52 protein-coding genes, 1 other RNA gene and 3 pseudogenes are annotated in these 52,801 nt (G+C 63.2%); 25 read left to right on the top strand and 31 right to left on the bottom strand.

The genetic code is table 11. The annotated features are described in order from the left end of the window. Positions 1-69 precede the first annotated feature (69 nt). The 6 genes from ACK1VC_RS04360 to ACK1VC_RS04335 all read right to left on the bottom strand — a co-directional run bounded on the left by ACK1VC_RS04360 (position 70) and on the right by ACK1VC_RS04335 (position 6,004). The gene (locus tag ACK1VC_RS04360) at positions 70-1,071 is read right to left on the bottom strand and encodes an extracellular solute-binding protein (RefSeq protein ID WP_016489739.1); all 1,002 of its coding nucleotides are present in this window, start codon (positions 1,069-1,071) and stop codon (positions 70-72) included. 120 nt (positions 1,072-1,191) lie between these two features. Next, positions 1,192-2,415, bottom strand: a complete 1,224-nt coding sequence (locus ACK1VC_RS04355) for a 2-octaprenyl-3-methyl-6-methoxy-1,4-benzoquinol hydroxylase (protein ID WP_016489740.1) — start codon at positions 2,413-2,415, stop codon at positions 1,192-1,194. Between the two features lie 3 nt (positions 2,416-2,418). Further along, positions 2,419-2,901 (bottom strand): DUF4442 domain-containing protein, encoded by a 483-nt coding sequence (locus ACK1VC_RS04350; protein ID WP_016489741.1) that lies wholly within the window; start codon positions 2,899-2,901, stop codon positions 2,419-2,421. Further along, a complete protein-coding gene (gene ubiH / locus ACK1VC_RS04345) occupies positions 2,898-4,097 on the bottom strand; it encodes a 2-octaprenyl-6-methoxyphenyl hydroxylase (RefSeq protein ID WP_096426897.1) in 1,200 nt (399 codons plus the stop codon). The genes ACK1VC_RS04350 and ubiH overlap by 4 nt, the downstream gene beginning before the upstream one ends. Next, positions 4,094-5,428: a Xaa-Pro aminopeptidase gene (gene pepP / locus ACK1VC_RS04340; protein ID WP_016489743.1), complete on the bottom strand. Its 1,335-nt coding sequence runs from the start codon at positions 5,426-5,428 to the stop codon at positions 4,094-4,096. The genes ubiH and pepP overlap by 4 nt, the downstream gene beginning before the upstream one ends. 21 nt (positions 5,429-5,449) lie before the next feature. Further along, the gene (locus ACK1VC_RS04335) at positions 5,450-6,004 is read right to left on the bottom strand and encodes a YecA/YgfB family protein (RefSeq protein ID WP_016489744.1); all 555 of its coding nucleotides are present in this window, start codon (positions 6,002-6,004) and stop codon (positions 5,450-5,452) included. A gap of 181 nt (positions 6,005-6,185) precedes the next feature. Between ACK1VC_RS04335 and ACK1VC_RS04330 the strand changes: the two genes are divergently transcribed. The 4 genes from ACK1VC_RS04330 (at position 6,186) to ACK1VC_RS04315 (ending at position 7,577) form a co-directional block, all read left to right on the top strand. Beyond that, positions 6,186-6,368 (top strand): TIGR02449 family protein, encoded by a 183-nt coding sequence (locus ACK1VC_RS04330; protein WP_029886233.1) that lies wholly within the window; start codon positions 6,186-6,188, stop codon positions 6,366-6,368. Next, positions 6,365-6,685 carry a cell division protein ZapA gene (locus ACK1VC_RS04325; RefSeq protein ID WP_016489745.1) on the top strand — a complete coding sequence of 107 codons (321 nt, stop codon included), beginning with the start codon at positions 6,365-6,367 and terminating at the stop codon, positions 6,683-6,685. Before ACK1VC_RS04330 ends, ACK1VC_RS04325 begins: the two co-directional genes overlap by 4 nt. A 17-nt stretch (positions 6,686-6,702) precedes the next feature. Further along, positions 6,703-6,882: non-coding RNA, 6S RNA (ssrS, locus tag ACK1VC_RS04320), on the top strand. Positions 6,883-6,968: 86 nt separating this feature from the next. After that, the gene (locus ACK1VC_RS04315; RefSeq protein ID WP_024718086.1) at positions 6,969-7,577 is read left to right on the top strand and encodes a 5-formyltetrahydrofolate cyclo-ligase; all 609 of its coding nucleotides are present in this window, start codon (positions 6,969-6,971) and stop codon (positions 7,575-7,577) included. A 19-nt stretch (positions 7,578-7,596) separates the two neighbouring features. Here the strand turns inward: ACK1VC_RS04315 and ACK1VC_RS04310 are convergent, their stop codons facing one another. Further along, on the bottom strand, positions 7,597-7,749 hold the full coding sequence (locus ACK1VC_RS04310; RefSeq protein ID WP_016489747.1) for a hypothetical protein: 153 nt from the start codon (positions 7,747-7,749) through the stop codon (positions 7,597-7,599). Positions 7,750-7,928: 179 nt separating this feature from the next. Here ACK1VC_RS04310 and ACK1VC_RS04305 point away from each other — a divergent pair, with 179 nt between their 5' ends. From ACK1VC_RS04305 to ACK1VC_RS04290, 4 genes are all read left to right on the top strand, one after another. Then, positions 7,929-8,378, top strand: coding sequence for an EVE domain-containing protein (locus ACK1VC_RS04305; protein ID WP_016489748.1), 450 nt, complete (start codon positions 7,929-7,931; stop codon positions 8,376-8,378). A gap of 95 nt (positions 8,379-8,473) precedes the next feature. Beyond that, complete coding sequence (locus ACK1VC_RS04300; RefSeq protein ID WP_191087095.1) at positions 8,474-9,433, top strand: HlyD family secretion protein; 960 nt, start codon at positions 8,474-8,476, stop codon at positions 9,431-9,433. Beyond that, positions 9,430-12,150, top strand: a complete 2,721-nt coding sequence (gene rbbA / locus ACK1VC_RS04295) for a ribosome-associated ATPase/putative transporter RbbA (protein ID WP_191087096.1) — start codon at positions 9,430-9,432, stop codon at positions 12,148-12,150. The genes ACK1VC_RS04300 and rbbA overlap by 4 nt, the downstream gene beginning before the upstream one ends. A 1-nt stretch (position 12,151) precedes the next feature. Beyond that, positions 12,152-13,264 (top strand): ABC transporter permease, encoded by a 1,113-nt coding sequence (locus tag ACK1VC_RS04290; RefSeq protein WP_023048875.1) that lies wholly within the window; start codon positions 12,152-12,154, stop codon positions 13,262-13,264. Between the two features lie 114 nt (positions 13,265-13,378). On the opposite strand, the gene ACK1VC_RS04285 is transcribed toward ACK1VC_RS04290, so the two are convergent. Then, positions 13,379-13,783 (bottom strand): flagellar basal body-associated protein FliL, encoded by a 405-nt coding sequence (locus tag ACK1VC_RS04285; protein ID WP_016489751.1) that lies wholly within the window; start codon positions 13,781-13,783, stop codon positions 13,379-13,381. A 157-nt stretch (positions 13,784-13,940) separates the two neighbouring features. On the opposite strand from ACK1VC_RS04285, the gene ACK1VC_RS04280 reads away from it, so the two are divergent. Beyond that, entirely contained in the window at positions 13,941-14,918 is a 978-nt protein-coding gene (locus tag ACK1VC_RS04280) for an NADPH:quinone oxidoreductase family protein (protein WP_023048874.1), read from the top strand. A gap of 33 nt (positions 14,919-14,951) precedes the next feature. On the opposite strand, the gene ACK1VC_RS04275 is transcribed toward ACK1VC_RS04280, so the two are convergent. The 7 genes and pseudogenes from ACK1VC_RS04275 to trxA form a co-directional block, all read right to left on the bottom strand. Beyond that, entirely contained in the window at positions 14,952-15,602 is a 651-nt protein-coding gene (locus ACK1VC_RS04275; protein WP_016489753.1) for a gamma-glutamylcyclotransferase, read from the bottom strand. A gap of 246 nt (positions 15,603-15,848) precedes the next feature. Continuing rightward, a complete protein-coding gene (locus tag ACK1VC_RS04270; RefSeq protein WP_016489754.1) occupies positions 15,849-16,817 on the bottom strand; it encodes a CDP-6-deoxy-delta-3,4-glucoseen reductase in 969 nt (322 codons plus the stop codon). After that, positions 16,817-18,283, bottom strand: a complete 1,467-nt coding sequence (gene ubiD, locus ACK1VC_RS04265) for a 4-hydroxy-3-polyprenylbenzoate decarboxylase (RefSeq protein ID WP_016489755.1) — start codon at positions 18,281-18,283, stop codon at positions 16,817-16,819. Before ubiD ends, ACK1VC_RS04270 begins: the two co-directional genes overlap by 1 nt. 123 nt (positions 18,284-18,406) lie before the next feature. Continuing rightward, positions 18,407-18,721: an addiction module antidote protein gene (locus ACK1VC_RS04260; RefSeq protein WP_016489756.1), complete on the bottom strand. Its 315-nt coding sequence runs from the start codon at positions 18,719-18,721 to the stop codon at positions 18,407-18,409. Then, positions 18,718-19,038: pseudogene (locus tag ACK1VC_RS04255) on the bottom strand (type II toxin-antitoxin system RelE/ParE family toxin). The gene ACK1VC_RS04260 and the pseudogene ACK1VC_RS04255 overlap by 4 nt, the downstream one beginning before the upstream one ends. A gap of 212 nt (positions 19,039-19,250) precedes the next feature. After that, a complete protein-coding gene (gene rho / locus ACK1VC_RS04250; protein ID WP_003253661.1) occupies positions 19,251-20,510 on the bottom strand; it encodes a transcription termination factor Rho in 1,260 nt (419 codons plus the stop codon). A 227-nt stretch (positions 20,511-20,737) separates the two neighbouring features. Further along, positions 20,738-21,067 (bottom strand): thioredoxin TrxA, encoded by a 330-nt coding sequence (gene trxA / locus ACK1VC_RS04245; protein ID WP_016489757.1) that lies wholly within the window; start codon positions 21,065-21,067, stop codon positions 20,738-20,740. Between the two features lie 254 nt (positions 21,068-21,321). Between trxA and ppx the strand changes: the two genes are divergently transcribed. After that, positions 21,322-22,824: an exopolyphosphatase gene (gene ppx, locus ACK1VC_RS04240; protein ID WP_016489758.1), complete on the top strand. Its 1,503-nt coding sequence runs from the start codon at positions 21,322-21,324 to the stop codon at positions 22,822-22,824. Here ppx and ppk1 read toward each other — a convergent pair. Continuing rightward, on the bottom strand, positions 22,811-25,072 hold the full coding sequence (gene ppk1 / locus ACK1VC_RS04235) for a polyphosphate kinase 1 (protein ID WP_191087097.1): 2,262 nt from the start codon (positions 25,070-25,072) through the stop codon (positions 22,811-22,813). The genes ppx and ppk1 overlap by 14 nt on opposite strands. 213 nt (positions 25,073-25,285) lie before the next feature. Between ppk1 and ACK1VC_RS04230 the strand changes: the two genes are divergently transcribed. Beyond that, positions 25,286-25,930 (top strand): DedA family protein, encoded by a 645-nt coding sequence (locus ACK1VC_RS04230; RefSeq protein WP_023049545.1) that lies wholly within the window; start codon positions 25,286-25,288, stop codon positions 25,928-25,930. A 549-nt stretch (positions 25,931-26,479) separates the two neighbouring features. Here ACK1VC_RS04230 and ACK1VC_RS04225 read toward each other — a convergent pair. After that, positions 26,480-27,058: pseudogene (locus ACK1VC_RS04225) on the bottom strand (sterol desaturase family protein); the annotation flags it as partial. Positions 27,059-27,170: 112 nt separating this feature from the next. Between ACK1VC_RS04225 and elbB the strand changes: the two are divergent. Beyond that, complete coding sequence (gene elbB / locus ACK1VC_RS04220; RefSeq protein ID WP_016489762.1) at positions 27,171-27,839, top strand: isoprenoid biosynthesis glyoxalase ElbB; 669 nt, start codon at positions 27,171-27,173, stop codon at positions 27,837-27,839. A gap of 28 nt (positions 27,840-27,867) precedes the next feature. Here elbB and ACK1VC_RS04215 read toward each other — a convergent pair whose 3' ends face one another. Then, positions 27,868-28,320, bottom strand: a complete 453-nt coding sequence (locus tag ACK1VC_RS04215) for a YaiI/YqxD family protein (RefSeq protein WP_096426900.1) — start codon at positions 28,318-28,320, stop codon at positions 27,868-27,870. Between the two features lie 166 nt (positions 28,321-28,486). On the opposite strand from ACK1VC_RS04215, the gene ACK1VC_RS04210 reads away from it, so the two are divergent. Continuing rightward, positions 28,487-31,336: a class I adenylate cyclase gene (locus ACK1VC_RS04210; RefSeq protein ID WP_197884277.1), complete on the top strand. Its 2,850-nt coding sequence runs from the start codon at positions 28,487-28,489 to the stop codon at positions 31,334-31,336. Between the two features lie 30 nt (positions 31,337-31,366). Here the strand turns inward: ACK1VC_RS04210 and rnk are convergent, their stop codons facing one another. From rnk to cyaY, 3 genes are all read right to left on the bottom strand, one after another. Continuing rightward, positions 31,367-31,777 carry a nucleoside diphosphate kinase regulator gene (gene rnk / locus ACK1VC_RS04205; protein WP_016489765.1) on the bottom strand — a complete coding sequence of 137 codons (411 nt, stop codon included), beginning with the start codon at positions 31,775-31,777 and terminating at the stop codon, positions 31,367-31,369. A gap of 147 nt (positions 31,778-31,924) precedes the next feature. Next, the gene (locus tag ACK1VC_RS04200) at positions 31,925-32,149 is read right to left on the bottom strand and encodes a DUF1289 domain-containing protein (protein ID WP_016489766.1); all 225 of its coding nucleotides are present in this window, start codon (positions 32,147-32,149) and stop codon (positions 31,925-31,927) included. Between the two features lies 1 nt (position 32,150). Then, entirely contained in the window at positions 32,151-32,483 is a 333-nt protein-coding gene (gene cyaY / locus ACK1VC_RS04195; protein ID WP_016489767.1) for an iron donor protein CyaY, read from the bottom strand. 190 nt (positions 32,484-32,673) lie between these two features. On the opposite strand from cyaY, the gene lptM reads away from it, so the two are divergent. From lptM to ACK1VC_RS04165, 6 genes are read left to right on the top strand one after another with little or no spacing between them, the layout of a single operon-like run. After that, positions 32,674-32,883: an LPS translocon maturation chaperone LptM gene (lptM, locus tag ACK1VC_RS04190; protein WP_016489768.1), complete on the top strand. Its 210-nt coding sequence runs from the start codon at positions 32,674-32,676 to the stop codon at positions 32,881-32,883. 9 nt (positions 32,884-32,892) lie between these two features. Then, positions 32,893-34,140 (top strand): diaminopimelate decarboxylase, encoded by a 1,248-nt coding sequence (gene lysA / locus ACK1VC_RS04185; RefSeq protein ID WP_023047197.1) that lies wholly within the window; start codon positions 32,893-32,895, stop codon positions 34,138-34,140. A gap of 4 nt (positions 34,141-34,144) precedes the next feature. Then, complete coding sequence (gene dapF / locus ACK1VC_RS04180; RefSeq protein ID WP_016489770.1) at positions 34,145-34,975, top strand: diaminopimelate epimerase; 831 nt, start codon at positions 34,145-34,147, stop codon at positions 34,973-34,975. Between the two features lie 13 nt (positions 34,976-34,988). Further along, positions 34,989-35,699, top strand: a complete 711-nt coding sequence (locus ACK1VC_RS04175; RefSeq protein ID WP_060519688.1) for a DUF484 family protein — start codon at positions 34,989-34,991, stop codon at positions 35,697-35,699. Beyond that, the gene (xerC, locus tag ACK1VC_RS04170; protein WP_016489772.1) at positions 35,699-36,598 is read left to right on the top strand and encodes a tyrosine recombinase XerC; all 900 of its coding nucleotides are present in this window, start codon (positions 35,699-35,701) and stop codon (positions 36,596-36,598) included. The genes ACK1VC_RS04175 and xerC overlap by 1 nt, the downstream gene beginning before the upstream one ends. Continuing rightward, entirely contained in the window at positions 36,595-37,290 is a 696-nt protein-coding gene (locus ACK1VC_RS04165; protein WP_016489773.1) for an HAD family hydrolase, read from the top strand. Before xerC ends, ACK1VC_RS04165 begins: the two co-directional genes overlap by 4 nt. A 157-nt stretch (positions 37,291-37,447) precedes the next feature. Here ACK1VC_RS04165 and sutA read toward each other — a convergent pair whose 3' ends face one another. The 3 genes from sutA to glnK form a co-directional block, all read right to left on the bottom strand. Beyond that, positions 37,448-37,777, bottom strand: a complete 330-nt coding sequence (gene sutA, locus ACK1VC_RS04160; RefSeq protein WP_016489774.1) for a transcriptional regulator SutA — start codon at positions 37,775-37,777, stop codon at positions 37,448-37,450. Positions 37,778-38,206: 429 nt separating this feature from the next. After that, positions 38,207-39,538, bottom strand: a complete 1,332-nt coding sequence (locus ACK1VC_RS04155; protein WP_016489775.1) for an ammonium transporter — start codon at positions 39,536-39,538, stop codon at positions 38,207-38,209. A 46-nt stretch (positions 39,539-39,584) separates the two neighbouring features. Continuing rightward, on the bottom strand, positions 39,585-39,923 hold the full coding sequence (glnK, locus tag ACK1VC_RS04150; RefSeq protein WP_002555808.1) for a P-II family nitrogen regulator: 339 nt from the start codon (positions 39,921-39,923) through the stop codon (positions 39,585-39,587). Positions 39,924-40,284: 361 nt separating this feature from the next. Here glnK and ACK1VC_RS04145 point away from each other — a divergent pair, with 361 nt between their 5' ends. The 3 genes from ACK1VC_RS04145 to ACK1VC_RS04135 are packed head-to-tail and all read left to right on the top strand — an operon-like array spanning position 40,285 to position 41,371. Continuing rightward, complete coding sequence (locus ACK1VC_RS04145) at positions 40,285-40,551, top strand: accessory factor UbiK family protein (RefSeq protein ID WP_024717668.1); 267 nt, start codon at positions 40,285-40,287, stop codon at positions 40,549-40,551. Beyond that, on the top strand, positions 40,552-40,905 hold the full coding sequence (locus tag ACK1VC_RS04140) for a gamma-glutamylcyclotransferase family protein (protein WP_449117857.1): 354 nt from the start codon (positions 40,552-40,554) through the stop codon (positions 40,903-40,905). Between the two features lie 37 nt (positions 40,906-40,942). Next, the gene (locus ACK1VC_RS04135; RefSeq protein ID WP_016489777.1) at positions 40,943-41,371 is read left to right on the top strand and encodes a TOBE domain-containing protein; all 429 of its coding nucleotides are present in this window, start codon (positions 40,943-40,945) and stop codon (positions 41,369-41,371) included. Positions 41,372-41,376: 5 nt separating this feature from the next. Here the strand turns inward: ACK1VC_RS04135 and ACK1VC_RS04130 are convergent, their stop codons facing one another. After that, on the bottom strand, positions 41,377-43,395 hold the full coding sequence (locus ACK1VC_RS04130) for a DUF4034 domain-containing protein (protein WP_191087100.1): 2,019 nt from the start codon (positions 43,393-43,395) through the stop codon (positions 41,377-41,379). 257 nt (positions 43,396-43,652) lie between these two features. Here ACK1VC_RS04130 and ACK1VC_RS04125 point away from each other — a divergent pair, with 257 nt between their 5' ends. Then, on the top strand, positions 43,653-45,143 hold the full coding sequence (locus ACK1VC_RS04125) for a YifB family Mg chelatase-like AAA ATPase (RefSeq protein ID WP_191087101.1): 1,491 nt from the start codon (positions 43,653-43,655) through the stop codon (positions 45,141-45,143). A 199-nt stretch (positions 45,144-45,342) separates the two neighbouring features. Continuing rightward, entirely contained in the window at positions 45,343-47,130 is a 1,788-nt protein-coding gene (locus tag ACK1VC_RS04120) for a monovalent cation:proton antiporter-2 (CPA2) family protein (protein WP_095116218.1), read from the top strand. A 4-nt stretch (positions 47,131-47,134) separates the two neighbouring features. Here the strand turns inward: ACK1VC_RS04120 and ACK1VC_RS04115 are convergent, their stop codons facing one another. From ACK1VC_RS04115 to ACK1VC_RS04105, 3 genes and pseudogenes are all read right to left on the bottom strand, one after another. Then, entirely contained in the window at positions 47,135-47,419 is a 285-nt protein-coding gene (locus ACK1VC_RS04115; RefSeq protein WP_024717670.1) for a HigA family addiction module antitoxin, read from the bottom strand. Between the two features lie 11 nt (positions 47,420-47,430). Continuing rightward, positions 47,431-47,709 (bottom strand): type II toxin-antitoxin system RelE/ParE family toxin, encoded by a 279-nt coding sequence (locus ACK1VC_RS04110; protein ID WP_080642829.1) that lies wholly within the window; start codon positions 47,707-47,709, stop codon positions 47,431-47,433. A gap of 494 nt (positions 47,710-48,203) precedes the next feature. Continuing rightward, positions 48,204-48,362: pseudogene (locus ACK1VC_RS04105) on the bottom strand (hydrolase); the annotation flags it as partial. 122 nt (positions 48,363-48,484) lie between these two features. On the opposite strand from ACK1VC_RS04105, the gene ACK1VC_RS04100 reads away from it, so the two are divergent. Next, on the top strand, positions 48,485-49,396 hold the full coding sequence (locus tag ACK1VC_RS04100) for a LysR substrate-binding domain-containing protein (protein WP_016489788.1): 912 nt from the start codon (positions 48,485-48,487) through the stop codon (positions 49,394-49,396). 139 nt (positions 49,397-49,535) lie between these two features. Here the strand turns inward: ACK1VC_RS04100 and ACK1VC_RS04095 are convergent, their stop codons facing one another. From ACK1VC_RS04095 to ycaC, 3 genes are all read right to left on the bottom strand, one after another. Beyond that, the gene (locus tag ACK1VC_RS04095; protein WP_161775552.1) at positions 49,536-51,377 is read right to left on the bottom strand and encodes an amidohydrolase; all 1,842 of its coding nucleotides are present in this window, start codon (positions 51,375-51,377) and stop codon (positions 49,536-49,538) included. 245 nt (positions 51,378-51,622) lie between these two features. After that, on the bottom strand, positions 51,623-51,943 hold the full coding sequence (locus ACK1VC_RS04090; RefSeq protein WP_016489790.1) for a hypothetical protein: 321 nt from the start codon (positions 51,941-51,943) through the stop codon (positions 51,623-51,625). 116 nt (positions 51,944-52,059) lie between these two features. Then, on the bottom strand, positions 52,060-52,689 hold the full coding sequence (ycaC, locus tag ACK1VC_RS04085) for an isochorismate family cysteine hydrolase YcaC (RefSeq protein WP_016489791.1): 630 nt from the start codon (positions 52,687-52,689) through the stop codon (positions 52,060-52,062). Positions 52,690-52,801 lie beyond the last annotated feature (112 nt).

Raw genomic sequence — 52,801 nt, 5'->3', positions numbered from 1 at the left:
CGTTAGTGTGGGCGCGGGCTTGTCCCGCGAAGGGGCCTCTGAAGGCCCCGGAAGGATACGGCCTGGCGCTTAGTTGTAGCCAGCGCGATCCATCAAACGAATGGCTTCGGCCTGACGCTTGCCGGCAATTTCCACCGGAATGCTGTCAGCCTTGAAGCTGCCCCATGCCGCCACTTCCTCGGAAGGCTTGACCTTCGGGTTGGCCGGGAACTCCTGGTTGATGTCGGCGAACAGCTTTTGCGCGTCTTCACCTGTCATCCACTCCACCAGCTTTTTCGCCGCTTCCGGGTGTGGCGCATGCTTGGTCAGGCCAATACCCGACAGGTTGACGTGCACGCCACGGTCACCCTGGTTGGGCCAGAAGATCTTCACCGGCAGGTTCGGGTTTTGCTTGTGCAGGCGGCCGTAGTAATAGGTGTTGACCACGCCCACGTCACACTGGCCGGCCTCGATGGCCTGGATTACCGCGTTGTCGTCGGAGAACACGTCGGTGGACAGGTTGTTGACCCAGCCTTTGACGATTTGCTCCGTTTTCGCCTCGCCATGTGTCTCGATCAGGGTGGCGGTGAGCGACTGGTTGTACACCTTCTTTGCCGTGCGCAGGCACAGGCGGCCTTCCCACTGTTTGTCGGCCAAGGCTTCGTAGGTGCTCAACTCCTCGGGCTTGACCCGCTCGGTGGAGTAGATGATGGTGCGGGCGCGCAGGCTCAGGCCCGTCCAGTCATGGGACGAGGCGCGGTACTGCGGCGGAATGTTCTGGTCGATGATGTCGGACTTGATCGGCTGCAGGATGCCCATCTGCTCGGCTTGCCACAGGTTGCCGGCATCGACGGTCAACAGCAGGTCGGCCACGCCGTTGTCGCCCTCGGCCTTGATGCGCTGCATCAGCGGGGCTTCCTTGTCGGTGATGAACTTGATCTTGACCCCGGTCTTGGCGGTGTAGGCATCGAACACCGGCTTGATCAGCTCGTCGATGCGCGAGGAGTACACCACCACTTCATCCGCCGCTTGGGCAGTGCCGCCGAACAGGGTCAGGGCCAGGGCGGCCAGTAGGGGCTTGCGTGGCAACATGGGAAGCACTCCTCGGATCGTTTGAGAGGTGCGAATGGTAGTGAATCCCATTTTCTGGCTCATCTACCTAGCAGTTACCGGATGTTGCAGAGCTTGCACCGCCCATTGCAGGAGCAACCCTCAGGCTTTGGCCAGATCCGGCAGATCACCACTCAAACCCAGCGCCTGGCGTACAAACAGCGCCTTGGCCTCCGGCATCTGCTCCACCAGTTTCAACCCGCTGTTACGCAACCAGCGCAACGGCAGCGGGTTGGCCTGGAACAAGCGCTCGAAGCCCTCCATTGCTGCCATCAGCGCCAGGTTGTGCGGCATGCGCCGCCGCTCGTAACGGCTCAACACCTTCACATCCGCCAGCCGCTCACCGCGCTCGCAAGCGTTGACCAGCACTTCGGCCAGTACTGCGGCATCGAGGAAGCCCAGGTTTACACCCTGCCCCGCCAGCGGGTGGATGGTGTGCGCAGCATCGCCGATCAAGGCCAGGCCTTCATCCACATAGCGCTTGGCGTGGCGCTGGCGCAGCGGCACGCATACCCGCGGGTCGGCCTGCAGCACCTCCCCCAGGCGCCCCTCGAAGGCCCGCTCCAGGGCCTGCAGGAAGGCAGCTTCATCCAGTGCCATCAGCTGCTCGGCATGCTCCGGGGTGGTCGACCATACAATCGAGCACCAGTCCTGCTGGCCATCACGGGTCAACGGCAGGAAAGCCAACGGCCCCTCATCGGTGAAACGCTGCCAGGCCGTGCCCTGGTGCCCGGCACTGCAACGCACACTGGTGACGATGGCATGGTGAAGGTAATCCCATTCGCGGGTTTCGCAGCCCGCCAGGCGCCGCACCGCTGATTGGGCACCGTCGGCGGCAACCACCAGCGGTGCACGCAGCTGCCGGCCATCGGCCAGGGTCAGCAACCACTCGTCTCCCGAGCGACGCAACTGCTCCATCCGCGCGTTGGGCAGCAGGCCGATGTCGCTGTCGTGCAGGCGCTCCAGCAGGCCATCCTGCACCACCCGGTTCTCGACGATATGGCCAAGCACGTGGGCGTGCACGCTGGCGGCCGAGAAATGAATCTGCCCAGTGCCGCTGCCGTCCCACACATGCATGTCGGAATACGGCGTGGCACGCCGCTGGGCAATGCCGTCCCACGCGCCAAGGCGCTCGAGGATGCGCTGGCTGGCCGCCGACAGCGCGCTGACACGTGGCTCGAAGGGTGCCTGGGCGTCGAAGGGCTTGACCGTCAGCGGGCCGCCATCGAGCAAGAGGATTTGCAAGCCACTGTGGCGCAACGCCAGGGCCAGTGCGCTGCCGACCATACCGGCACCGACAATCAACAGATCTGCGCGCGTTTCCATGCCTTACGCCAGCCTCGCTTGCGGCTTGAGCCGCACGTATAGGGTTTTATCGACCCGCGCCACCAGTTCGCCGGCACCATCGCGGATATCGACCTGCAATCGCGGCAGGCACTTCTTGCCGGTGGCGGTCTGCTGGCGAATGTCGTCCAGCAGCGCGTCATCAACGTGAAATTCGGCATACACCGGGCCTTTGCCCGGCGAGATGAAATCGATGCTGGCGGCCTTGTCCCAGACGATGTAGTCGCGGCCCAGTTGCTCGATCAGCAGCAACATGTAGAAAGGGTCGACCATCGAATACAGGCTGCCACCGAACTGGGTACCGACATAGTTGCGGTTCCAGCGGGTCAACTTCATCGCCACTTTGACGCTGCGCAGGTCCGGGCTGATGGACTGCACGCGGATACCAGCACCCAGGTACGGCGGGTAGAGGTTCAGCATCCAGCGCAACATGCGTGCACGGCGTGCCAGTTTACGCGGGTTGCTCATGCCTGCCCTCGCGGATCGGGGCGGGTGCCAAGGCCCATGGCCTGGCGGGCGAACCAGCTTTTGGCCGGCGGCAACAGGTCGAGCCCCAGCAGGCCGAGGTTACGACCGGCGGCCAGCAACGGCTGATTGCTGCCAAACAGGCGGGTGACCTGGTCGGAAAAGCCAATGGTCATGGCCTGGTCCAGACGCTGGCGCTGGGCATAAGCCTGCAGCGTGGCCAGGTCGCCAGGCTGCTGCGGGCCGGCCAGCAACGCGTCGGCCAGCGACTGCACATCGCGCAGCGACAGGTTGAAGCCCTGGCCAGCGATGGGGTGCAGGCTGTGCGCGGCATTGCCCAGTACCACCAGGTGCGGCCGCACCTGTTCCTGGGCCTCGATCAGTGACAGGGGGTAAAGGTGCCGTGCGCCGACCTGGCGCAGCGTGCCCAGGCGATAGCCAAACACGCCTTGCAGCTCGCGCAGGAAGCTGCGCTCGTCGATGTCGGCCAGGCGCCGCGCATCCATGCCCTGGCGGGTCCACACCAGTGCACAGCGGTTTTCCGGCAGCGGCAGCAGGGCCATGGGGCCTTCTTCGGTGAAGCGCTCGAACGCCTGGCCGCCGTGGGCCTCACCCGGGGTGATGTTGGCGATCAATGCGCTCTGCTGGTACGGCGTATGACGCACGTGAATACCCAACTGCTCGCGCAGCCCGGAACGGCCGCCGTCAGCCAGTACCGCCAGGTCGCATTCCAGCTGGGTGTCGTCATTCAACCCCAGGCGGTAACCGCCTTCGATAGCCTGCATCGAGGTCACTTCTGCCGGGCAGCGCCAACTCACCACGTCGCTGTCCAGCCCTTGCCACAGGCATTGGCCAAGCCAGGCGTTTTCCACCACGTAGCCCAGTGCCGGCACACCCTCTTCCTGGGCATCCAGGCGGGTGGCGCCGAAGCGGCCACGGTCAGACACGTGAATTTGCCGGATGGGCTCGGCACGCCGGCCAATGGCCTGCCAAAGGCCCTGCTGCTGGTAGATCTGCTGAGTACCGAACGACAACGCCGAAGAGCGCGCATCGTAGCTGGGCTGGAAGCTGTCGCCGGGTGCGAACGGCTCGATCAGGAGGATCTTCCAGCCGCGCGCCTTGGCCCCGGCCTGCAGGGTCAACGCCAGGCTTGCGCCCACCAGGCCACCGCCAATGATTGCCAGGTTCACGCGGCTCATGCGGCGTCCTTGCGGGCGGCCTGCATCAGCGCCTCGATCTCGGCAACCGTACGCGGCACGCCTGAAGTCAGGATTTCACAACCTTGCCTGGTCACCACCACGTCGTCCTCGATCCTTACACCAATGCCGCGCCATTTTTTGGCCACTGCCTGATTGTCGGCACCTATGTAGATGCCCGGCTCGACGGTCAGCGCCATGCCGGGTTCCAGCACACGCCATTCGCCGCCCACCTTGTACTCGCCCACATCGTGCACATCCATTCCCAGCCAATGGCCGGCACGGTGCATGTAGAAGGCGCGATAGGCCTCGCTGTCGATCAGCGCCTGCACCTCGCCGGTGAGCAGGCCCAGCTCCACCAGGCCTTCGGTAATGACCTTCACGGTCGCCTCGTGGGCGTGGTTCCAGTGCTTGCCCGGGGCGATTTCGGCAAACGCCGCGGCCTGCGCCTTGAGCACCAGCTCGTAAATGGCCTTCTGCTCGGGCGAAAAGCGCCCGCTGACCGGGAAGGTGCGGGTGATGTCGCTGGCGTAGCAGTCGATTTCGCAACCGGCGTCGATCAGCACCAGGTCGCCATCCTTGAGCAGGGCGTCATTCTGCTGATAGTGCAGGATGCAGCCATTACGCCCAGCCGCGACAATCGAGCCGTAGGCAGGCATCTTCGCGCCGCCCTTGCGGAACTCGTAATCCAGTTCGGCTTCCAGGCTGTATTCGTGCAGCCCGGCCCGGCAGGCCTGCATGGCACGCACATGTGCCCGCGCCGAGATGGCTGCGGCAGCCCGCATCACCTTCACTTCCGCAGCCGATTTATACAGGCGCATGTCGTGCAGCAGATGATCCAGCGCAACGAACTCGTTCGGCGGCTGCGCGCCCAGGCGGGCCTTGGAGCGGATCACGTTGATCCAGTCCATCAGCCGCCGGTCGAACTCGGGGTTGCTGCCCATGGCGCTGTATACCCGCTCGCGGCCTTCGATCAGGCCCGGCAGGATCTCGTCGATGTCAGTGATGGGGAAGGCATCGTCGGCGCCGAAATCGCGCACTGCGCCTTCCTGACCGGCCCGAAGCCCGTCCCACAGCTCGCGCTCCGGGTTACGCTCACGGCAGAACAGCACGTACTCGCCATGCTCACGCCCCGGGATCAGCGCAATGACCGCCTCAGGCTCCGGAAAGCCGCTGAGGTACTGAAAGTCGCTGTCCTGGCGGTATACGTGCTCGACGTCGCGGTTGCGGATGGCAACTGCGGCGGCAGGCAGGATGGCGATGCTGTTGGGGACCATCTGCGCCATCAGCGCCTTGCGCCGGCGGGCATACTCGGCCTTGGGAATGTGGCTCATGGGCAGACTACCCCCGGTTGATCAGTGCAGCGATGGCTTGGGCGCGGGTGCGGCCGGCTTGGCCAGCTCCGAGAACAGCAGCAGAGGCGCCACGCGCAGGTATTCCATGACTTCCATGTAGTCGCTCTCGCCGTCTTCAGACTCTTCGAGGGCTTCCTGTACCTGGGAAATGGCCACCAGGTCCTGCAGCACATCCTTGGCTTCGTCGGACAGGTCCTTGCCCCCGGCATTCAGGCCGAAACCGGTAATGAACCCTTGGCACCACTGGCCCAGCGCGGTGGCGCGGTCGCTGAGGGCGGCGTCGTCGGAAGGCAGCAGCAGGACGATGGCCATATCGTCGCTGGTCAGCTCACCCTTGACCATTTCCTGCAGGCCGATCAGGGCGTTGCGCACGGTGTCACCGGGCTCGGTTTCCAGCAACTGGGCGGCATCGGCCAGCCAGGCATCGGCATCGAAACCGGCACCGGCGCAGCTGCGGCCGATCAGCAGGCCGTGCAGTTCGGCCGGGGTGACAGGATGACCATTGCTCGAGAGCAGCATGGCGAAGGCGATGTAAGGCGATTGGGTATTGGGCATGGGCAGCTAGGCGCCAGACGGCGCAATGACTAGAATGGAGGCCTTGTATCCTAGCACCGGCAGGCGCGCCAAGACCATCGGCACTGGCCGTCGCCGCCCAGGGAGAGGCATCATCGCCAGGTGACTCAACGACGGAGCGAATCGAGTGCAACCCACGCAAGAGAACGACCTTCAGGCACTGATGAGCCGATTCGAGTTGCTGATCGAACGCGTCGAGCAACTAAAACGGCAAAATGCACTCCTAGTAGCTCAGGAAAAATCCTGGCGCGAAGAGCGCGCCCACCTCATCGAAAAGAACGAGATCGCCAAGCGCAAGGTCGAGTCGATGATCTTACGCCTCAAGGCTCTGGAGCAAGACTCATGAGTTCAAGCAATAGCGTCACCGTGCAGATCCTCGACAAAGAATACTCGATCATCTGCCCGCCGGAAGAGCGCAACAACCTGGTCAGCGCCGCGCGCTACCTGGACGGCAAGATGCGCGAGATCCGCAGCAGCGGCAAGGTGATTGGCGCCGACCGCATCGCGGTCATGGCGGCATTGAACATTACCCACGAAATGCTGCACCGCCAGGAAGACCGCACCGAAGCTCCGGCCAGCAGCACCAATCGCGAACAGGTGCGCGACCTGCTGGATCGGGTAGATAAGGCATTGTCCGACGACACGGATACCAAAATCGGTTGAGATTGGTATACTGGCGCCACTCCCTGGTGGATGCGCCAGTCGGTTATGTCCCTGAGCCGATACGCACAACCACGGGGGTTGCACGCTGGGGCCGGTGTGCATGTCCGCCCGACGGAAAGCCTTAACGCCCCCTGCAATCTCCACCTTGAACTTTCGGGTTCAAGGGCTACACCGACAGCGGTCTGACCGGGGAGCCTGAATTCTGTTGCCCGCCCCTCAAGGCGGGCGATTCGCTTTGGCCGACCTTGCAGTGGCGGCCAGCCCTCCTGGGATCGCTCGTGCCATGACCGACACCGCGCCGCTCACCCGCCCCCAGCTCCGTCGCCTGCTTCGCAATGCCCGCCGTGCCCTCACCCCTGCCCAGCAACGCCAGGCCACCCTCGGCCTGTATCGCCAGCTGGCACAGCATCCGTTGTTCCGCCGCGCCCGGCACATTGCCTTGTATCTGCCCAACGACGGCGAAATCGACCCTTGCCTGTTGATGCGCGAAGCCCAGCGTCGCGGCAAACGCACCTACCTGCCGGTGCTGCACGCCTGGCCGCGCACGCGCATGGTGTTCCAACGGTTCGAGCAGGGCGAAAAGCTCAAGCCCAATCGTTTCCGCATTCCCGAGCCGCTCACGGACCGCAGGCGCCAGCGGCCGGTCTGGGCGCTGGACCTGATCCTGCTACCGCTGGTCGGTTTTGACGAAGTGGGCGGGCGCCTGGGCATGGGGGGTGGGTTCTATGATCGCAGCCTGGCCTACCAGGCACGTCGGCAAACCTGGAAAAAACCATTGCTGCTGGGGCTGGCGCACGAATGCCAGAAGGTCGAGCGGCTGGCGCAAGCCAGTTGGGATGTACCGCTGCAAGGGACGGTCTCGGACCGTGACTGGTACCTGGCGCCGCGTTGAGCGGCGCCAGCGGAGGGCATCAACGTTGTGGCTGGCTGGCGTCAACCGGCATTTGATAGGCGCTGTCCAGCTTGCGCTCCCACAAACCCTGCGCATAACCGGTAGTGACCACACCCAGGCCAAAAATGAACACCAGAATCCACAGCAGATCCGGCTTTTTGCGTTGATTCATCGAAGATTGCCCCCCAGGCAAACTGTTCAGTGCTTGGCGATTTTCTGAGTATCACCAGCGGATCGCGCTTTAAACGGGGCGCATTTTCCGACAACCTGCGTCCGCAAGCAAACCTTGACGCCAACCGGCTGTCGGTTTCGTGCAACAGGTTATTTCAAACCTTTTCAGGAGCAGTATCCATGGCCTACTGGCTGATGAAATCCGAGCCCGACGAACTGTCCATCGAAGGCTTGGGCCGCCTGGGCGAAGCGCGCTGGGACGGCGTGCGCAATTATCAAGCGCGGAATTTCCTGCGGGCCATGAACGTAGGTGACGAATTTTTCTTCTACCACTCCAGTTGCCCGCAACCGGGCATTGCCGGCATTGCCAGAATCATCCGCGCGGCTTATCCCGACCCCACCGCGCTGGACCCACAAAGCCACTACTACGACGCCAAGGCCACGGCCGACAAGAACCCATGGAGTGCAGTGGATGTGGCCCATGTGCAAACCCTGCCGCGGGTACTGGAACTGGGCAGGCTGAAGCAGCAGTCCGGTCTGGCCGAGTTGCCGCTAGTACAAAAGGGCAGCCGGCTGTCGGTCATGCCGGTGACCCCCGAACAATGGGCGGTAATTGTCGCGCTTCGTTGAATCCGTGGCTAAGGTCAAGGGTTTGACCGATATCAACACGCCACGCGTGGCCCCGCGCCATGATGTGGTGTGCATGAGCGCAAGGATGCAGAACGATGAACCGATACGCCCCCAGAATCTTCGCCACCGCGCTGATCGCCCTGCTCGCTGCAGCCGGAGGGCTGGGGTACTGGAAGTCGCTCCACGACCAGTTGCCCGAAGGACTGAGTATGGGCAACGGCCGCCTCGAAGCCACCGAAGTCCAGATTGCCAGTAAAGTCCCCGGTCGCCTGGCAGAAGTGCTGGTCGACGAAGGTGACAAGGTTACCCGCGGCCAGTTGCTGGCGCGCATCGACACCCGCACCATGCAAGCCCAGCGCAGCCAGGCCGAAGCCGAAGTGCTGCGCGCCCGGGAAAACTACGCCGCCGCCCAGGCCAGCGTGCAACTGCGTCAAAGCGAGCTGTTGCTGGCCAGCCAGGAGCTCAAGCGCGTGCGCGAAATTTTCCAGCGCAAATACGCGAGCCAGCAGTTACTCGACCAGCAACAGGCACGCTTTGACACTGCCAACGCAGCCGTGGTCGCCGCCCGCGCCCAACTGGCAGCGATCAAGGCTGCCATCGGTGCCGCCGAGGCCCAGGTGGCGCAGCTCACCAGCGAAATCGACGACAGCAGCTTGCGTGCGCCCATCAACGGCATTATCCAGCTGCGCCTGGCCGAGCCCGGTGAAGTGCTGGGTGCCGGCGGTCGCGTGCTGATGCTGATCGACCCCAGCGACCAGTACATGAACCTGTACCTCCCAGCGTCCACCAGCGGCCAGCTGACCGTAGGTGACCCGGCGCGCATCGTGCTGGACGCCCTGCCCGAACGTGCCTTGCCGGCCAAGGTGGCCTTTGTCGCCGCCAAGGCCCAGTTCACCCCCAAACAGGTAGAAACCCGCGACGAGCGGCAAAAGCTGGTGTTCCGGGTCAAGCTTCGCCTGACCGACCCAGGCGCCGTGCCGCAGGCCAAACCGGGCATGCCCGGCGCTGGGTATGTGCGCACGGCTGAGGTGGACTGGCCGGCCAACCTGCAATGAACGCCCCGGCACTGCTGGCCGAGGGCATCAGCCACCGCTACGGCGACCTGGTGGCCCTGCACACCCTCGATTTCAGCCTGCCTGCAGGCACCCGCTGCGCGCTTATCGGCCCTGATGGCGCCGGGAAATCAACCTTGCTGGGGTTGATTGCAGGCGTCAAACGCCTGCAACAGGGCGAACTGCAGGTGCTGGGTGGCTCGATCCGCCAGCGGCGTCATCGCGCGGCGCTGTACCCGAAAGTGGCGTTCATGCCACAGGGGCTGGGCAACAACCTGTACCCGGAGCTGTCGATCAGCGAGAACATTCGCTTTTTCGCCACCCTGTTCGGGCTGGGCCGCCGCGAGTGCGACCAGCGCATGGCCAACCTGCTGCAGGCCACCGACCTGCAACGCTTTGCCAAGCGGCCGGCCGGCAAGCTGTCGGGTGGCATGAAGCAGAAGCTGGGGCTGTGCTGCGCGCTGATCCACGAGCCGGACCTGCTGATCCTCGACGAACCCACCACCGGCGTGGACCCGCTGTCGCGTCGGCGCTTCTGGGAGCTGGTCGAACAGGTTCGCGCACAGCGCCCGCAGCTGACCCTGCTGGTGGCTACCGCCTACATGGAAGAGGCCGAACAGTTCGAGCATTGCCTGATGCTCGATGGCGGCCACCTGCTGGCCGCAGGCCCGAGCCACGAACTGGCTGCCGTCACCCCAAGCGGCAAGCTGGACGACGCCTTCACCCACTACCAGGGCGCGGGCAAGGCGCAGCATCAACCCTTGCGCATCCCACCGCGCCCGGCCACAGACAGCCCGGTCGCCATCGAGGCCCACGACCTGACCCTGCGCTTTGGCGATTTCACGGCGGTAGACAAGGTCAGTTTCGCCATTGGCCGTGGCGAGATCTTCGGCTTTCTCGGTTCCAACGGCTGCGGCAAGACCACCACCATGAAGGTGCTCACCGGCTTGATGCCGGCCAGCGAGGGCAGCGCCAGCCTGCTGGGGCGCCCGGTGGACGCCAGTGACCTGGCCACGCGTAAGCGGGTCGGTTTCATGTCGCAGAGTTTCTCGCTTTATGGCGAGCTCAGCACCCGACAGAACCTGGCCTTGCATGCCCGCCTGTTCGACTTGCCCAAAGCCGAGAGCACCCCGCGCATCGATGAGCTGATCGCGCGCTTCGACCTCGCTGCTATCGCTGATCAACCTTCCGGCGCCCTGCCCCTTGGCCTGCGCCAGCGCCTGTCGTTGGCGGTGGCGGTGCTGCACCGCCCGGAAGTGTTGATTCTCGACGAACCAACCTCCGGCGTCGATCCCGCCGCTCGGGACGACTTCTGGCGCCTGCTGGTTGAACTATCACGCGAACAGGGCGTAACCATTTTCCTCTCAACCCATTTCATGAACGAAGCCCAGCGCTGCGACCGCATCTCGTTGATGCATGCCGGCCGGGTACTGGCCTGCGACACGCCCGATGCCCTGCAGCGCCAGTACCAGGGCGACACCCTGGAGGATGCGTTCGTGCGCTGCCTGGAGCAGGCCCAGGAGCTCGCGCCGCAAGCCGCAGATAACGCCGTGCTGGAGCAGGCAGCCACGGCCGCCCCGCCACTGCGTCAGGGCTTCAGCCTGCGCCGCCTGCTGGCGGTGGCCAGCCGTGAGGGCAAGGAGCTGCTGCGTGACAAGGTGCGCCTGGCCTTCGCCCTGCTGGGCGCGCTGTTCATGATGGTGATCTTCGGCTACGGCATTTCGCTGGATGTGGAAAACCTTGCCTTCGCCGTGCACGATCAGGACCAGAGCCCACAAAGCCGGGCCTACCTCGAAGCCTTCCGTGGCTCACGCTATTTTGCCGAACAGGCGCCGATTCGTGACAGCCGCGAGATGCATCAACGCCTGCAACGTTCGGAAATCAAACTGGCGCTGGAGATCCCGCCCGGCTTTGGCCGCGACCTGTACGCCGGGCGCCAACCGGTGGTGGCGGCCTGGCTCGACGGCGGCATGCCGTTCCGTGCAGAAACCAGCCGCAACTACGTGGAAGCCGTGCACCAGGCCAACCTTGAGCAACTGGCAAAGGCCAGCCCCCAGCCGCAGCCGCGCCAGGACCTGGTGCGCCTGGAAACGCGTTTTCGCTACAACCAGGACGTGGTCAGCGTAAATGCCATCGGCCCGGGCGTGATGGCGCTGATTTTGGCCTTTATTCCGGCCATGCTCACCGCGCTGGGCATTGTCCGCGAAAAAGAACTCGGCTCCATCACCAACTTCTACGCCACACCCCTCACCCGCCTGGAGTTCCTGCTTGGCAAGCAGGTGCCTTACCTGGCCGTGAGCCTGGTCAACCTGGCGCTGTTGGTGGCAATGAACCGCTGGCTGTTCGCCGTGCCGCTCAAAGGCAGTGTGCTGGCCCTGGCCTGTGGTGGCGTGGCCTACCTGCTGGCCACCACCAGCCTGGGCCTGCTGATCTCGGCCTTCACCCGCACCCAGATCGCAGCCATCCTGGGCACCATGATCATCACCAGCCTGCCGACCATCCAGTTTTCCGGGCTGATCGTGCCGCGCTCGTCACTGGACGGCGCAGCGGCGGTGATGGGTCAGCTGTTCCCGGCGGGCTACTTTCTCGATATCGCGGTCGGCACCTTCACCAAGGCGCTGGGGCTGCGCGAGCTATGGCCGCAGTGCCTGATCCTGCTGGGCTTCTTCGCGGTGTTTACCGGCCTGAGCCTGGCCATGCTGAAGAAGCAGGAGGCCTGACATGTCGCGCCTGAACCACACCCTGCGCCTGGGCCTGAAAGAACTGACCAGCCTGCGCCATGACAGCGTACTGCTGCTGTTCCTGCTGTATGCCTTTAGCGTGGCGATCTACATGCCGGCGGCCGGCTCGGTGATTGGCGTACACAACGCCAGCGTAGCGGTCGTCGACGAAGACCACAGCCAGCTGTCGCGCAAACTGGCCGAAGCCCTGCAACCGCCCGAGTTCCAGCCCGCCGTACCGCTGCCCGCAGAACGCCTGGACCAGGCCATGGACAGCGGCGAGTACACCTTCGTGATCAATGTACCGGTGAACTTCCAGAGCGACCTGCTGGCCGGGCGCTCGCCGGAGCTGCAGATCAACGTCGACGCCACGGCCATGAGCCAGGCATTCATGGGCGCCGGCTACATCGGGCGCATCTTCGAGCGTGAACTGCTCGACTACACCCAGCGTGGCAACGTGCAAAGCCCGGTGCTGATCAACCCCAAGGCGCTGTTCAACCCCAACCTTGAGGGGGGCTGGTTCCTGGCGGTGATCCAGATCGTCAACAACATCACCATCCTGGCGATCATCCTCACTGGCACCGCACTGCTGCGCGAGCGTGAACATGGCACCCTCGACCACCTGCTGGTGCTGCCGCTCACCGCACTGGAAATCATGCTGGCGAAGATCGGCAGCAACGCGCTGGTGGTGGTGATCTGCACGTGGGTTTCGCTGGTGGTGGTGGTGAAAGGCGCACTGGGCGTGCCACTGTCCGGCTCGATGGGGCTGTTCCTGGCCGTGACTACGCTTTACCTGTTTGCCAGTACCGCGCTGGGCATCTTCCTGGCCACCCTGGCACGCTCGACGCCGCAGTTCGGCCTGCTGGCGATCCCGGTGATCATCCCGATGCTGTTGTTGTCTGGCGGCAGCACACCCCTGGACAGCATGCCGCAGTGGTTGCAATGGGTGATGCAGGGGTCGCCGTCGACGCACTTCGTCAGCCTGGGTACCGCGATCCTGTTCCGGGATGCCGGGTGGACAGTCGTGTGGCCGGATATCCTGGCGCTGGCGCTGATCGGCCTGGTGTTTTTCAGCGTCGCCCTGGCGCGGTTTCGCCGTAGCCTGGCCTCATGACACCTCAGGATCTATGGTCGGCAACTGTGGGAGCGGGCAAGCCCGCGAACACCGGCGAAGCCAGTGCCATTCACCGCGCCGCCTGCTTCGCGGGCTCGCCCGCTCCCACATTGATCACTGCACGATCAGGTTGTTGAACAGCAGGTCCTCGACGATCGGCTTGCCTTCTTCCGCTTCCAGCACCTGCTGCACCTGCTTCAGCGCCTCCTGGCGAAGGTGTTCCTTGGCCTCGACATTGCTCATGTTGTCCACGGTCTGCTGGGTGAACAGTGCCACCAGCTGGTTGCGGATCAGCGGTTCGTGGTGCTTTACCGCCTTGGCCGCTTCGTCGCCGGTCACGCGCAGGGCCACATCGGCCTTGTACACGCGCAGCCGTGGGCCGCCGTCGAGGGCATAGTTGCCCACAAAGGGTGGGCTCAGGCTGATGTAGGCAACCTTGGGCGCCCCTTCCTTGGCTTCTTCGGCCATGGCCGCAGCCGGCAACAGCAGCGCCAGCACCATCAAGATCCACGCTTTCACGAATTCGCTCCTCAATACAGTTGGCGCCAGCTTACCCAGCACGCCGCTCAAACCCAAGCCCGGGCTTATGCCGGCTCATCAGGGCGGGCCATGCTCGTTGACCCGGCAAGCGGCCCTCCTACACTTATCGGCCACTACCCGCAAAGGAATAGCCCCGATGAAAGCTGTGTTGTGCAAAACCCTGGGTCCGGCGCGCGATCTGGTACTGGAAGACGTGGCCAGCCCGCTGCCGAAGAAAACCGAGATCCTGCTGGATGTGCAGGCCGCCGGTGTCAACTTTCCCGACACCCTGATCATCGAGGGCAAATACCAATTTCAGCCACCGCTACCGTTTTCCCCCGGCGGCGAAGCTGCGGGCGTGGTGGCAGCAGTGGGCGAAAAAGCCGGCGCGTTCAAGGTCGGCGACCGGGTCATGGCACTCACCGGCTGGGGTTCGTTCGCCGAGCAGGTGGCAGTGCCGTTCTACAACGTGCTGCCGATCCCGGCGAGCATGGACTTCACCACCGCTGCGGCGTTTGGCATGACTTATGGCACCTCGATGCACGCCCTGCGCCAGCGCGGCCAACTGCAAGCAGGCGAGACGCTGCTGGTACTGGGCGCATCCGGCGGGGTCGGTCTGGCGGCGGTGGAAATCGGCAAGGCCATGGGTGCGCGGGTGATCGCGGCGGCCAGCAGTGCCGAAAAATTGGCCGTGGCCAAGGCTGCCGGGGCAGATGAACTGATCGATTACAGCCAGGCCAGCCTGCGCGAGGAAATCAAGCGCCTGACCGGCGGCCAGGGTGTGGACGTGATCTACGACCCGGTCGGCGGCGAGCTGTTCGAACAGGCAGTGCGCGGGCTGGCATGGAATGGCCGGCTGCTGGTGGTGGGGTTTGCCAGCGGCAGCATTCCACAACTGGCGACCAACCTGGTGCTGCTCAAAGGCGCGGCGGTGCTGGGGGTGTTCTGGGGCGCGTTCGCACAGCGCCAGCCCGAGGATAATGCGGCCAATTTCAAGCAGCTGTTTGCCTGGCATGCCGAAGGTAAGTTGAAGCCGCTGGTGTCGCAGACTTATCCACTGGCCGAGGCTGGGGCTGCCATCGAGAAACTGGGGCAGCGGCAGGCTGTGGGTAAGTTGGTGGTGCTGATGCATTGATTTTTTCTGGGGCCGCACAGCGGCCCCAAAAATTCAAACTTCACGCAGGTTATGGCAACGCCTGAACCGCGCCTCCAGGTTGCGATCAGGCATCTGGTGGCTGCGCAATGCGTTCAAGGTCTGCTCGACATAGTCGCGGGTGGTGCCATAACGCCCTTTGGCACTGGCCAGGATCTGGCTGAGCAAGGTGTCCGGCAGGTTGCCGGCATAGCACGGCAAATGCCGTTCCAGCACAAAGCCCAAGGCCTGCACCTTGCTGCCGTCGCCCAGCCGGCAATTGAGCCAGTGCGGCCGATAGGCCGGGTACGGCATCTCGCGTTGCCACAGGGCCATCAGCGAATCGTCCAGGTTGCTCTCATCCAGCCGGTAGGCAAAACCGCTGCAGGAACCACCGCGGTCCAGGCCAAACACCAGGCCGGGGGTTTCCGGTGTACCGCGATGTTCGTGCGACCACAGGTACAAGCCACGGTGATAGCCATGCACCCGTGCACGCTGGCGCTCCACTGAATTGCACTCCGGGCGCCAGATCAGCGAACCATAGGCAAACAGCCACACCGGCCCGCCCTGATGCCGAGACATGGTCGTCTTCATGGAGTTGAACAACTGGTCGCGAGTATGTTGCTGACCGAAGTCGAGTGCCGGAGGATACGAAACTTGCCAAGACATACTTTCAAGTGCCGACATAAGCTGCCGCCATTTATCCCTGTGAACTACGGATGTAGCGAGGTGCGATCAAGGTGCGGCCCCAAGCCTTGTGCCAAGGGCCTTGCACTAACCATAGGACAGAAATAGAGGAATACTCAAGCCCTTGAGCAAGACTTTAATGCGCGGTTCCGACGACTGGGTAAGTACTGTTTCAGCAACGGTGAAAGTTATTGGCCAAGGCGGTAACAATTACCGCCTTATACCCACTTGTTCCAACTTCGGTTATTAACCGCGTGGCGCGTAGGCAAACACATCCGCACGCATGCGATGTGCATCCATGCCGGCGTCGACCAGGGCGTCGAGGGTGGCGTAGATCATGTTCGGTGAGCCGCTCGCATACACATGCACGGTGTTGAGGTCGGCGATGTCCTCGCAGACCGCCTCATGCAACATGCCGCAGCGCCCCTCCCAACCGCACAGGTCACTGACGACCTGGTGCAGGAACAGGTTGGGCAAACGCTGCCATTCGTCCCAGTGCTCGATCTGGTAGAAGTCTTCGGGCCGGCGCACCCCCCAGTACAGGTGTACCGGGTGCTTGAAACCGTTGGCTCGGCAGTGCTCGAGCAGACTGTGCATCTGGCCCATGCCGGTGCCGGCGGCAATCAAGACCAACGGGCCGTCGGGCAGCTCAGCCAGGTGGGTGTCGCCAAACGGCATTTCGATGCGCGCCAGCCCGTCACGCCTGAGCTGCTCGATCAGTTGCAATGCGCTGGGTTCCCGCGCCAGCACGTGCAGCTCCAGCTCACGGCCGGCGTGAGGTGCTGAGGCCAGCGAGAACGCGGCAGGCTTGCCGCCCTCGCGCTCGATCATCAGGTACTGCCCGGCGTGGTAACGCAAGGGCTTGCCAGCCGGCGCACGCAGGCGCACCCGCCAGACATCGCCACCCACCTCGACGCATTCAGTGACGCTGCACGCCAGCTTGCGCACCGGCAGCTCGCCCAAGGCGAGCACACCATCCCAGAGCAACACACAGTCCTCCAGCGGCTCGGCAATACAGGTAAACAGCTCGCCATGGTCACGGACTTCGCCGCCCTGGCGTACCCGCCCTTCGACCAACAACGCGGCGCAGACATGGCAATTGCCATTGCGGCAGCTATTCGGGCAGTCATAGCCCAACCGCCGCGCTCCATCCAGGATCCGTTCCCCGGGTTCCAGCGCCAGCACCGCCCCGGACGGCTGCAACGTTACCTGCATCAATCTATTCCCAACTGATCCCACAGCTCATCGATACGGCGGGTGACGGCTTCGTCCTTGACGATGACCCGTCCCCATTCGCGTGTAGTCTCGCCCGGCCACTTGTGCGTGGCATCCAGGCCCATCTTCGACCCCAACCCCGATACCGGCGACGCGAAGTCCAGGTAGTCGATCGGCGTGTTGTCGATCATCACCGTATCACGCTTGGGGTCCATGCGCGTGGTGATGGCCCAGATCACATCGTTCCAGTCACGGGCGTTGATATCGTCATCGGTGACAATAACGAACTTGGTGTACATGAACTGTCGCAGGAACGACCATACACCCAGCATCACGCGCTTTGCATGACCTGGGTACTGCTTCTTCATGGTCACCACCGCCATGCGGTACGAGCAGCCTTCAGGCGGCAGGTAGAAGTCGGTGATTTCCGGGAACTGCTTCTGCAAGATCGGCACGAACACTTCGTTCAGCGCCACACCGAGAATGGCAGGCTCATCAGGCGGGCGCCCGGTGTAGGTGCTGTGGTAGATCGGCTTCTGCCGGTGGGTGATGCGCTCGACGGTGAACACCGGGAAGCTGTCCACCTCGTTGTAGTAGCCCGTGTGGTCGCCGTACGGGCCTTCCGGTGCCATTTCGCCCGGGTGGATCACCCCTTCCAGGATGATCTCGGCGGTGGCCGGTACTTGCAGGTTGCTGCCACGGCACTTGACCAGCTCGGTGCGGTTGCCGCGCAGCAGGCCGGCGAAGGCATACTCGGAGAGGGTGTCCGGCACCGGGGTCACGGCACCCAGGATGGTCGCCGGGTCAGCCCCCAGGGCCACGGCAACCGGGAACGGCTGGCCGGGGTTTTTCTCGCACCACTCACGGTAATCGAGGGCACCACCACGGTGGCTGAGCCAGCGCATGATGACCTTGTTGCGGCCGATGACCTGCTGGCGGTAGATGCCCAGGTTCTGGCGGTCCTTGTTCGGGCCACGGGTAACGGTAAGGCCCCAGGTGATCAGCGGCGCCACGTCGCCTGGCCAGCAGTGCTGGATCGGCAGTGCGCCGAGGTCGACATCGTCACCCTCGACCACCACTTCCTGGCACACCGCGTCCTTGACCACTTTCGGCGCCATCGATACGACTTTCTTGAAGATCGGCAGCTTCGACCAGGCGTCCTTCAGGCCCTTGGGGGGCTCGGGCTCCTTGAGGAAGGCCAGCAGCTTGCCGATTTCGCGCAGTTCATCGACCGACTCGGCGCCCATGCCCATGGCCACGCGCTCAGGGGTACCGAACAGGTTGCCCAGCACCGGGATGTCGAAGCCGGTGGGCTTTTCGAACAGCAATGCCGGGCCCTTCGCACGCAGGGTGCGGTCGCAGACCTCGGTCATTTCCAGGACGGGGGAGATCGGAACCTGGATGCGCTTGAGCTCGCCGCGCTGTTCCAGGCCACGGATGAAGTCGCGCAAGTCGCGATACTGCATGCAAAAGCCTCGTGTTGGCCGTATCGGTCGGGGTGCAGAGTGTAGCGCCGTTCGGGCATTGTTTGGGGGCAAAAATGCATTGGTGGCCGCTTCACGCCTTGGTCGGGACGCTTACCTTGCGCCTCACCGATTATGCGATACAACCTTTGACAACCCGATTCCAAGGGCCTGCAGCACCTTCAATACAGTCGATAATCTTGGGTCCCCATCAGCAGCCAATGCTCGATAGAGGTTTGGACGCGCAAGCCCCGTGGCCTGGGACAGATTACCCATCCCACCACGCGCTTCCGCTACGCGTCGAACCGCCGTCAGAAAACCTGCGGCGCCACCAGGCTCATCTATTTCTTCAAGCGCAACGGCAAGATAATCGATGGCGAAAGACTCATCCTTGCGGAGCATTTCGAGAACACTTTCTTCATGCGAGCGTGTGCCGGTCATAGCGCTACCTTGTGCCTCTGCCACAGAGATCTGGCTTGATCAATATCCGCCTGCTGCCGGTCTTTCGTGCCACCTCCGAGCAGGAAAATGATCTTCCGCCCGGAGATGGCGTAATAGACGCGCTAGCCTGGCCCGAAGTCCAGTTTCATCTCGAACACGCCATCACCCACTGGCTCGGTCACGCCAAAATGGCCCTGCGCCGCCCGGTCGACCCTTGTAGTGATTCGCGCCTTCACCCTTGTGTCACGAATGGTGTTCAGCCATGCCTGGTAAACATCCACATCATTAGCGGATATAACGTGATGAACTGCGTACATCCAAGTGTACCTTATAAGAGACATCCATGTGACGATTCATCAACCAGCCCGGCTTCGCTGGTCTTCGGGAGGCAGGAGGCAAATGCCTGATCAGGCAGGCCCCCACGCCACAAGCAGCATGTTGGCCTTCGTTCGGCGTGCTGGCGAACGGTCTTTTGTGACAAACAGCAAAAAGCCGGGTTTCCCCGGCTTTTGCGTGATGCCTGCGAAGCTTACTTGCGCTTCATCGACAAGAAGAACTCGTCGTTGGTCTTGGTCTGCTTGAGCTTGTCGACCAGGAACTCGATGGCGGCGATTTCGTCCATCGGGTGCAGCAGCTTGCGCAAGATCCACATGCGCTGCAGTTCGTCGTCGGCGGTCAGCAGCTCTTCGCGGCGGGTACCGGAACGGTTGATGTTGATGGCCGGGAACACGCGCTTCTCAGCGATGCGGCGGTCCAGTGGCAGCTCCATGTTGCCGGTGCCCTTGAACTCTTCGTAGATCACTTCGTCCATCTTCGAGCCGGTTTCGACCAGCGCGGTGGCGATGATGGTCAGCGAACCGCCCTCTTCGATGTTACGCGCGGCGCCGAAGAAACGCTTTGGCTTCTCCAGGGCATGGGCGTCAACACCACCGGTCAGCACCTTGCCGGAGCTCGGGATCACGGTGTTGTAGGCACGCGCCAGGCGGGTGATGGAGTCCAGCAGGATGACCACGTCCTTCTTGTGCTCGACCAGGCGCTTGGCCTTCTCGATCACCATTTCGGCAACCTGCACGTGGCGGGTTGGCGGCTCGTCGAAGGTGGAGGCAACCACTTCGCCGCGCACGGTGCGCTGCATTTCGGTTACTTCTTCCGGGCGCTCGTCGATCAGCAGGACGATCAGGTGGCACTCGGGGTTGTTACGGGTGATGTTGGCCGCGATGTTCTGCAGCATGATGGTCTTGCCCGCTTTTGGCGGGGCGACGATCAGGCCACGCTGGCCTTTGCCGATCGGGGCGCACAGGTCGATGACGCGACCGGTCAAGTCCTCGGTGGAGCCGTTACCAGCTTCCATCTTCAGGCGCTTGTTCGGGAACAGCGGCGTCAGGTTTTCGAACAGGATCTTGTTCTTCGCGTTTTCCGGACGGTCGAAGTTGATGGTATCAACCTTCAGCAGAGCGAAGTAACGCTCCCCTTCCTTTGGCGGGCGGATCTTGCCGACGATGGTGTCGCCGGTACGCAGGTTGAAACGGCGGATCTGGCTGGGCGAGACGTAGATATCGTCCGGGCCGGCCAGGTAGGACGCATCAGCCGAGCGCAGGAAACCGAAACCATCCTGGAGAATCTCCAGCACGCCGTCACCCGAAATCTCTTCGCCGCTCTTCGCATGCTTCTTCAGCAGGGCGAAAATCACGTCCTGTTTGCGCGAACGGGCCATGTTCTCGATGCCCATCTGTTCGGCCATTTCCAAAAGATCGGTAATCGGCTTTTGCTTGAGTTCAGTCAGGTTCATAAGGGGAGTGACGTAATCATGTAAGAAGGGAGAATTAAGCTTCTGGCTTAATGAGGCCGCGCCGCTAGATGGCGACAGGATCGCGTACTGATTCGAATTAGGGATGCTTCGGCGACGGCATGTAGAGGGCACTGAAAAAGCAGTGCGAGGCCGAATGTAACACTTGCTTTTTTCTGCGTCTAGTGCTCTGAAAAAGAAAAACCCCGCAATTGCGGGGCTTTTTCACATCACAGGTGGGCGTCGAGGAACGCGGCCAGCTGCGACTTGGACAGAGCGCCCACCTTGGTGGCTTCGACGTTGCCGTTCTTGAACAGCATCAGCGTCGGGATACCACGCACGCCGTGCTTGGCCGGGGTTTCCTGGTTTTCGTCGATGTTCAGCTTGGCGACGGTCAGCTTGCCATCGTAGGTGGTAGCGATGTCGTCCAGGACTGGCGCGATCATCTTGCATGGGCCGCACCATTCAGCCCAGTAGTCGACCAGCACCGGGCCTTGGGCTTTCAGGACTTCGGCCTCGAAGGTGGCGTCGGTGACATGTTTGATCAGATCGCTGCTCATGGATATCTCCAGGGTCGTAAGCAAAAAAACGTTGCCCATCATAGCCGCACCCGCCGCCTACAGGAAGCCGCGGACGATTGAGTGTAACTATAGTTGTGCAAGACGCCGCGAATCGAAACTGTCATACAGCCGTCATAGAATCGAATGGCACATTGCCTTGCATCAAGGCCAGCACATCGGCTGCGTGTCACGCGTTGGCGACAGCCTGCTATCGTGGCACGATTGCCGGGTTAACGACCGAGAACAACCAGATCATGCCGCATACCATCGCGAAGAACCTGTCCCTGATCGCCGCCATCGACCTTGGCTCCAACAGTTTTCACATGGTCGTGGCCAAGGCCCACCATACAGAAATCCGCATTCTCGAGCGGCTCGGCGAGAAGGTTCAGCTTGCCGCCGGCATCGACGAAGAGCGCAAGCTCAGTGAAGAGGCAATGGAACGAGGCCTGGATTGCCTCAAGCGCTTTTCCCAGCTGATCAACGGCATGCCGGCAGGCTCCGTGCGTATCGTCGGTACCAACGCCTTGCGCGAAGCGCGCAACCGTAACGAGTTCATCCAGCGCGCCGAAGCCATCCTCGGCCACCCGGTGGAGGTCATCTCCGGCCGTGAAGAGGCGCGCCTCATTTACCTGGGCGTGTCGCACACCCTGGCCGACACACCCGGCAAGCGCCTGGTGGCGGACATCGGCGGCGGCAGTACCGAGTTCATCATCGGCCAGCGCTTCGAGCCGCTGCTGCGCGAAAGCCTGCAAATGGGCTGCGTCAGCTTCACCCAGCGCTACTTCCGTGACGGCAAGATCACCCCGGCCCGCTACGCCCAGGCCTACACCGCCGCGCGCCTGGAACTGATGAGCATCGAGCATGCCCTGCATCGCCTGACCTGGGACGAGGCCATTGGCTCGTCCGGCACCATCCGCGCCATCGGCGCCGCCATCAAGGCCGGCGGCTTGGGCAATGGCGAGGTCAACGCCGAGGGCCTGGCCTGGGTCAAGCGCAAGCTGTTCAAACTGGGCGAAGTCGACAAGATCGACTTCGACGGCATCAAGCCGGACCGGCGCACCATCTTCCCGGCGGGCATGGCCATTCTCGAAGCGATCTTCGACGCGCTGGAACTGCAGCGCATGGACCACTGTGACGGCGCCCTGCGTGAAGGCGTGCTGTTCGACCTGCTTGGCCGTCACCACCACGAAGACGTGCGTGAGCGCACCCTCAATTCGCTGATGGAGCGGTACCACGTGGACCAGGGCCAGGCTGCACGCGTGGAACGCAAGGCACTGCATGCCTTCGACCAAGTGGCCGACGCCTGGGAGCTGAAAGATGGAAACTGGCGCGATCTGCTGGGTTGGGCGGCGAAAGTGCACGAAGTCGGCCTCGATATCGCCCATTACCACTACCACAAGCACGGCGCCTACCTGATCGAGCACTCCGACCTGTCGGGCTTCTCTCGCGAAGACCAGCAGATGATGGCCCTGCTGGTGCGCGGCCATCGCCGCAACATCCCCAAGGACAAGTTCGCCGAGCTGGGTGAAGAGGGTATCAAGCTGCTGCGCCTGTGCGTGCTGCTGCGCTTCGCCATTCTGTTCCACCATATCCGGGGCAACCAGCAGATGCCGAAGGTGGTACTGAACGGTGGGGACAACAGCCTGGATGTCGCCTTCCCTGAGGGCTGGCTGGAGCAGAACCAGCTGACCCAGGCCGACTTCGCCAACGAGGCGGAGTGGCTGGCCCGGGTCGGCTTCGTCCTCAGCGTACGTTGAGGACCGGGTTGCTCAGGCGCTCCAGCAGGGTCGCCTGGGCACTGCGCGGGTTCTGGTTGCCGGTCGGGGTGCTGCGCACGTAGCGCCCGTCTGGCTGCAAGGTCCAGGCGTGGGTGTTGTCGGTCAGGTAGCTTTCCAGCTCCTTCTTCACCCGCAGCAACAACTTCTTGCCTTCCACCGGGAAGCAGGTCTCGACGCGCTTGTCGAGGTTGCGCTCCATCCAGTCGGCACTGGACAGATAAATCTGCTCCTCGCCGCCGTTGAGGAAGTAGAACACCCGGGTGTGCTCAAGGAAGCGGCCAATGATCGAGCGCACCTGGATATTGTGTGAAACCCCGGGAATACCTGGGCGCAGGCAGCACATGCCACGCACCACCAGGTCGATTTTCACACCCGATTGGCTGGCCTTGTACAGCGCCTTGATGACCTTGGCGTCGGTCAGCGAGTTGAACTTGGCAATGATGTGCGCCGGCTTGCCTTCGAGGGCGAACTGGGTTTCCCGCGCGATCATGTCGAGCATGCCCTTCTTCAGGGTGAACGGCGCGTGCAGCAGCTTTTTCATGCGCAGCGTCTTGCCCATCCCGATCAGCTGGCTGAACAGCTTGCCCACGTCCTCGGTAAGAGCGTCGTCAGAGGTCAGCAGGCTGTAGTCGGTGTACAGGCGGGCGTTGCCGGCGTGGTAGTTGCCAGTGCCCAGGTGGGCATAACGCACGATTTCGCCCTGCTCGCGGCGCAGGATCAACATCATCTTGGCGTGGGTCTTGAAGCCGACCACGCCGTAGATCACCACCGCACCGGCCGCTTGCAGGCGGCTGGCCATCTGCAGGTTGGACTCTTCGTCGAAGCGCGCGCGCAATTCGATCACCGCAGTGACCTCCTTGCCGTTACGCGCCGCGTCCACCAGGGCATCGACAATTTCCGAGTTGGCCCCGGAACGGTACAACGTCTGGCGCACGGCAAGCACATGCGGGTCCTTGGCGGCCTGGCGCAGCAGGTCGACCACCGGGGTGAAGGACTCGAACGGGTGCATCAGCAGGATGTCCTGCTTGCTGATCACGCTGAAAATGTTGTCGGCGTTCACCAGCAGCTTGGGGATCGCCGGGGTGAACGGCGTGTACTGAAGCTCCGGGTGGCTGTCCAGGCCGGTAATGCTGAACAGGCGGGTAAGGTTGACCGGGCCATTGACCTGGTACAGCTCGCTTTCGCTGAGGCTGAACTGTTTGAGCAGGTAGTCCGACAGGTGTTTCGGGCAGGTGTCGGCTACCTCCAGGCGTACGGCATCGCCGTAACGGCGCGAGAACAGCTCGCCGCGCAGGGCGCGGGCCAGGTCGTCGACTTCTTCGGAGTCCAGCGCCAGGTCAGCGTTACGGGTCAGGCGGAACTGGTAGCAGCCCTTGACCTTCATGCCCTGGAACAGGTCGTCGGCGTGCGCGTGAATCATTGACGACAGGAACACGTAGTTGGCACCCGGGCCGCCCACTTCTTCAGGCACCCGAATGACCCGCGGCAGCAGGCGTGGAGCCGGGATGATCGCCAAGCCCGAGTCGCGGCCGAAGGCATCGACCCCCTCCAGCTCGACGATGAAGTTGAGGCTCTTGTTCACCAGCAGCGGGAACGGGTGGGTCGGGTCCAGGCCGATCGGGGTGATGATCGGGGCGATTTCGTCGCGGAAATAGCGGCGCACCCAGGTCTTGAGTTTGGGCGTCCAGTAACGGCGGCGAATAAAGCGGATGTGGTGCTTTTCCAGCTCCGGCAGCAGCACGTCGTTGAGGATCGCGTACTGGCGCTCTACCTCGAAGTGCACCAGCTCGCTGATGCGCGCCAACGCCTGGTGCGGCTGCAGGCCGTCGGCACCGGCCTGTTCACGGGCGAAATTGATCTGCTTCTTCAGGCCGGCGACGCGGATCTCGAAGAACTCGTCGAGGTTGCTGGAGAAAATCAACAGGAACTTGAGGCGTTCGAGCAGTGGGTAGCTCTCGTCCAGGGCTTGTTCCAGCACCCGGATGTTGAACTGCAGCTGCGAGAGTTCACGATGAATGTACAGGCTGCTGTCGTCCAGGCCAGGGACGGCAATTGCCGGGGGCGGCACGGGCGCGGCTACCGCAGCCACAGGCTCGGCCACCTGCTCCTCTACGGGCTCGGGCTCGGGCTCGGCCGCCGGCGGCAGGTCTGGCGGGGTCTGCACCATCTCTTCTGGGAGCTCCTGGGCATCCTTCATCGCGACAGGGGTGAGCACTTCATTATTCATCTGGCGTTCCTGAGGACGTTAACGCCCTATCATCAATTGAGCGGCAAGATAAGCGCCCATTATGACGCCTGTGTGACACACCAGGGCAAGCCATGGCGCGTGGGCTCTGGCATTGTCTGTGTAGGAATTGTTCACGTCGAGACACATTTGGACACTTTCACGAATGCGCGCGAAGGGGTAGGCTGCGCGTTCATTTCGCCAGCACCTCAGAAAATGCTTCAACAATTCCTGCAGGATTTCGGCTATTTTGCCCTTTTTCTAGGCACCTTCTTCGAAGGCGAGACCATCTTGGTGCTTGCGGGTTTCCTTGCATTCCGTGGGTACATGGACATCAAGCTGGTGTGCCTGGTGGCGTTCCTGGGCAGCTATGCCGGCGATCAGCTGTGGTACTTCATGGGCCGTCGCCATGGGCGCAGGATCCTGGCACGCAAACCGCGCTGGGAAGCCATGGGTGCCCGGGCGCTGGACCACATCCGCCGTCACCCCGACATCTGGGTGCTGAGCTTCCGCTTCGTTTATGGCCTGCGCACGGTCATGCCGGTGGCCATTGGCCTGTCGGGCTACCCGCCGCGCCGCTACCTGCTGCTCAATGGTATTGGCGCGGCCGTCTGGGCAATTGCCTTGGGCGCGGCCGCGTACCACTTCGGTGCCATCCTCGAAGGCCTGCTGGGCAACGTGAAGCGTTACGAGCTATGGGTGCTCGGTGGCCTGCTGGGTCTGGGTGCCTTGTTGTGGTTGCGCCGGCGCTTCCGCGCTTTGCGCGCGGAGCGCAAGGCGGCAGACCAGGCCCAGGCCCCAGAGGCTGAAAAGGCTGTAGACCACGAGCAACCACCAGAGCAGCGGCGCGACCACCGCTAGCCCCAGTGCGCCGGCCAGGTACAGCGCCGGCGCATTCGCCACCAGCCGCGCCAGCTCCAGGCGCGCAGCCCAGGGCCGGTTCTCCAGCAACGCGCCCAGCACGAACAGACCAAATGCCATCAGCGACCAGCCAAGCACCAGCGCCGCGACCGGCACGCGCTCGGCCACATCCATCAGGTAGCTGCCCAAGGCCACATAAACCGCGAACTGCATGGCCACGTAGGCTTGTTGCGGTCGAGCCAAGGTAATCTCAAACTTGCGAAACACCGTCAGGTCCTGTTTGGCCTGCGGGAAGCGTGCGGCCACATCGGCCGGGCGCCAGCCAGTGGGCATGAACCAGATGCGCAGCTTGTCCCACAGGCTGGCGGTGTGCCGGGCGTCATGCCAGAGCTGGGCATAGAACTGCAGATTAGCCCACAGCGGGTTCCAGCTGGCCAGTGGCGTGGTTACCCCGAACACCACCGGCTCGGCCGGGTCTTCCTCTTTGAAGGTGCCAAACAGACGGTCCCAGAGAATGAACACGCCGCCATAATTGCGATCCAAGTAAACAGGATTTTGCGCATGGTGGACGCGATGGTTGGATGGCGTGATCAACACCCACTCAAGCCAGCCAAGCTTGGGAATGTGCCGGGTATGCACCCAGAACTGGTACAGCAGGTTGAGCGATGCCACGGTAATGAACACCAGTGGCGGCACGCCCAGCAGCGCCATCGGCAGGTAGAAGACCCACGAGAAGATGAACCCGCTACTGGTCTGGCGCAGCGCGGTGGTGAGGTTGTATTCCTCGCTCTGGTGATGCACCGAATGCGCAGCCCACAGCACGTTGCGTTCATGGCCCAGACGGTGCAACCAGTAGTAGCAGAAGTCGTACAGGACGAAGGCCAGCAGCCATACCCACCAGGCTTCGGCCGGCAGGCGCAACAGCGCCAAATGCTCGAACGCCAGGGCATAGGTCACCAGCCCTGCGCCTTTGGTCAGCAACCCGGTGCTGGTCGACAGCGCGCCGGTGCTCAGGCTGTTGATCGAGTCGGCCAGGGTAAAGTTGCGTTGTCCACGCACGCGGTCGGCCACCAGCTCCACGGCGATCAGCACGAAGAAGAACGGCACGGCCAGCAGTATCAGGTCCATGGGTACGGCCTCAGGCGGTATCCATCAAGATTAGGCCGCGCCTGCGGCAACCCCTATGGCGACATCTGCCAAACTAGAGGACATTTAGCGCCTCGACACTGGAGTAATGAACATGACAAAAAAAGTAGCGGTGATTCTTTCCGGCTGTGGCGTGTATGACGGCGCCGAAATCCACGAAAGCGTGATCACCCTGCTGCGCCTCGACCAGCGCGGTGCGCAGGTGCAGTGCTTCGCGCCGAACATCGCGCAGATGCATGTCATCAACCACCTGACCGGCGAGGAAATGCCCGAGTCGCGCAATGTGCTGGTGGAGTCGGCGCGCATTGCCCGTGGTGAGGTCAAGGACATCCGCGAAGCCAAGGCCGAAGACTTCGATGCGCTGATCGTGCCGGGCGGTTTCGGGGCGGCTAAAAACCTGTCCAACTTCGCCGTGGAAGGCGCCAACTGCAGCGTCAACCCGGACGTGCTGGCCCTGGCCGAAGCCTTTGCCGACGCCTGCAAGCCAGTTGGCCTGATCTGCATTTCGCCAGCACTTGCGGCGAAGATCTACGGGCCGGGCGTGGTCTGCACCATCGGCAGCGACGCAGACACTGCGGCGGCTGTCGAGAAGATGGGCGGCACCCATGAGGCGTGCGATGTACACGACATTGTCGAAGACACCCAGCGCAAGCTGGTGACGACTCCGGCTTACATGGAGGCCAAGTCGATCAGCGAGGCAGCTGGCGGGATCTACAAGTTGGTGGACCGGGTGCTGGAGCTGACGCACGAGGGTGACCAGTAAGTCCTAGGGGCTGCAAAGCAGCCCCGCATCAGGCTTTACTCAGCCGGGCAATGATCCGGTCCAGCGCATTGGCAAACGCCTGCTTTTCACGCTCGCCATAAGTCCCCTGCCCTCCTCCCGCCTGGCCCTGCTCGCGCAGCTCGGTGAACAGGTTGCGCGCCGCCAGGCGGTCGCCCATGTTGCGCTCGTCGAATTCGCGACCGCGCGGGTCCAGCACCGCCACGCCCTTTTTCACCAGGCGGTCAGCCAGGGGCACATCACTGCAGATCACCAGCTCGCCGGGCACGGCGTGTTCGACCAGGTAGTCGTCGGCTGCGTCCATGCCGCTGGGCACCACGATCAGGCGCACGATCGCAAACGCCGGCTTGGCCACGGCCTGGCCCGCCACCATCACCACCTCGAACTTGCGCTTGAGGGCGAACTTGACGATCAGATCCTTGGCCGCCTTGGGGCAGGCGTCGGCATCGATCCATACACGCATCGGAAACTCTCTACATGATCTCAATGCGTCCATCATGCCTGAAGCGCAGCGAAAGCTGGAGCAGGCGCGCGCTGGGAAAATGGCGCCAAAAACCCAATTGCCGCTTATCCGGCCCCGCTACTCAGGCTAAACTCGCCACAGCTTCACTGGCCTGCCCGAGCGCGCAATGAATCACCCTCACGAAATCCGCCCTGACCTGGACGAAGGCATCGACCGCAAGGTCCTGGCAACATTGCGTGCGCGTTTCCTGCAACTGAATCAAGGGCGCCTGCAGCGGGCTATGGAAGGCCTGTCGACACGTCAGCAACAGGTACTGACGCTACTGCCGCTGCTGTTTCACGTGAACCACCCATTATTGCCGGGCTACGTCTCGGGTAGCACGCCTGCGGGCGTATCGGGTTACGAGCCAGGTGCCGAGCTGGTGGTCGAGGCCCAGCGCCTGGCCCGCTCGTTTACCTACAAAGCCCGCCATGGCAACCCGCCGCGCCCTATCCACGGCCTGTTTCTGATGGGCAGCCTGGGCTCGCTGGCCCAGGCCGAGCACAGCGACATGGACCTGTGGGTGTGCCATGCGCCCGGCTTGCCCGAGCATTTGCTGGAAGAACTGCGCCGCAAGTGCCAATTGCTGGAGGACTGGGCAGCAAGCCTGGGTGCCGAGGCGCACTTCTTCCTGATCGACACGCAAGGCTTTGCCCAAGGCCAGCGCGACGGCCAGCTGGGCTCCGATGACTGCGGCACCACCCAGCACTACCTGCTGCTGGATGAGTTCTACCGCACCACCCTCTGGCTGGCAGGCCGGACACCACTGTGGTGGCTGGTGCCCGTCTACCAGGAACACAATTATCACGCCTACACCCAGACCCTGCTGACCAAACGCTTCATCCGCAGCCAGGACGCTCTCGATCTCGGCAACCTGGCACACGTTCCACCCGGCGAGTTCGTCGGTGCCGGCCTGTGGCAACTGTTCAAGGGCATCGATTCGCCCTACAAGTCGCTACTCAAGCTGCTGCTGACCGAGGCCTACGCCAGTGAACACCCCGCCGTGCGTTGTCTGAGCCTGGACTACAAGCAGGCAGTGTTCGCCAATCAGCTCGACCTCGACGCACTGGACCCCTACGTCATGGTCTATCGGCGTATCGAGCGCTACCTGCTGCAGCGCGGCGCGGTCGCACGCCTGGAACGGGTGCGGCGCAGCCTGTACCTGAAGGTGAACAAGAAGCTCAGCGACCAAGGCCGCGCCAATGGCTGGCAGCGCCGGCTGTTGCAGCGCCTGGCAGACGAGTGGGGCTGGGACCAGCGTCAGTTGGCCCTGCTGGATAGCCGTAGCCAATGGAAAGTGCAGCAAGTCGCTGTCGAGCGCCGCGAACTGGTGGCCGAGCTGAACCACAGCTACCGCTTCCTCAGCCAGTTCGCCAGCACCCAGAGCGCCAGCAGCCGTGCCGAGCAGCGCGACCTCAATGTGCTGGGCCGGCGCCTGTACGCGGCCTTCGAGCGCCGCGCCGGCAAGGTCGAGGTGATCAACCCCGGCATCGCCCCGGACCTTGCCGAAGGGACCCTGACCCTGGTTCAGGCACCTAACCGCAAGGAGCCCGGCAGCCACCACTGGGAGCTGTACTGCGGCAACCTGAGCACCCACGAGGTGGAGCACCTCAGCCCGATAAAGCGCTGCCGCGAGCTGATCGAGCTGCTGGCCTGGGCCCATCGTAACGGCGTGATCGACAGCAGCACGCGCATGGCGCTGCACCCCGGCGCCAGCGACCTCAGTGAATTAGAGCTGTTCAACCTGATGGGTTGCCTGCAGCAAAGTATTCCCCTGCCCTTGCCGATCGTCAGCGAAGTGCGCCTGCTGCAGCCCAGCGTTGCCGACGAGGTTTTGTTGCTGGTCAACGTCGCCATCGACCCGCTGCGCCATCACCGCGATCTGAACATCCTGATGACCACCGAGCGTACCGACTCGTTGAGCTACGCAGGCGTGCGCGAGAACCTGGTACTGACCCTGGACCAGGTCACCCTGAACAGCTGGAACGAAGTGCTGGTCCAGCGCTACGAAGGCGAACATGCGCTGGTGCGCTGCCTGCGCGACTTCCTCAATAGCCCGGTGCTGCGGGGCCACCGGCCACGGGTGCGGGTACGCTGCTTTTGCCCGAGCCGCGCACAGGCCATCAGCCAGCGCGTGGAGGAAATTTTTGACACGGTGCAGCTGCTGCTGGACCAAGGCGCCAACCACCGCTACCTGCTAGAGGTAGCCCAGCACACCCATGTGCTGGAGCTGTTGGCCGGGCATGTAGGCCTGGCCACCCTGGCCGAGCACGAGGGGCTGCTGGCCCACCTGGGCGAAGAACGCAGCGCCTACAGCCCGCTGTACCTGGATACCAACGCCCTGCTGGACCACGACCTGCGCCTGGTGCTGGAACAGGGCCGCCCGGCTTGCATCCAGGTGTTCTACCGCCTGCAAGGTGGCTGGGCCGAGTTGTATGTGCTGGATGAGTACAATGCCCTGTGGCAGCAACGCCTGCCCCTGCATGACGAAGCCCACCTGCTGCTGCCGCTGCAGCGGTTCCTGCGTTCGGTGGTGATGCGCCGTGATGCCCGGCTGCCGCTGGATACCCAGCGCGCTGCCTCACTGGATATCCACTATGCGCAACTGTTGCCTTCCGGCGTTGGCAAGGCGCGTAGCCTCGAGCCGCGCCAAGCCCCGGTCGAGGGCAGCGACCAGCCTTACTATGAGGTGCAAGCCATCATCCAGGCCGGTGTGGCGGGTGCGGCGCATGTGACGCTGTACTGCGACCAGCAAGAGTTTTCCGAGCTGGAGCATGGTGCGCAGCTGTATGCGGTGGTGGCCAGGCAGATCATCGGGCAACGGCGCGCTGCCGGACAGTACCGGTGCTACATCACCGATCTGGATTTGTCCGAGCTGCTGGATGACCGGCTGGGCGCGACGCAGGTGTACCTGAACTACAAGCGGGTGCTGGAGCAGGCGTTGAATGAGGGGCTGGAGCAGGTGCTGGGTGAATGACCGAGGGCTGCCTTGCAGCCCCCTTGAGCCTTACAGGTCGTAATCGCCCGCCGCTTCTGGCTGGTACTCCACTTCCAGCAGCTTCAGCTTGAGGGTCTTGCCCCCCGGTGCCGGCCAGTCGATCTGCTCGCCCACCGACAGCCCCAGCAAGGCGCAGCCAATCGGTGCCAGGACCGAGACATTACCTTCCGGCCCGGCATCCTTCGGATAGACCAACGTCAGGTGGTAGTCCTTGCCGCTGGCTTCCTCACGGCAGTGCACGCGCGAGTTCATGGTGACCACGCCCGCCGGCACTTCATCGTGACCGACCACCTGCTCGGCGCGGTCCAGCTCGTCCTGCAGGGCGAGCACACCCGGCGTACTTTCGTCGAGGCTGTCGATCAGACGCTGCAGACGCTGTACGTCCAATCGGGTGAGGATGAGGGAAGGCTTGGTGCTCATGATCCAGTCAGACTCCTTTGAACAGGCGATTTTCGTCGTGCAGATAAAGCAAAACCCCGCCCAAGGGCGGGGTTTGTGAAGGCTTTGGCGTCACCGACGCAGAAACCCGACACTACCACAGCCGGGCAAATACTCAAGCCCTTGCTATCAGTGTGCCTTAGCCTGGTCGCGCAGGGCCTGGGCCTCGCGGCAAATCTGCCGACGCCGTTCGTCATCGGCCGAGCGCCATTCGCGAATGTGCTCCACATGCCGCTGGCAGCCAGTGCACACCCGCTGTTCGTCCAGCCGGCAAACGCTGATGCACGGTGATGGCACAGCGGGGCTGACGTTGCTGTAGAGCGGCTTGGGGGGACGGGCCGGGGCGGTGCTCATGTCAGATCTCGTCGAAGTCCAGCTTCTCGCCGGCCCGCTCCCAGACGATGCGCTCGAGCATTTCGCCCAACAGCTCTTCGCTCTTCTCGCACACCCACTTGCCGCTTTCTTCGTCGTAATCGAAGTGGAAGCCACCTGAGCGGTCGGCGAGCCACAGCTGGCGCAGCGGTTCCTGGCGGCTGAAAATCAGCTGGGCGCCACCTTCGAACTTGACGGTGAGCACACCGGCGGAGTTCTCCATGTCCAGGTCCAGGCCGCTCTCGTCGAACAGGTCTTCCAACGCCTGTTGGGTCGCGTCGACCAGATCATGGAAACGCGCTTCACTCAAACTCATTGCAGGAACCTCGAAATTGGCTGCGTTACAGGCAAGCCGGGCAAGATACGGGCGCTTGGCGCCGAATGCAAAGATTAGCCATTGAAGGCGGTAAGAATAGCCCGCCCGGCGGACCGGCCCTTGCATAGGCAAGCCGCCGGTCGCTCGGTATACTCGGGCGCAATACTGCATTTTTCTAAGGATTTCACCCATGAAGCGCCTGATTTCCTCCTTCGCGGCGCTGGTCGCTGTTGCCTGCCTCGTTTCGGCCTGCGGCCAGAAAGGCCCGCTGTACCTGCCTGAAGACGGCGATAACGGCAAAGCGCACAAGTCGCACCAGCACCAGCCAAAAGCCCAGCCGGCGCCGGCGCAAGCGCAGCCGGAGCTGCAGTCCGAGCCCGAGCAGTCGCCTGCGCAGTAAGGAAACCAGATGAACGCTTTCAACTACCGCGACGGCCAGCTGTTCGCGGAAGGGGTGGCCCTGTCGGCCGTCGCCGAACGTTTCGGCACCCCCACCTACGTGTACTCGCGCGCCCACATCGAGGCCCAGTACCGTAACTACGCCGATGCCCTGCAAGGCACCGAGCACCTGGTGTGCTTCGCGGTCAAGGCCAACTCCAACCTTGGCGTGTTGAACGTACTGGCGCGCCTGGGCGCAGGTTTCGACATTGTCTCCGGTGGTGAGCTGGAGCGCGTGCTGGCCGCTGGCGGGCGCGCCGACCGCGTGGTGTTCTCTGGCGTCGGCAAAACCCGCGAAGACATGCGCCGCGCCCTGGAAGTGGGTGTGCACTGCTTCAACGTCGAATCCACCGACGAACTGGAGCGTTTGCAAGTCGTGGCAGCCGAGATGGGCAAGGTTGCCCCGGTGTCGCTGCGGGTCAACCCGGACGTTGACGCCGGTACCCACCCGTACATCTCCACCGGCCTTAAAGAAAACAAGTTCGGCATCGCCATTGCCGACGCCGAGGCCATCTACGTGCGTGCCGCGCAGTTGCCGAACCTGGAAGTGGTTGGCGTCGACTGCCACATCGGCTCCCAGTTGACCACCGTTGAGCCGTTCCTCGATGCCCTGGACCGCCTGCTGGACCTGGTCGACCGCCTTGCCGACTGCGGCATCCACCTGCGCCATCTGGACCTGGGTGGCGGCGTTGGCGTGCGCTACCGCGACGAAGAACCACCGCTGGTGGCCGACTACATCAAGGCTATTCGCGAACGCGTAGGCACGCGCGACCTGGCTTTGGTGTTCGAGCCGGGCCGCTACATCGTGGCCAACGCTGGCGTGCTGCTGACCCGCGTGGAATACCTCAAGCACACCGAACACAAGGACTTCGCCATCATCGATGCGGCGATGAACGACCTGATTCGCCCTGCGCTTTACCAGGCCTGGATGGGTGTAAGCCCGGTCGTGCCACGCGAGGGTGAAGGCCGTGCCTACGACCTGGTCGGCCCGATCTGCGAGACCGGCGACTTCCTCGGCAAGGACCGTGTGCTGAACCTGGCCGAAGGCGACCTGCTGGCCGTGCAGTCCGCGGGCGCCTATGGTTTTGTCATGAGCTCCAACTACAACACCCGTGGCCGTTGCGCTGAAATCCTGGTCGACGGCGACCAGGCGTTCGAAGTACGCCGCCGCGAAACCATCGCCGAACTGTACGCTGGCGAAAGCCTGCTGCCGGAGTAAGCCCATGCTGCTGCGTTTTACCAAGATGCATGGCCTGGGCAACGACTTCATGGTCCTCGACCTGGTCAGCCAGCACGCGCATATCCAGCCCAAGCACGCCAAGCAATGGGGTGACCGGCATACCGGCATCGGCTTCGACCAGTTGCTGATCGTCGAGGCCCCGAACAACCCGGAAGTGGACTTCCGCTACCGCATCTTCAACGCCGACGGCTCCGAAGTGGAGCAGTGCGGCAACGGTGCGCGCTGCTTCGCCCGCTTCGTGCTGGACAAGCGCCTGACCGCGAAAAAGCGCATCCGCGTGGAAACCAAAAGCGGCATCATCGTGCTGGACGTGCAGAACGACGGCCAGGTGAGTGTCGACATGGGCCCACCGCGCTTCATCCCTGCCGACATTCCCTTTGTCGCTGATGAGCAGGCGCTGAACTACCCACTGGAAGTCGACGGCCAGCTGCATTCGATTGCCGCCGTGTCCATGGGTAACCCGCATGCCGTGCTGCGCGTCGATGACGTGCATACTGCCCCCGTGCATGAGCTGGGCCCGAAGATCGAAAACCACCCACGCTTCCCGCAGCGGGTGAATGCCGGCTTCCTCCAGGTCATCGACCGCCACCGCGCCAACCTGCGTGTGTGGGAACGCGGCGCGGGCGAAACCCAGGCCTGCGGCACCGGTGCTTGTGCCGCCGCCGTGGCAGCCATCAGCCAAGGCTGGATGGATTCCCCGGTATCCCTCGACCTGCCCGGTGGGCGCCTGCACATCGAATGGGCCGGCCCCGGCAAGCCCGTGGTGATGACCGGCCCGGCCGTACGCGTCTACGAAGGACAGGTTCGTCTCTAAGCGAGTAACCGCCATGACCGATCAGCCCCAGGTTGTACCCCAGCAGTCCGCCGAGCTCGATGCCGAAGCGGTGGTCGCCTACCTGCGCGCCCACCCCACCTTCTTTGCCGAGCACGACGAGCTGCTGATCGAACAGCGCATACCGCATCAGCGTGGCGACAGCGTGTCGCTGGTGGAACGTCAGCTCAAGCTGCTGCGTGACCGTAACATCGAGATGCGCCATCGCCTGTCGCAATTGATGGATGTGGCTCGCGACAACGACCGGCTGTTCGACAAGACCCGGCGGCTGATCCTCGACCTGCTCGATGCCGGCACCCTGGAAGAAGTGGTAATGGCGGTCGAAGACAGCCTGCGCCAGGAGTTCCAGGTGCCGTTCGTCAGCCTCATCCTGTTCGGCGACAACGGCGCGCCGGTCGGGCGCTGGGTCAGCAACACCGAGGCGCAACAGGCCATCGGTGCTCTGCTGGGCGGTGGCAAGACGGTCAGTGGCAACCTGCGTGAGCATGAGCTGGCCTTTCTGTTCGGTGAGGAACAGCGCCGGGAGGTGGGCTCCAGTGCCGTGGCCACCCTCGAATACCAAGGGCTGCACGGGGTGCTGGCGATCGGGAGCCGCGACCCGCAACACTACAAGAGCAGCGTCGGCACCCTGTTCCTTGGCTACATCGCCGAAGTGCTCGGCCGCGTTGTACCGCGCGTTACCCAGACCCTGCGCTCGGTACGCTGATGGAACGCCAACTGGAGGCTTATTGCGCACACCTGCGCAACGAGCGCCAGGTGTCGGAGCACACCTTGCTGGGCTACCGTCGCGACCTGGATAAGGTCACCGCCTACTGCAAGGAACACGGTATTGCCGGGTGGCAAGCGCTGCAAATCCAGCAACTGCGCCAACTGATCGCCCGCCTGCACCACCACGGCCAGTCCTCCCGCAGCCTGGCACGGCTGCTGTCGGCGGTGCGCGGCCTGTACCGCTACCTCAACCGCGAAGGCCTGTGCCAGCACGACCCGGCCACTGGCCTGAGCGCGCCCAAGGGTGAGCGCCGGTTGCCCAAGGTGCTGGACACCGACCGCGCCCTGCAGCTGCTTGATGGCGGCGTCGATGACGATTTTATTGCCCGTCGTGACCAGGCGATCCTTGAACTGTTCTACTCGTCGGGCCTGCGCCTGTCCGAGCTGACCAACCTCGACCTCGATCACATCGACCTTGCCGCCGGGCTGGTGCAGGTGCTGGGCAAGGGTGGCAAAGCCCGCGTGCTGCCCGTTGGCCGCAAAGCCCGCGAGGCGCTGCACGCCTGGTACCGCCTGCGCGGCATCGGCAACCCGCGTGACCGCGCGGTGTTCATCACCCGCCAGGGCAACCGCATCACTCCACGGGCTGTGCAGCAACGTGTGCAGAAGGCGGGTGAGCGCGAGCTGGGCCAGCACCTGCACCCACACATGCTTCGCCATTCCTTCGCCAGCCATGTGCTGGAATCGTCCCAGGACCTGCGGGCGGTGCAGGAAATGCTCGGCCATGCCGACATCAGCACCACGCAGATCTACACCCACCTGGACTTCCAGCACCTGGCCGCGGTGTACGACAGCGCCCACCCTCGGGCCAAACGCAGCAAAGGCACAGACTCATGAGCATCAAGCTGATCACGTTCGACCTCGACGACACCCTGTGGGACACCGCGCCGGTCATCGCCAGCGCAGAAGTCGTGCTGCGCGACTGGCTCGAAGCCAACGCCCCGATCCTGGGCGGGGTGCCGGTGGAGCACCTGTTTGCCATTCGCGAGCGGCTGGTACAGGCCGACCCCGGCCTCAAGCACCGCATCAGCGCCCTGCGCCGACGGGTGCTGTTCCATGCCCTGGAAGAGGTCGGCTACAGCGAGAAGCAAGCGCAGGCGCTGGCCAACGAAGGCTTTGAAGTGTTCCTGCATGCTCGCCACCAAGTGGAGATCTTCCCCGAGGTGCAGCCGGTACTGGAGGTCCTGCGTCACCATTACATCCTGGGCGTGGTCACCAACGGCAACGCCGACGTGAGCCGGTTGGGGCTGGCGGACTACTTCCGCTTTGCCCTGTGCGCCGAGGACCTCGGCATTGGCAAGCCGGACCCGGCACCGTTCCTGGAAGCCCTGCGCCGCGGCGAGGCGGATGCCAGCGCCGCCGTTCACATCGGCGACCACCCCGGCGATGACATCGCAGGCGCCCAGCGAGCAGGGCTACGGGCCGTCTGGTTCAACCCCCAGGGCAAGGCCTGGACGGGTGAGCAGGCACCGGATGCCGAAATCCAGCGCCTGTCGCAGCTGCCCGACGTCCTTTCCCGCTGGGGCTGACAAGAGACCGCCTCGAAATTTGCGTTGGTGCGTATATCGAGCGCCGCCCGCGCGGCGCATCGCGAGCTGCGCTCGATCTCACTGGCAATGAAAATATACCGGCAAACGCCCACAAAAAAGCCCGCAGCGACGGCGGGCTTTTTTTGCGGTCAGCCACTCAGATAGGGCGGCTGCCGTACTTGTTGTCCGGCTTTTTGGGCGGGTCGGCGACCACGTTGGCCTCGACTTCCTGCACCTTGCCACCGCGCGAAAGGAATTCTTCCATCGCCTTGGCCAGTGCATCACGCTCTTTCTGCTTAGCTTCCATGCTCGGCAGTTCGTCTACCGAAACAGCCGCCTTGGACTTGCCCTTGGCAGCGGGTGCCGGGCTGCTGTCGTCATCGCCCGCATCTTCGGCGACATCGTCAGCTGCCGCTTCGAGGCCTTCATCAACCTCGTCTTCATCGCCTACTTCGAGGTCGTCGTTTTCCAGATCGTCGTCGCTCATGTTCTACCTCATGACTTGCGAAAGCAGGTTAGTTATAGACCAGTGCAGCCGTAGACCGGCAGCCACCAGTGAAAATTCAACTGGCCGTGGGTTAGGCCACTGCCCTTGGGTCGGCGCTCCTGATGGGAGGCGGCACCCAGCAGGCCCTGCTCCTGGCAGGACCTGACAAATCCATCTAGCCCCTGCTGGCCACACGCTATTGGCAAGCCTAGCAAAGGCTGGCGAAGTGTGTGGACTACACGTCAAACACCCTTCGGCGCGCATTCTAGCGCGCCCGTGGAAAAAGCAAAGCTCCATAAACGCCCTGCGACTTGTAAGTTTTTTACCTACGTCGCGAACGTGCCGGATAAACCGTTTGCCAAGCGCGAAATGCTGAAAATCTGGCAAAAAAATGCCCGGCAAGCCGGGCAAGTTTTTACCGCGTTGCAGTTACAGGTTGTAGCCGCGTTCGTTGTGCTGAGCCAGGTCGAGGCCGACCGACTCTTCTTCTTCGTTGACCCGCAGGCCCATTACCAGATCCAGCACCTTGAGGATCACGTAAGTGACGATGGCGGTGTAGACCACGGTGAAGATCACGCCTTTGGCCTGGATCCAGACCTGCATGCCAATGTCGGTGACGGTGCCGAAGCCGCCCAGCGCCGGCGCTGCGAACACACCGGTAAGGATTGCCCCGATGATGCCGCCGACACCATGTACACCGAAGGCATCCAGCGAATCGTCATAGCCGAGCCTGCGCTTGAGGGTGGTGGCGCAGAAGTAGCAGATCACACCCGAAGCCAGGCCGATCACCAAGGCGCCCATCGGCCCCACGGTGCCTGCAGCCGGGGTGATGGCAACCAGGCCGGCAACCACACCCGAAGCGATGCCCAGGGCGCTGGGTTTACCGTGACCAATCCACTCGGCGAACATCCAGCCCAGCGCAGCAGCAGCGGTGGCGATCTGGGTGACCAGCATGGCCATGCCAGCGGTGCCGTTGGCGGCGGCGGCGGAGCCTGCGTTGAAGCCGAACCAGCCGATCCACAGCATGGCCGCGCCCATCAGGGTGTAGCCCAGGTTGTGCGGGGCCATCGGGGTGGTCGGGTAGCCCTTGCGCTTACCCAGCACCAGGCAGCAGACCAGGCCTGCGATACCGGCGTTGATGTGCACCACGGTGCCGCCAGCGAAGTCCAGTACGCCCCAGTCCCACATCAGTGCACCGTCACCGCTCCACACCATGTGGGCGATCGGCGCATACACCAGGGTGAACCAGATGCCCATGAACACCAGCATCGCAGAGAACTTCATGCGCTCGGCGAAGGCACCCACGATCAGTGCCGGGGTGATGATGGCGAAGGTCATCTGGAAGGTGATGAATACCGCCTCAGGGAAGAGTGCAGTGGCCGACGTCAGGTTCTCGGGCGTGACGCCGCTGAGGAAGGCCTTGGAGAAGCCCCCGACGAAGGAGTTGAAGTTGAGCACGCCCTTTTCCATACCGGTGGTATCGAAGGCCATGCTGTAGCCGTAAACGACCCAGAGAATGCTCATCAGGCCGGTGATTGCAAAGCATTGCATCATCACCGACAGCACGTTCTTGGAACGCACCATGCCGCCATAGAACAGGGCCAGGCCCGGGATAGTCATGAACAGCACCAGCGCCGTTGCGGTCAACATCCAGGCGGTGTCGCCGGAGTTCAGCGCTGGGGCGGCTTCCTCGGCCAAGGCAAGCCCGGGCATTACGAGGGACAATAGGGCTCCTAGCCCTGCGATCTTACGCAGAGTCATGTTGTTTTCTCCTGGGGCGTTGGGTTTGGTGAGGCGTTGTTGCTGCTTAGATCGCGTCGGTATCGGTTTCGCCGGTACGGATGCGGATCGCCTGCTCCAGATTCACCACGAAAATCTTGCCGTCACCGATCTTGCCGGTGTTGGCTGCCTTGGTGATGGCTTCGATTACCCGATCAAGGTCCTTGTCATCGATGGCAACATCGATCTTCACCTTGGGCAGAAAATCGACCACATATTCAGCACCGCGATACAGCTCGGTGTGGCCCTTCTGCCGGCCGAAGCCTTTGACTTCAGTAACAGTGATGCCCTGCACGCCGATTTCCGACAGCGACTCGCGCACGTCGTCCAGCTTGAACGGCTTGATGATGGCTGTGACTAGCTTCATGAAACTCTCTCCCGATTTGGTGGACTTGCCCCAGGAAAACAAACCCGTCTCAAGTCTAAGCGCAGCGGTTGGCTTTGTAACGCGTCGTCGGCATCCGGCTCCGCGTGCGCACTGCTTGGTCACAAGGAACTGCATCAGTGCATGGCTCGTACAGGTCTTTGCAGAAACCTTGCCAGTTCCGGCAAATCACCGGAAAACAGCGAGTTATGCGAAAGGGTCGGGATTGGCCAGTCGCCAGCATGGGAAACATGCACAGTTTCGGTGCGCACCGGCAGGGCGCATTGCGCGAAAAACGTGCACCCAAACGTCCAGTTTGTGCGTGCTACACTGCCGGCCATTCTAAGTTTCAGTGGACTGCCCCATGCTTGCGCCCAAAGCCCTTCTCGATGCCCTGAGCGACCAGGCCTCGCGCCTGTTCAGCAGCGATACCGCCCAGCCCCGTGCAGAACTCGAAAGCCAGTTCAAGGTGCTGATGCAAGGTGCCTTCAGCAAGCTGGACCTGGTCAGCCGTGACGAATTCGACAGCCAGATGGTCGTGCTGGCGCGCACCCGCGCTCGCCTCGAGGCTTTGGAAAAACAAGTAGCCGAGCTGGAAGCACGGCTGAACCCGACCCCACAGGATCAGTGAATGCAGCCCTCCAGCGCATACCCGGTACTGCTGTTTTCCTACGGCACGCTGCAGGACAAGGCCGTGCAACGGGTCAACTTCGGCCGTGAGCTGAGCGGCCAGGCCGACCGCATGCCGGGCTACCGACAGGACTGGGTCGAGATCACCGACCCGGCTGTGCTGGCGGCTAGCGGCAAGTCCCATCACCCCATCGTTTCCCCCAGCAGCCAGGCCGACGACAGCGTGGCCGGCACGGTCTTCCAGATCAGCGAAGAAGAGCTGGCGGCGGCGGACCGCTATGAAGTTGCCGACTACAAGCGCGTCGCCGTCACGCTCGCATCGGGCCTGACTGCCTGGGTTTATGTGCGCGCCTGAATCCCTCTGGCGCGGGTTGTTACACGGAGCGTTCCCCATGAAAGTCAGCGCACGCAATGTTTTTGAAGGCAAAGTCACCAACGTTCAGCCCGGCGCGGTCAATGCCGAAGTCGAGCTGACCCTGGGTGGCGGCGAAAAGCTGGTAGCGGTGGTCACCATGGCCAGCCTGCATAACCTCAGCATCAACGTCGGCAAAGACGCCGTGGCGCTGGTCAAGGCGCCGTGGGTGGTACTGCTGACCGACGCCGCCGGCTACAAGCTATCGGCCCGTAACGCACTGGAAGGCGAAGTGGTGCGGGTGGGTGATGGTGCAGTGAATGCCGAAGTGGTGCTGAAGCTGGCCGGCGGCACCGAGGTGTTTGCCATCGTGACCCGCGAAGCCGTGCAGGAGCTGGGCCTGGCACCGGGTGTGAAGGCCACTGCGCTGATCAAGGCCTCGCACATCATCCTCGGCGCCAAGCCCTGAGGGTATCAGGCCGACGCCCGTAGCCGGCCCGGCTCGGATACTGCCTGTTTCGGCGGCAACTCGCTGGCGTGCAAGGTGCCGCGAAACAGGGTCGCACCACACTGGGTAACCAGGGTCTTCACCCGGTTGTGCGAGTTGAGGATCTCGGCCTGGATGTTTTCGATGGCTGAATCCCCAGGCTGCAAGGCAGCCGCACGGTTGGCCCATTCGATGGCAGCAAAACGGCTCTGCTTGCGAGTGCCGCGCCCCTGCATCCAGGCCAGCCCCAGTTCGGCGCTGGCCCGTCCGGCAACCCACGGGTCCGGGTGCTCGACCAGGCTCGACAGGTAGGCGACGGCCTCGGCCCGTTCCTGGACTTCGCCAAACTGGCGCAACAGGATACCCAGGTGCAAACGCGCACGCGCATTGGTGTGCGGATTACCCAGCGCATCGACCAGCAGGCGCCTGACAGCCAGCATGGCACTTCGCTCACTCAGGTCCTCATCACCCTCCATACGCAGGCAGGCGAGGTTGTACTTGGCCTGCCTGCTGCCCGCCTCTACCGCACGCTGCAGCCAATACTCAGCCGTCTCGTCGTCCAGATAGTGCGCCGGGGTGTTGCCCAGGCCGCCGCTGTGCAGCTCGTACAGGCCAAGGGCAGCACCCGGCAAGCTCAGCTCCGCAAAGCGCTCGTACAGGTAACAAGCCACCTCGTGCCGGTTGGCAGCCCACAGCAGCCGCGCCACAGCGAGCACATCGAAGCCTGGCGCATGGCCCGCGCGCTGGCGGGTCACCGCCACCTGTGACCAGAGCCTTGCCTGCTCGGCCGAACGCGGCAGCCCCCACAGGCCGAAGCGATGCCCGGCAGCGCGCATTGCACAAGCGCCAGCATGCGAGCGGCCTTCACACAGGCGCTCGATGGCGGTGCGCAACAGCTGATGCTCATCTGCCATGCCATCACACAGTATCAGCCCGACAAAACAGCGAAATGGCTCGCCCATCGCAGGGATGGCGCCATGACTGGCGTTGCATGCCAAGCTCGCGGCGAAATCACGCATACCGCCTGCATGGTCTTGCAAGGCACTGCTGCGCAGCGCGCCTCGCCAGGCCAGCACGACGGCGCTTTCCCTGGGCCTTAGCGGGCGTTGCAGCCAGCTATCGAACAGTTGCTGCCAATCCGCGACGGCCTGCAACTGCTCGGCATGTGGCAGCTTCAGCCGTTCTTCGACGGCCATCCAGCGCAACGCATTGCGCAGCGCTTCGTCCCACCCATCGCACAACGGCCCATTGGCCAACAGGTCCAGCGCATCAAAACTGGCCCCCCAACGGGGCAACAGGTAAACGGCCAGCGCCTGGATCGCTTCGAAACAACCAGGGCGGGCCACCAGCGCATGGCGCAACCAGTAATAGCGTGGTGCTTCGTTTTCGTGATCGGCCCGCCTGCTCAGGCACGCCGGTAATGCTTGGGGCAGCTCGGCCAAGGGCAACAGCCCGTACTTCACGAGCAAGGGGGCTGCGGCTTCCTGCGCTTCCACATCGGCATGGGCACTGGGCCTGTACCGCGCAGGCTGCCCCTGAAACAGTTCGATCAACCAGCCAGGTTCGCGCAGTTGCGCACTGACACGCAGCATGCCAATGGCCGCTGCCACGGGTTGTGCAGAGCGGTCCATTGCACGCAACAGGTGCGCGGTCGCGGTTTCACAAATTTGCTCGACGGCCAGCAAGCGGGCAGCGTTGCGTTGGCCACCATCCTGCACCTGGCAGGCCCGGTGGAAACAGTGCATGCCCATTACCACTTGCGGGTGGTAAGCCTTGGGGCAGGCATCAATCCAGGCTTTGAGCACTTGGCTCAGGGCCCTGTCACCCTGGTTTTCCAGGTCCACCAGCATGTGCCCTTCGATGGCCGCCAGGTAGGCCGGGAACTCGCCGGGCGCGGCTTGGCGCCATTGCGCCTCAAGGCTGTCGAAACACCGGGTGAGTTCAATGAATGAATTGGCCTGCACCAGTTCGCGAATCACCTGGCGCGTTTGGGCGAGCGTTTGCACGGCGCAATACCTCAAGTCCATTTGAAAGAAGACGCGGTGCCATCCCATGGCAACGGCATTTGCCCAACAACACTAAGCCATACCACCCACCTGCGCAAAGATTATTGGATCCATTTTTTGCCGATTTTAAAGAAAACACAGGGAAAAAACCTGCTCTGCAAAACCACGACGCACACTTGTTGCGCCTGTCGTGGCCACCATCGCTATCCTTGACCCAGCCGCAGGAAGCGGCCTTTTTCAGCGACAACGGAGCGTCCATGTCACTAGCCCTCGTCCACAGCCGCGCCCAGGTGGGTGTGCAGGCACCCGCGGTCAGCGTCGAAACCCACCTGGCCAACGGCCTGCCCCATCTCACTCTGGTCGGCCTGCCAGAAACCACGGTCAAGGAAAGCAAGGACCGGGTACGCAGCGCCATCGTCAACTCCGGGCTTAGCTACCCGCAGCGGCGCATTACCCAGAACCTCGCCCCCGCCGACCTGCCCAAGGATGGCGGGCGCTACGACCTGGCCATTGCCCTGGGTATCCTCGCCGCAGATGGCCAAGTGCCGACTGCCACCCTGGCCGATATGGAATGCCTGGGCGAACTGGCGCTTTCGGGGAAATTGCGCCCTGTCCAGGGCGTGCTACCTGCGGCCCTGGCGGCACGCGAAGCAGGCCGGGCGCTGGTGGTGCCACGGGAAAATGCCGAGGAAGCCAGCCTGGCAGGCGGGCTGGTGGTGTATGCGGTGGGCCACTTGCTGGAGTTGGTCGCCCACCTGAACGGCCAGGTGCCATTGCCGCCGTACGCGGCCAATGGCTTGATCCTGAATCAACGTCCCTACCCTGACCTGAGCGAGGTGCAGGGCCAACTGGCGGCCAAGCGCGCGTTGATGCTGGCGGCGGCTGGGGCGCACAACCTGCTGTTCACCGGGCCACCCGGCACCGGCAAGACCTTGCTCGCCAGCCGCCTGCCAGGGCTGCTGCCACCGCTGGACGAGCACGAGGCGCTCGAGGTGGCTGCCATTCAGTCGGTCAGCGGGCATACACCGCTGAGCAGTTGGCCGCAGCGACCGTTTCGCCATCCCCACCACTCCGCATCCGGCCCGGCACTGGTTGGAGGCAGCAGCCGGCCGCAACCGGGCGAAATCACCCTCGCCCACCATGGCGTGCTGTTTCTCGATGAACTGCCAGAGTTCGAGCGGCGTGTGCTGGAGGTGCTGCGCGAGCCGCTGGAGTCGGGCGAGATCGTGATTGCCCGGGCACGCGACAAAGTGCGCTTTCCGGCGCGCTTTCAGCTGGTGGCGGCGATGAACCCATGCCCTTGCGGCTACCTGGGCGACCCTACTGGCCGCTGCCGCTGCAGCACCGAGCAGATCGCGCGGTACCGCAACAAGCTATCAGGGCCGCTGCTGGACCGCATCGACCTGCACCTGACCGTGGCTCGCGAAAGCACCACGCTGAACAATCAGCCCTGTGGTGAAGCCAGTGCCGATGTGGCAGCCAGGGTAGCGAAGGCGCGGGAGGTACAGCAGCGCCGCCAAGGGTGCGTGAATGCGTTTCTCGACCTCGACGGGTTGCGTCGCCATTGCGGATTGACGGCGGCGGACCAAGCTTGGCTGGAAGGGGCCTGCGAACGGTTGACCTTGTCGTTGCGGGCAGCGCACCGGTTGTTGAAAGTGGCGCGGACACTGGCGGACCTCGAGGGTTGTGAGGCAATCGGCCGGCCACATCTGGCCGAGGCCCTGCAGTACCGGCCGGGGAGCAGTTAAATTGCCCTGGCTGCAAAGCGGCCCTGGAAATTTCAGCCCCAGCAGCAGAACCTGCGTTTGGCAGCGCCCTGCGGCAACTGTCCTTCTTTACGGGACAATGTTTCTCCCGGACAGCTGATTGTCTGCCCCCCCTCCACCCCTCAAAATCGTCGGCCAAACTGTTCAAATGCTGCCCCGGCAGCTCATGGAGTAAGAGTCAATGCCACACGAAGGCAGCCTTCTGCAAACCGCGGTGATCTTTCTGCTCGCGGCCGTCGTCGCCGTCCCCCTGGCCAAGCGCCTGCAACTGGGTGCCGTGCTCGGCTACCTGCTGGCCGGTGTAGCCATCGGCCCGCAGGCACTTGGCCTGATCCGCGACACCGAAAGCGTGGCGCACATTTCCGAGCTGGGCGTGGTCCTGCTGCTATTCATCATTGGCCTGGAGCTGTCGCCCAAGCGCCTGTGGCTGATGCGCAAGTCGGTGTTCGGCGTGGGTACCGCGCAGGTGCTGCTGACCGGCGCGCTGCTCGGTGCCATTGCCCTGTTCGGCTTCAGCCAGACGCTGCCGGCAGCCATCGTCCTCGGCCTGGGCCTGGCGCTGTCGTCCACCGCCCTTGGCCTGCAAAGCCTGGCCGAGAGCAAGCAGCTCAACGCCCCGCACGGCCGCCTGGCGTTCGCCATCCTGCTGTTTCAGGACATCGCTGCGATCCCGCTGATTGCTCTGGTACCGCTACTGGCCGCCAGTGGCCCGGACGCCAGCCACGGCGATAGCCTGCAACACGGCCTGAAGGTATTCGCCAGCATCGCCGTGGTGATCATCGGTGGTCGCTATCTGTTGCGCCCGGTGTTCCGCACCGTGGCCCGCACCGGCCTGCCGGAAGTGTCTACTGCCACCGCACTGCTGGTAGTGATCGGCACCGCCTGGCTGATGGAAGAAGCGGGTATATCCATGGCCCTGGGCGCCTTCCTCGCCGGCCTGCTGCTGGCCGACTCGGAATACCGCCACGAGCTGGAATCGCAGATCGAGCCGTTCAAGGGCCTGCTGCTGGGTTTGTTTTTCATCAGCGTGGGCATGGGCGCCAACCTTCGCCTGCTGCTGGATATGCCGCTGGTGGTGCTGGGCCTGACCCTGCTGCTGGTAGCAGTAAAGCTGGTGCTGCTGATCGGCGTCGGGCGCCTGGTCGGTGGCCTGAACAGCGCCAGCGCCCTGCGCCTGGGCATGGTACTGGCGGCCGGTGGCGAGTTCGCCTTCGTGGTCTTCAAGCTGGGCAAGGACCAAGGCCTGTTCGACACCCAGACCTACGACCTGCTGCTGATGACCATTACCCTGTCGATGGCCATCACCCCGCTGCTGATGCTGGGCTGCGCCCGCGCCCTCAAACGCCCGCAACCGGCGCGTGAAGTGCCCGAGCAGTACAAGCAGATCCAGACGGATACGCCGCGGGTGGTGATCGTCGGCATGGGCCGCATGGGCCAGATCGTCGCGCGCATCCTGCGGGCGCAGAAGATCCCGTTCATTGCCCTGGAAACCTCGGTGGACGCCATCGAGATGACCCGCATGTTCGAACAGGTGCCGGTGTTCTACGGCGACCCGCTGCGCCCCGAGGTGCTGCACGCCGCCAAGGTGGGTGAAGCGGAGTACTTCATCATCACCATCGATGACCCAGAAGCCGCCATTCATACCGCTGAACGGGTGAAACGCCTGTACCCGCACCTGAAGGTGCTGGCCCGGGCACGTAACCGCCAGCATGTGCACAAGTTGGTGGATGCAGGCGCCGAGCCGATTCGCGAGACGTTCTACTCCAGCCTGGAAATGACCCGCCGCGCGCTGGTGGGGTTGGGCTTGAGCGATGAACAGGCGGCGGACCGTATCGCACGGTTTACCCAGCATGACGAAGAAGTGCTGGTGGCCCAGGGGCAGGTACGCGATGACCGGGCCAAGGTGATGCAGACGGCCAAGGAGGCGCGGGTGGAGCTGGAGCGGTTGTTTGATTCGGATGCGGTTTGAGTAGTCAGGCGAACACCAACCGCTCTATTTGAGGATGCTCACGCTGAGCGGCTTGCCAAAGATCGTAAGCTGCCTGTTCGGCAAGGTATTGCCGGGCAGGCCCAAGGCCTGCCAGCTCAAGCCGATAAGCAAGATCGGCAGAAATGGCGGCGCGCCCATTGAGTACCGTGGACAACTGCCCCCGCGAATAGCCGAGGTGGCGAGCTAACTCAGAAACGTTCATGCCAATTGCGGGCAACACATCTTCTCGCAAAGACTCCCCAGGATGGGGAGGATCGAACATAGGCATGACTCAAGCTCCTAGTGATAATCCAGATAGTCAACAAGCTCCACATCGGTACCCACGAAGCGGAACACCACTCGCCAGTTACCCGAGACATTTACTGCCCAATAGCTTTCCAGCTTTCCGTGCAGAGGATGAAGACGGTAACCCGGCCGGTTCATGTCTGCTGCGGTTTGTGCAACTTCAAGAGAAGCCAGTAAACGCCGCAAGCGATTCACATGATCTGCACGCACTCCAGACGTGTCACGATGCTGATGGAGCAGCCTCAGGCCTTTGTGCCTGAAACTTCTTATCACCGATGGTTGAGTGTAAGGTCATGCCTTACACTTTTCAAGCTAGCGTTGGCGCTGCGCATGGAGTCACTCCTTGAAAAATTTCCGGGTGCTCAGTTTGCTCTCGGCGTGCCCGTTTAGCGCCGTTATGCCTTCCGCTCTTTCATGTAGGAGATTTCCGAGAAAGGTTTATAGCGTGGGGCCACGTCGTGCCCACCCCCTCCTGCGTGAATAGATGACACAGGCAAAAGCCTGTTCCGGAGCAACCTGAATGCGCTCGAAACGGCAGAAGGTTGCTTGAGTCGTTGCGGAAAGGGATTGAGCCACAGCCCATGAATTGATGCTGCCTGTACCGCCCTCTTCGCGGGTGAACCCGCTCCCACAGGATCACCACTGGTTCTGAAACTGTGCAGTACCTGTGGGAGCGTGCGTGCCCGCGAAGAGGCCGGTACAGCAAACAAAAAAAGCCGGCTCCCTGCAGAGGGAGCCGGCCTTTGTGCGTACTGCTACTGGTTTGCTTACTTACCCGCAGTCAGCGCGTTATAGCTGGTCATCAAATTGCGATAATCCGGAATGTGGTTGGAGCACAGCGCAGCCAGCCCTTCGACATCGTTGCGCCAGTCGCGGTGCAGCTCGCAGGCCACGCCGAACCAAGTCATCAGCTGCGCACCGGCCTGAAGGGTTATGAATCTTTCAGCAATCCGGTGTGTTTCGCGTTGATGGGCACAGATTAAAATCATCACCTTTGCTGCACTAGACTGCGAAAACCGCCCTTAGCGTTCCGTTTGGAGAACGATCATTGGAAGACCTCAACTCCCTCTACTACTTCACCCAAGTCGTGGAGCACGGCGGCTTCGCCCCGGCCGGGCGGGCGCTGGACATGCCCAAGTCGAAACTCAGCCGGCGCATCGCCGACCTTGAAGACCGCCTGGGCGTGCGGCTGCTGCACCGCACCAGCCGGCACTGCTCGCTGACCGAGATCGGCCAGGCCTACTACAACCGTTGCCTGGCCATGCGCGTGGAGGCCGAGGGCGCGGCGGAAATCATCGAACGCAACCGCAGCGAGCCGCGCGGGCTGGTGCGCATCAGTTGCCCGACCACCCTGCTCAACTCCTGGGTCGGGCCGATGCTGACCCGCTACATGCTCAAGTACCCGCAGGTGGAGTTGTTCATCGAGAGCACCAACCGCCGTGTCGACCTGCTGCACGAGGGCTTCGACATCGCCCTGCGCGTGCGCTTTCCGCCGCTGGAGAACACCGACATGGTGATGAAGGTGCTGAGCAACAGCACCCAGTGCCTGGTCGGCCAGCCGCACTACCTGGCGCAACTGCCCAAAGGGTTTGACCCGCAGCTGCTGGGCACGCTACCCAGCGTGCATTGGGGCAGTGCCCAGCGCGAGTACCAGTGGGAACTGTTCCAGGGTGAGGACAACAGCCGCAGCATCGTCATCCCGCACACACCGCGCATGGTGACCGATGACCTGTTTGCACTGCGCCATTTCGTGGTGGCCGGGGTGGGGATCGCGCACTTGCCGAGGGTGGCGGTTCGCGAGGACCTGGCTTCGGGGCGCTTGGTGGAATTGCTGCCTGAGTGGCACCCGCGATGCGGCATCGTGCATGCGATCTTCCCGTCGCGGCGGGGGTTACTGCCGTCGGTGCGGGCGCTGATCGATCATCTGGCTGAGGAATTTGCGATCAGCGACATGGCGTGAGTCGGTGGCTGTCAGTCACGGCCCTTTCGCGGGACAAGCCCGCTCCCACAAGTTACCCCACTGCCCTCGGGATGGGTGGTGAACCTGTGGGAGCGGCCTAGTCCGGCGAAGCGGCCGTCATTTATGCAGGCAAAGCAGCTCAGAAAGCAAAGCAGGAACAACCCAGCGAACCCCAGAAGCCCTGGAAGTCACTCACCGGGACACTCGAATGCCGTGCCTTCTCATGGCTGTGCGCATGCACCCCGCATGGCCCGCTGCACTGGTGCACGGCGGCTACCAAAGATGGCGTACCCACGCGCCAGTGCCCCGGCACCTTGGCCACCGGCGACCACTCCGGCAGTACCGGAACCTGCGCAGGGCCAAGCTTGTCGAACTCGCCAGCGCCGTACACCACCTTGCCATCGACGATGGTCAGCACCGACTCGATGCCCTTGATCGCCTCTTCCTCAACACTGAAAAAGTCCAGCGACAGCGCCGCCAGGTCTGCCAGCTGGCCCACCTTGATCTGGCCCTTCTTGCCCTGCTCGCTGGAGAACCACGCGCTGCCTTGGGTGAACAGTTGCAGTGCGGTGTCGCGGTCCAGGCCTTCCGGATACAACTCCATGCCGCCGACGGTCTTGCCGCTGACCAGCCAGTACAGCGAGGTCCACGGGTTGTAGCTGGACACGCGGGTGGCATCGGTGCCGGCCCCCACAGGCACGCCCATGTCGAGCATGCGCTTGATGGGCGGGGTCTGCTCGGCAGCCTTGGCGCCGTAGCGGTCGACGAAGTACTCACCCTGGAAGGCCATGCGGTCCTGGACGGCGATACCACCGCCCAAGGCGCGCACGCGCTCGATGTTCTGTGGGGTGATGGTTTCGGCGTGGTCGAAGAACCACGGCAGGCCGTTGAACGGGATGTCGCGGTTGACCTTCTCGAACACGTCGAGCATCCGCGTGATCGATTCGTTGTAGGTGGCGTGCAGGCGGAACGGCCAGCGCTGCTCGACCAAGTGCCGCACCACCGGTTCCAGCTCCTCTTCCATGGTCTGTGGCAGGTCCGGGCGTGGCTCGAGGAAGTCCTCGAAGTCGGCGGCGGAGAACACCAGCATTTCGCCGGCGCCGTTATGGCGCAGGAAGTCGGTGCCGCTGTGCAGCTTGACGCTGGAGGTCCACTTCTTGAAGTCGTCCAGCTCTTCCTTGGGCTTCTGGGTAAACAGGTTATAGGCGATGCGCACGGTCAGCTGGTTATTGTCGGCCAGCTCCTGGATAACCGAATAGTCGTCGGGGAAGTTCTGGTAGCCGCCGCCGGCGTCAATGGCACTGGTCAGGCCCAGGCGGTTCAGTTCACGCATGAACTGGCGGGTCGAATTGACCTGATACTCCAGTGGCAGCTTCGGCCCTTTGGCCAAGGTAGCGTAGAGAATCATCGCGTTCGGGCGGGCGATCAGCATGCCGGTCGGGTTGCCGAACTTGTCGCGCTGGATTTCGCCACCCGGCGGGTTCGGGGTGGCCTTGTCGTAGCCGACCGCCTTGAGCGCAGCGCGGTTGAGCAGCGCGCGGTCATACAGGTGCAACAGGAACACCGGGGTGTCGGGCGCAGCCTGGTTGATCTCCTCAAGGGTGGGCATGCGTTTTTCGGCAAACTGGAATTCGTTCCAGCCGCCCACCACGCGTACCCACTGCGGGGTGGGCGTGCGCGCAGCCTGGTCCTTGAGCATGCGCAGGGCATCGGCCACCGACGGCACGCCTTCCCAGCGCAGCTCCAGGTTGTAGTTCAGGCCACCGCGGATCAGGTGCAGGTGCGAGTCGTTCAGGCCGGGTATGACCGTGCGCTGCTTGAGGTCGATGATCTGCGTGGTAGTGCCCTTGTGGGCCATGGCCTCGGCATCGTTGCCCACGGCGATGAAGCGCCCATCCTTGATCGCGACAGCAGTCGCGGTAGGTTTTTCGCGGTCAACGGTGTGCAGTTTGCCATTGAACAGAATCAGGTCAGCGGTCATGGAACCTCCTTGGATGGATGCGTGAGCGGAACCGGCCTGGCCGGCGAAGGGCAATGCGGACCAGAGCGCGCCGGCCGCACCGAGCACGGTGCTGGTAGCGAGGAACTGGCGACGGGTCTTGTCGTTGCGGTCCTGGGACATAGGCTTCTCCGACTGGGGCCGGCAGGGCGACTGCGAAGCATGCCGGTTGACGCAAGGTCAGGGCTTGGCTGGATGTGCGGTGGGTTGAAGAAGGTTAGCCGTGTTCAAACCTTTTGCTGCCCGCGCAGCCAGTTGGCGCAGCGGCGGGTTACCCAAGGCATGATGTAGAACACCACGGGCAGGATGACGAACAGGTTGACGATCAGGTTGCCGGTGATCGGGCCGCCCAGCTGCGGGAAGCGTGCGAACAGCGGCGCTAGCAGCTGCGGAATGATCATGGTCATGGGGCAGATCACCAGGTAGGTCAGCAACGCCTGCTTCCAGCGTGGCGGTTGGGCCGGCGTGGAGTTCGTCGGGCTAGCGAGAACCTGGTGTTGCAGGCATACGGTCACCACTTCGCGGTTGTGTTGGAGTGCGGTGTTCATCGGCGTTCCTTGAGATGAGCGTGCCCGCATTCACTGTGCAACGGCGAACGGGCGGTGGATTGGATGGGTGTGCTGCCCTTGGCGGGCACCGACTGGCGGTGCCCGGGGCGGTCGGCTTACTTGCCGGCGTTGAAGGCGTTGTAGCTGGTCATCAGGTTGCGGTAGTCCGGGATGTGGTTGGAGCACAGCGCGGCCAGGCCTTCGACGTCGTTGCGCCAGTCGCGGTGCAACTCACACGCCACGCCGAACCAGGTCATCAGTTGCGCACCGGCCTGGCTCATGCGGTTGTGGGCGGCGTCGCGGGTCATGGCGTTGAAGGTGCCGGAGGCGTCGGTCACCACGAACACATCGAACTCTTCTTCCAGGGCCGCCAGGGCCGGGAAGGCCACACACACTTCTGTCACGACGCCGGCGATGATCAGCTGCTTCTTACCGGTGGCCTTTACCGCCCTGACGAAATCTTCGTTGTCCCAGGCGTTGATCTGGCCTGGGCGGGCGATGTACGGGGCGTCCGGGAACAGGGCTTTCAGCTCTGGCACCAGCGGGCCGTTGGGGCCTTGCTCGAAGCTGGTGGTGAGGATGGTCGGCAGGTTGAAGAACTTGGCCAGGTCAGCCAGCGCCAGCACATTGTTCTTGAACGCGTCTGGTTCGATGTCGCGGACCAGGGACAGCAGGCCAGCCTGGTGATCGACCAGCAGTACGGCGGCGTCGTCTTTGTTCAGGCGGTTGTATTTGAAGTTGGTCATGGTCGTTGCTCCTAAGGGTTTCTGTTTTCAGCAAGTTGGGTGTTTCGCGTTGATGGGAGAAGATTAAAACCATCACCTTTGGAGCGGTAGATAGTGGTTTTTGGCTTTAGCG

The sequence above is a fragment of the Pseudomonas sp. XP2 genome (genome assembly GCF_053557975.1).
The sequence above is the reverse complement of the archived record's forward strand: the minus strand, read 5'-3'. Positions and strand labels throughout refer to the sequence as shown.

What these genes read in the sequence shown, in the direction of transcription:
- ACK1VC_RS04360 (WP_016489739.1), bottom strand. Translation starts at nt 1,071, where the DNA reads ATGTTGCCACGCAAGCCCCTACTGGCCGCCCTGGCCCTGACCCTGTTC.
- ACK1VC_RS04355 (WP_016489740.1), bottom strand. Translation starts at nt 2,415, where the DNA reads ATGGAAACGCGCGCAGATCTGTTGATTGTCGGTGCCGGTATGGTCGGC.
- ACK1VC_RS04350 (WP_016489741.1), bottom strand. Translation starts at nt 2,901, where the DNA reads ATGAGCAACCCGCGTAAACTGGCACGCCGTGCACGCATGTTGCGCTGG.
- ubiH (WP_096426897.1), bottom strand. Translation starts at nt 4,097, where the DNA reads ATGAGCCGCGTGAACCTGGCAATCATTGGCGGTGGCCTGGTGGGCGCA.
- pepP (WP_016489743.1), bottom strand. Translation starts at nt 5,428, where the DNA reads ATGAGCCACATTCCCAAGGCCGAGTATGCCCGCCGGCGCAAGGCGCTG.
- ACK1VC_RS04335 (WP_016489744.1), bottom strand. Translation starts at nt 6,004, where the DNA reads ATGCCCAATACCCAATCGCCTTACATCGCCTTCGCCATGCTGCTCTCG.
- ACK1VC_RS04330 (WP_029886233.1), top strand. Translation starts at nt 6,186, where the DNA reads ATGAGCCGATTCGAGTTGCTGATCGAACGCGTCGAGCAACTAAAACGG.
- ACK1VC_RS04325 (WP_016489745.1), top strand. Translation starts at nt 6,365, where the DNA reads ATGAGTTCAAGCAATAGCGTCACCGTGCAGATCCTCGACAAAGAATAC.
- ACK1VC_RS04315 (WP_024718086.1), top strand. Translation starts at nt 6,969, where the DNA reads ATGACCGACACCGCGCCGCTCACCCGCCCCCAGCTCCGTCGCCTGCTT.
- ACK1VC_RS04310 (WP_016489747.1), bottom strand. Translation starts at nt 7,749, where the DNA reads ATGAATCAACGCAAAAAGCCGGATCTGCTGTGGATTCTGGTGTTCATT.
- ACK1VC_RS04305 (WP_016489748.1), top strand. Translation starts at nt 7,929, where the DNA reads ATGGCCTACTGGCTGATGAAATCCGAGCCCGACGAACTGTCCATCGAA.
- ACK1VC_RS04300 (WP_191087095.1), top strand. Translation starts at nt 8,474, where the DNA reads ATGAACCGATACGCCCCCAGAATCTTCGCCACCGCGCTGATCGCCCTG.
- rbbA (WP_191087096.1), top strand. Translation starts at nt 9,430, where the DNA reads ATGAACGCCCCGGCACTGCTGGCCGAGGGCATCAGCCACCGCTACGGC.
- ACK1VC_RS04290 (WP_023048875.1), top strand. Translation starts at nt 12,152, where the DNA reads ATGTCGCGCCTGAACCACACCCTGCGCCTGGGCCTGAAAGAACTGACC.
- ACK1VC_RS04280 (WP_023048874.1), top strand. Translation starts at nt 13,941, where the DNA reads ATGAAAGCTGTGTTGTGCAAAACCCTGGGTCCGGCGCGCGATCTGGTA.
- ACK1VC_RS04275 (WP_016489753.1), bottom strand. Translation starts at nt 15,602, where the DNA reads ATGTCGGCACTTGAAAGTATGTCTTGGCAAGTTTCGTATCCTCCGGCA.
- ACK1VC_RS04270 (WP_016489754.1), bottom strand. Translation starts at nt 16,817, where the DNA reads ATGCAGGTAACGTTGCAGCCGTCCGGGGCGGTGCTGGCGCTGGAACCC.
- ubiD (WP_016489755.1), bottom strand. Translation starts at nt 18,283, where the DNA reads ATGCAGTATCGCGACTTGCGCGACTTCATCCGTGGCCTGGAACAGCGC.
- ACK1VC_RS04260 (WP_016489756.1), bottom strand. Translation starts at nt 18,721, where the DNA reads ATGACCGGCACACGCTCGCATGAAGAAAGTGTTCTCGAAATGCTCCGC.
- rho (WP_003253661.1), bottom strand. Translation starts at nt 20,510, where the DNA reads ATGAACCTGACTGAACTCAAGCAAAAGCCGATTACCGATCTTTTGGAA.
- trxA (WP_016489757.1), bottom strand. Translation starts at nt 21,067, where the DNA reads ATGAGCAGCGATCTGATCAAACATGTCACCGACGCCACCTTCGAGGCC.
- ppx (WP_016489758.1), top strand. Translation starts at nt 21,322, where the DNA reads ATGCCGCATACCATCGCGAAGAACCTGTCCCTGATCGCCGCCATCGAC.
- ppk1 (WP_191087097.1), bottom strand. Translation starts at nt 25,072, where the DNA reads ATGAATAATGAAGTGCTCACCCCTGTCGCGATGAAGGATGCCCAGGAG.
- ACK1VC_RS04230 (WP_023049545.1), top strand. Translation starts at nt 25,286, where the DNA reads ATGCTTCAACAATTCCTGCAGGATTTCGGCTATTTTGCCCTTTTTCTA.
- elbB (WP_016489762.1), top strand. Translation starts at nt 27,171, where the DNA reads ATGACAAAAAAAGTAGCGGTGATTCTTTCCGGCTGTGGCGTGTATGAC.
- ACK1VC_RS04215 (WP_096426900.1), bottom strand. Translation starts at nt 28,320, where the DNA reads ATGCGTGTATGGATCGATGCCGACGCCTGCCCCAAGGCGGCCAAGGAT.
- ACK1VC_RS04210 (WP_197884277.1), top strand. Translation starts at nt 28,487, where the DNA reads ATGAATCACCCTCACGAAATCCGCCCTGACCTGGACGAAGGCATCGAC.
- rnk (WP_016489765.1), bottom strand. Translation starts at nt 31,777, where the DNA reads ATGAGCACCAAGCCTTCCCTCATCCTCACCCGATTGGACGTACAGCGT.
- ACK1VC_RS04200 (WP_016489766.1), bottom strand. Translation starts at nt 32,149, where the DNA reads ATGAGCACCGCCCCGGCCCGTCCCCCCAAGCCGCTCTACAGCAACGTC.
- cyaY (WP_016489767.1), bottom strand. Translation starts at nt 32,483, where the DNA reads ATGAGTTTGAGTGAAGCGCGTTTCCATGATCTGGTCGACGCGACCCAA.
- lptM (WP_016489768.1), top strand. Translation starts at nt 32,674, where the DNA reads ATGAAGCGCCTGATTTCCTCCTTCGCGGCGCTGGTCGCTGTTGCCTGC.
- lysA (WP_023047197.1), top strand. Translation starts at nt 32,893, where the DNA reads ATGAACGCTTTCAACTACCGCGACGGCCAGCTGTTCGCGGAAGGGGTG.
- dapF (WP_016489770.1), top strand. Translation starts at nt 34,145, where the DNA reads ATGCTGCTGCGTTTTACCAAGATGCATGGCCTGGGCAACGACTTCATG.
- ACK1VC_RS04175 (WP_060519688.1), top strand. Translation starts at nt 34,989, where the DNA reads ATGACCGATCAGCCCCAGGTTGTACCCCAGCAGTCCGCCGAGCTCGAT.
- xerC (WP_016489772.1), top strand. Translation starts at nt 35,699, where the DNA reads ATGGAACGCCAACTGGAGGCTTATTGCGCACACCTGCGCAACGAGCGC.
- ACK1VC_RS04165 (WP_016489773.1), top strand. Translation starts at nt 36,595, where the DNA reads ATGAGCATCAAGCTGATCACGTTCGACCTCGACGACACCCTGTGGGAC.
- sutA (WP_016489774.1), bottom strand. Translation starts at nt 37,777, where the DNA reads ATGAGCGACGACGATCTGGAAAACGACGACCTCGAAGTAGGCGATGAA.
- ACK1VC_RS04155 (WP_016489775.1), bottom strand. Translation starts at nt 39,538, where the DNA reads ATGACTCTGCGTAAGATCGCAGGGCTAGGAGCCCTATTGTCCCTCGTA.
- glnK (WP_002555808.1), bottom strand. Translation starts at nt 39,923, where the DNA reads ATGAAGCTAGTCACAGCCATCATCAAGCCGTTCAAGCTGGACGACGTG.
- ACK1VC_RS04145 (WP_024717668.1), top strand. Translation starts at nt 40,285, where the DNA reads ATGCTTGCGCCCAAAGCCCTTCTCGATGCCCTGAGCGACCAGGCCTCG.
- ACK1VC_RS04140 (WP_449117857.1), top strand. Translation starts at nt 40,552, where the DNA reads ATGCAGCCCTCCAGCGCATACCCGGTACTGCTGTTTTCCTACGGCACG.
- ACK1VC_RS04135 (WP_016489777.1), top strand. Translation starts at nt 40,943, where the DNA reads ATGAAAGTCAGCGCACGCAATGTTTTTGAAGGCAAAGTCACCAACGTT.
- ACK1VC_RS04125 (WP_191087101.1), top strand. Translation starts at nt 43,653, where the DNA reads ATGTCACTAGCCCTCGTCCACAGCCGCGCCCAGGTGGGTGTGCAGGCA.
- ACK1VC_RS04120 (WP_095116218.1), top strand. Translation starts at nt 45,343, where the DNA reads ATGCCACACGAAGGCAGCCTTCTGCAAACCGCGGTGATCTTTCTGCTC.
- ACK1VC_RS04115 (WP_024717670.1), bottom strand. Translation starts at nt 47,419, where the DNA reads ATGCCTATGTTCGATCCTCCCCATCCTGGGGAGTCTTTGCGAGAAGAT.
- ACK1VC_RS04095 (WP_161775552.1), bottom strand. Translation starts at nt 51,377, where the DNA reads ATGACCGCTGACCTGATTCTGTTCAATGGCAAACTGCACACCGTTGAC.
- ACK1VC_RS04090 (WP_016489790.1), bottom strand. Translation starts at nt 51,943, where the DNA reads ATGAACACCGCACTCCAACACAACCGCGAAGTGGTGACCGTATGCCTG.
- ycaC (WP_016489791.1), bottom strand. Translation starts at nt 52,689, where the DNA reads ATGACCAACTTCAAATACAACCGCCTGAACAAAGACGACGCCGCCGTA.